At 64.8% G+C, this 57,296-nt stretch carries 49 protein-coding genes (1 of these 49 running past the window's edge); 17 read left to right on the top strand and 32 right to left on the bottom strand.

Annotated elements, in window-relative coordinates; genetic code table 11:
* Window positions 1-329, top strand: the 3' portion of a protein-coding gene (locus G3N58_RS19865; RefSeq protein ID WP_167040157.1) for a DUF2147 domain-containing protein. The gene continues 157 nt to the left of window position 1, outside the view; the window shows 329 of its 486 coding nt (coding positions 158-486); its start codon lies beyond the left edge, outside the window; it ends in the stop codon at window positions 327-329.
* 160 nt (window positions 330-489) lie between these two features.
* On the opposite strand, the gene G3N58_RS19860 is transcribed toward G3N58_RS19865, so the two are convergent.
* The 6 genes from G3N58_RS19860 to typA all read right to left on the bottom strand — a co-directional run bounded on the left by G3N58_RS19860 (window position 490) and on the right by typA (window position 10,217).
* The gene (locus G3N58_RS19860; RefSeq protein WP_205999998.1) at window positions 490-948 is read right to left on the bottom strand and encodes a transposase; all 459 of its coding nucleotides are present in this window, start codon (window positions 946-948) and stop codon (window positions 490-492) included.
* A 120-nt stretch (window positions 949-1,068) separates the two neighbouring features.
* Window positions 1,069-2,166, bottom strand: a complete 1,098-nt coding sequence (zapE, locus tag G3N58_RS19855) for a cell division protein ZapE (RefSeq protein WP_167040161.1) — start codon at window positions 2,164-2,166, stop codon at window positions 1,069-1,071.
* Between the two features lie 89 nt (window positions 2,167-2,255).
* Complete coding sequence (gene lpdA, locus G3N58_RS19850) at window positions 2,256-3,686, bottom strand: dihydrolipoyl dehydrogenase (protein ID WP_167040163.1); 1,431 nt, start codon at window positions 3,684-3,686, stop codon at window positions 2,256-2,258.
* 135 nt (window positions 3,687-3,821) lie between these two features.
* On the bottom strand, window positions 3,822-5,090 hold the full coding sequence (gene odhB / locus G3N58_RS19845; protein WP_167040165.1) for a 2-oxoglutarate dehydrogenase complex dihydrolipoyllysine-residue succinyltransferase: 1,269 nt from the start codon (window positions 5,088-5,090) through the stop codon (window positions 3,822-3,824).
* A gap of 158 nt (window positions 5,091-5,248) precedes the next feature.
* A complete protein-coding gene (locus G3N58_RS19840; protein WP_167284659.1) occupies window positions 5,249-8,110 on the bottom strand; it encodes a 2-oxoglutarate dehydrogenase E1 component in 2,862 nt (953 codons plus the stop codon).
* Between the two features lie 280 nt (window positions 8,111-8,390).
* A complete protein-coding gene (gene typA / locus G3N58_RS19835) occupies window positions 8,391-10,217 on the bottom strand; it encodes a translational GTPase TypA (protein WP_205999997.1) in 1,827 nt (608 codons plus the stop codon).
* Window positions 10,218-10,542: 325 nt separating this feature from the next.
* Between typA and G3N58_RS19830 the strand changes: the two genes are divergently transcribed.
* The 4 genes from G3N58_RS19830 to G3N58_RS19815 all read left to right on the top strand — a co-directional run bounded on the left by G3N58_RS19830 (window position 10,543) and on the right by G3N58_RS19815 (window position 15,568).
* Window positions 10,543-11,058 (top strand): MarR family transcriptional regulator, encoded by a 516-nt coding sequence (locus G3N58_RS19830; protein WP_205999996.1) that lies wholly within the window; start codon window positions 10,543-10,545, stop codon window positions 11,056-11,058.
* Between the two features lie 49 nt (window positions 11,059-11,107).
* Window positions 11,108-12,634 (top strand): efflux transporter outer membrane subunit, encoded by a 1,527-nt coding sequence (locus G3N58_RS19825; RefSeq protein WP_167284658.1) that lies wholly within the window; start codon window positions 11,108-11,110, stop codon window positions 12,632-12,634.
* A gap of 84 nt (window positions 12,635-12,718) precedes the next feature.
* Window positions 12,719-13,960, top strand: a complete 1,242-nt coding sequence (locus G3N58_RS19820) for an EmrA/EmrK family multidrug efflux transporter periplasmic adaptor subunit (RefSeq protein ID WP_167040175.1) — start codon at window positions 12,719-12,721, stop codon at window positions 13,958-13,960.
* A gap of 45 nt (window positions 13,961-14,005) precedes the next feature.
* Window positions 14,006-15,568, top strand: coding sequence for a DHA2 family efflux MFS transporter permease subunit (locus G3N58_RS19815; protein WP_205999995.1), 1,563 nt, complete (start codon window positions 14,006-14,008; stop codon window positions 15,566-15,568).
* Window positions 15,569-15,650: 82 nt separating this feature from the next.
* Here the strand turns inward: G3N58_RS19815 and truB are convergent, their stop codons facing one another.
* From truB to G3N58_RS19770, 9 genes are all read right to left on the bottom strand, one after another.
* Window positions 15,651-16,586: a tRNA pseudouridine(55) synthase TruB gene (gene truB, locus G3N58_RS19810; protein WP_205999994.1), complete on the bottom strand. Its 936-nt coding sequence runs from the start codon at window positions 16,584-16,586 to the stop codon at window positions 15,651-15,653.
* A gap of 75 nt (window positions 16,587-16,661) precedes the next feature.
* Complete coding sequence (gene rbfA / locus G3N58_RS19805) at window positions 16,662-17,027, bottom strand: 30S ribosome-binding factor RbfA (protein WP_167040181.1); 366 nt, start codon at window positions 17,025-17,027, stop codon at window positions 16,662-16,664.
* Window positions 17,028-17,152: 125 nt separating this feature from the next.
* The gene (infB, locus tag G3N58_RS19800) at window positions 17,153-20,074 is read right to left on the bottom strand and encodes a translation initiation factor IF-2 (RefSeq protein WP_167040183.1); all 2,922 of its coding nucleotides are present in this window, start codon (window positions 20,072-20,074) and stop codon (window positions 17,153-17,155) included.
* 94 nt (window positions 20,075-20,168) lie between these two features.
* The gene (gene nusA, locus G3N58_RS19795; protein WP_167040185.1) at window positions 20,169-21,644 is read right to left on the bottom strand and encodes a transcription termination factor NusA; all 1,476 of its coding nucleotides are present in this window, start codon (window positions 21,642-21,644) and stop codon (window positions 20,169-20,171) included.
* Window positions 21,641-22,099, bottom strand: a complete 459-nt coding sequence (rimP, locus tag G3N58_RS19790; protein WP_205999993.1) for a ribosome maturation factor RimP — start codon at window positions 22,097-22,099, stop codon at window positions 21,641-21,643. Before rimP ends, nusA begins: the two co-directional genes overlap by 4 nt.
* Window positions 22,100-22,753: 654 nt before the next feature.
* Window positions 22,754-24,538, bottom strand: coding sequence for a 23S rRNA pseudouridine(2605) synthase RluB (rluB, locus tag G3N58_RS19785; RefSeq protein WP_205989903.1), 1,785 nt, complete (start codon window positions 24,536-24,538; stop codon window positions 22,754-22,756).
* A 64-nt stretch (window positions 24,539-24,602) separates the two neighbouring features.
* A complete protein-coding gene (scpB, locus tag G3N58_RS19780) occupies window positions 24,603-25,751 on the bottom strand; it encodes an SMC-Scp complex subunit ScpB (RefSeq protein ID WP_205999992.1) in 1,149 nt (382 codons plus the stop codon).
* A gap of 534 nt (window positions 25,752-26,285) precedes the next feature.
* Window positions 26,286-27,485, bottom strand: coding sequence for a pyridoxal phosphate-dependent aminotransferase (locus tag G3N58_RS19775; protein ID WP_205999991.1), 1,200 nt, complete (start codon window positions 27,483-27,485; stop codon window positions 26,286-26,288).
* A 123-nt stretch (window positions 27,486-27,608) separates the two neighbouring features.
* The gene (locus tag G3N58_RS19770) at window positions 27,609-28,511 is read right to left on the bottom strand and encodes a LysR family transcriptional regulator (protein WP_167040193.1); all 903 of its coding nucleotides are present in this window, start codon (window positions 28,509-28,511) and stop codon (window positions 27,609-27,611) included.
* A 406-nt stretch (window positions 28,512-28,917) separates the two neighbouring features.
* On the opposite strand from G3N58_RS19770, the gene G3N58_RS19765 reads away from it, so the two are divergent.
* Both G3N58_RS19765 and G3N58_RS19760 read left to right on the top strand, forming a co-directional pair.
* A complete protein-coding gene (locus tag G3N58_RS19765; RefSeq protein WP_167284653.1) occupies window positions 28,918-29,319 on the top strand; it encodes a transposase in 402 nt (133 codons plus the stop codon).
* Between the two features lie 381 nt (window positions 29,320-29,700).
* Window positions 29,701-29,955 carry a hypothetical protein gene (locus G3N58_RS19760; RefSeq protein WP_167040197.1) on the top strand — a complete coding sequence of 85 codons (255 nt, stop codon included), beginning with the start codon at window positions 29,701-29,703 and terminating at the stop codon, window positions 29,953-29,955.
* 369 nt (window positions 29,956-30,324) lie between these two features.
* On the opposite strand, the gene G3N58_RS19755 is transcribed toward G3N58_RS19760, so the two are convergent.
* Complete coding sequence (locus tag G3N58_RS19755) at window positions 30,325-30,648, bottom strand: hypothetical protein (protein ID WP_167040199.1); 324 nt, start codon at window positions 30,646-30,648, stop codon at window positions 30,325-30,327.
* Between the two features lie 267 nt (window positions 30,649-30,915).
* On the opposite strand from G3N58_RS19755, the gene G3N58_RS19750 reads away from it, so the two are divergent.
* The 3 genes from G3N58_RS19750 to G3N58_RS19740 all read left to right on the top strand — a co-directional run bounded on the left by G3N58_RS19750 (window position 30,916) and on the right by G3N58_RS19740 (window position 32,816).
* A complete protein-coding gene (locus tag G3N58_RS19750; protein ID WP_240158863.1) occupies window positions 30,916-31,635 on the top strand; it encodes a YdcF family protein in 720 nt (239 codons plus the stop codon).
* A gap of 265 nt (window positions 31,636-31,900) precedes the next feature.
* The gene (locus G3N58_RS19745) at window positions 31,901-32,143 is read left to right on the top strand and encodes a hypothetical protein (RefSeq protein ID WP_167040203.1); all 243 of its coding nucleotides are present in this window, start codon (window positions 31,901-31,903) and stop codon (window positions 32,141-32,143) included.
* Window positions 32,144-32,558: 415 nt separating this feature from the next.
* Window positions 32,559-32,816, top strand: a complete 258-nt coding sequence (locus G3N58_RS19740; protein ID WP_008923870.1) for a hypothetical protein — start codon at window positions 32,559-32,561, stop codon at window positions 32,814-32,816.
* A gap of 145 nt (window positions 32,817-32,961) precedes the next feature.
* On the opposite strand, the gene G3N58_RS19735 is transcribed toward G3N58_RS19740, so the two are convergent.
* Window positions 32,962-33,252, bottom strand: coding sequence for a putative quinol monooxygenase (locus G3N58_RS19735; RefSeq protein WP_205999989.1), 291 nt, complete (start codon window positions 33,250-33,252; stop codon window positions 32,962-32,964).
* A gap of 565 nt (window positions 33,253-33,817) precedes the next feature.
* Here G3N58_RS19735 and G3N58_RS19730 point away from each other — a divergent pair.
* On the top strand, window positions 33,818-35,140 hold the full coding sequence (locus tag G3N58_RS19730) for an EAL domain-containing protein (RefSeq protein ID WP_240158864.1): 1,323 nt from the start codon (window positions 33,818-33,820) through the stop codon (window positions 35,138-35,140).
* A gap of 104 nt (window positions 35,141-35,244) precedes the next feature.
* On the opposite strand, the gene arfB is transcribed toward G3N58_RS19730, so the two are convergent.
* On the bottom strand, window positions 35,245-35,649 hold the full coding sequence (gene arfB / locus G3N58_RS19725) for an alternative ribosome rescue aminoacyl-tRNA hydrolase ArfB (RefSeq protein WP_167040207.1): 405 nt from the start codon (window positions 35,647-35,649) through the stop codon (window positions 35,245-35,247).
* Between the two features lie 217 nt (window positions 35,650-35,866).
* Here arfB and G3N58_RS19720 point away from each other — a divergent pair, with 217 nt between their 5' ends.
* Window positions 35,867-36,508, top strand: coding sequence for a VC0807 family protein (locus G3N58_RS19720; protein ID WP_167284652.1), 642 nt, complete (start codon window positions 35,867-35,869; stop codon window positions 36,506-36,508).
* A 114-nt stretch (window positions 36,509-36,622) separates the two neighbouring features.
* On the opposite strand, the gene G3N58_RS19715 is transcribed toward G3N58_RS19720, so the two are convergent.
* The 7 genes from G3N58_RS19715 to G3N58_RS19685 form a co-directional block, all read right to left on the bottom strand.
* Complete coding sequence (locus tag G3N58_RS19715; protein WP_205999988.1) at window positions 36,623-38,815, bottom strand: AAA family ATPase; 2,193 nt, start codon at window positions 38,813-38,815, stop codon at window positions 36,623-36,625.
* Entirely contained in the window at window positions 38,812-42,540 is a 3,729-nt protein-coding gene (recB, locus tag G3N58_RS19710; RefSeq protein ID WP_205999987.1) for an exodeoxyribonuclease V subunit beta, read from the bottom strand. The genes G3N58_RS19715 and recB overlap by 4 nt, the downstream gene beginning before the upstream one ends.
* Window positions 42,537-45,941 carry an exodeoxyribonuclease V subunit gamma gene (recC, locus tag G3N58_RS19705; RefSeq protein ID WP_205999986.1) on the bottom strand — a complete coding sequence of 1,135 codons (3,405 nt, stop codon included), beginning with the start codon at window positions 45,939-45,941 and terminating at the stop codon, window positions 42,537-42,539. Before recC ends, recB begins: the two co-directional genes overlap by 4 nt.
* A gap of 202 nt (window positions 45,942-46,143) precedes the next feature.
* Complete coding sequence (locus G3N58_RS19700) at window positions 46,144-46,518, bottom strand: hypothetical protein (RefSeq protein WP_167040223.1); 375 nt, start codon at window positions 46,516-46,518, stop codon at window positions 46,144-46,146.
* Window positions 46,500-46,721, bottom strand: a complete 222-nt coding sequence (locus tag G3N58_RS19695; RefSeq protein WP_167040225.1) for a hypothetical protein — start codon at window positions 46,719-46,721, stop codon at window positions 46,500-46,502. The genes G3N58_RS19700 and G3N58_RS19695 overlap by 19 nt, the downstream gene beginning before the upstream one ends.
* Window positions 46,708-47,124 carry a DUF4279 domain-containing protein gene (locus tag G3N58_RS19690; RefSeq protein ID WP_167040227.1) on the bottom strand — a complete coding sequence of 139 codons (417 nt, stop codon included), beginning with the start codon at window positions 47,122-47,124 and terminating at the stop codon, window positions 46,708-46,710. The genes G3N58_RS19695 and G3N58_RS19690 overlap by 14 nt, the downstream gene beginning before the upstream one ends.
* 10 nt (window positions 47,125-47,134) lie before the next feature.
* Complete coding sequence (locus G3N58_RS19685; RefSeq protein WP_167040229.1) at window positions 47,135-47,350, bottom strand: hypothetical protein; 216 nt, start codon at window positions 47,348-47,350, stop codon at window positions 47,135-47,137.
* Between the two features lie 120 nt (window positions 47,351-47,470).
* Between G3N58_RS19685 and G3N58_RS19680 the strand changes: the two genes are divergently transcribed.
* A complete protein-coding gene (locus tag G3N58_RS19680) occupies window positions 47,471-47,785 on the top strand; it encodes a D-Ala-D-Ala carboxypeptidase family metallohydrolase (RefSeq protein WP_205990776.1) in 315 nt (104 codons plus the stop codon).
* Window positions 47,786-47,925: 140 nt separating this feature from the next.
* On the opposite strand, the gene G3N58_RS19675 is transcribed toward G3N58_RS19680, so the two are convergent.
* The 4 genes from G3N58_RS19675 to G3N58_RS19660 all read right to left on the bottom strand — a co-directional run bounded on the left by G3N58_RS19675 (window position 47,926) and on the right by G3N58_RS19660 (window position 49,458).
* Entirely contained in the window at window positions 47,926-48,180 is a 255-nt protein-coding gene (locus G3N58_RS19675; protein ID WP_167040231.1) for a hypothetical protein, read from the bottom strand.
* A complete protein-coding gene (locus G3N58_RS34225) occupies window positions 48,177-48,668 on the bottom strand; it encodes a hypothetical protein (RefSeq protein ID WP_241017175.1) in 492 nt (163 codons plus the stop codon). The genes G3N58_RS19675 and G3N58_RS34225 overlap by 4 nt, the downstream gene beginning before the upstream one ends.
* A 16-nt stretch (window positions 48,669-48,684) precedes the next feature.
* The gene (locus G3N58_RS19665; protein WP_205999985.1) at window positions 48,685-48,879 is read right to left on the bottom strand and encodes a hypothetical protein; all 195 of its coding nucleotides are present in this window, start codon (window positions 48,877-48,879) and stop codon (window positions 48,685-48,687) included.
* Window positions 48,880-49,065: 186 nt separating this feature from the next.
* Window positions 49,066-49,458 (bottom strand): Arm DNA-binding domain-containing protein, encoded by a 393-nt coding sequence (locus tag G3N58_RS19660; protein ID WP_205999984.1) that lies wholly within the window; start codon window positions 49,456-49,458, stop codon window positions 49,066-49,068.
* Window positions 49,459-49,589: 131 nt separating this feature from the next.
* On the opposite strand from G3N58_RS19660, the gene G3N58_RS19655 reads away from it, so the two are divergent.
* Complete coding sequence (locus G3N58_RS19655) at window positions 49,590-52,136, top strand: FUSC family membrane protein (protein WP_205999983.1); 2,547 nt, start codon at window positions 49,590-49,592, stop codon at window positions 52,134-52,136.
* A gap of 45 nt (window positions 52,137-52,181) precedes the next feature.
* Here G3N58_RS19655 and G3N58_RS19650 read toward each other — a convergent pair whose 3' ends face one another.
* Complete coding sequence (locus G3N58_RS19650; protein WP_167040239.1) at window positions 52,182-52,394, bottom strand: hypothetical protein; 213 nt, start codon at window positions 52,392-52,394, stop codon at window positions 52,182-52,184.
* A 345-nt stretch (window positions 52,395-52,739) separates the two neighbouring features.
* Here G3N58_RS19650 and G3N58_RS19645 point away from each other — a divergent pair, with 345 nt between their 5' ends.
* Window positions 52,740-53,258 (top strand): DUF2778 domain-containing protein, encoded by a 519-nt coding sequence (locus tag G3N58_RS19645; RefSeq protein WP_205999982.1) that lies wholly within the window; start codon window positions 52,740-52,742, stop codon window positions 53,256-53,258.
* The gene (locus G3N58_RS19640) at window positions 53,239-53,499 is read left to right on the top strand and encodes a hypothetical protein (protein ID WP_167284643.1); all 261 of its coding nucleotides are present in this window, start codon (window positions 53,239-53,241) and stop codon (window positions 53,497-53,499) included. Before G3N58_RS19645 ends, G3N58_RS19640 begins: the two co-directional genes overlap by 20 nt.
* Before the next feature lie 45 nt (window positions 53,500-53,544).
* Here the strand turns inward: G3N58_RS19640 and G3N58_RS19635 are convergent, their stop codons facing one another.
* Complete coding sequence (locus G3N58_RS19635) at window positions 53,545-54,027, bottom strand: Lrp/AsnC family transcriptional regulator (RefSeq protein ID WP_167284642.1); 483 nt, start codon at window positions 54,025-54,027, stop codon at window positions 53,545-53,547.
* A 296-nt stretch (window positions 54,028-54,323) separates the two neighbouring features.
* On the opposite strand from G3N58_RS19635, the gene G3N58_RS19630 reads away from it, so the two are divergent.
* On the top strand, window positions 54,324-54,833 hold the full coding sequence (locus G3N58_RS19630; protein WP_241016533.1) for a cysteine dioxygenase family protein: 510 nt from the start codon (window positions 54,324-54,326) through the stop codon (window positions 54,831-54,833).
* Window positions 54,834-55,009: 176 nt separating this feature from the next.
* Here G3N58_RS19630 and G3N58_RS19625 read toward each other — a convergent pair.
* Window positions 55,010-57,296, bottom strand: a 2,287-nt coding sequence (locus tag G3N58_RS19625) for a mechanosensitive ion channel domain-containing protein (protein ID WP_205999981.1), incomplete at its 5' end; no start/stop codon positions are given.

Here is a 57,296-nt window from a genome sequence, read left to right as displayed (position 1 = left end):
CGAAGGCACTCGTGCAGATCACCCAGGACGGCAACGGCGAGTTGAGCGGCAAGGTCATCAAGGGGCTCGGCGCGAACGACCAGCCCGATCGCCGCTGCACCGAATGCACCGATGCGCGCAAGGACCAGTTGATTCTCGGCATGACGATCGTCGACAGCATGAAGAAGGATGGCGACAGCTGGGATCACGGGCAGATTCTCGACCCGGAGAACGGCAAGGTCTACAAGTGCAAGATGCATCTCGAAGACGGCGGCAACAAGCTCGTGGTGCGCGGCTATATTGGCGTCTCGCTGCTGGGCCGCTCGCAGACGTGGGTGCGCCAGCAGTAAGAGGTGGCGCGTGAGGCGCGGCGTCTTGCCTGAACGGATGTAGGGCGGTGGAGCGGATCGATAGCGCGCCCGGTACACAACAGACACGCAGCATGACCAGGAAACGGCCGGCGATGAAAATCGCGCGGCCGTTTTCATTGACGGACAACCCCGCGCATGGCTATGCGGCCTGCCTGAGCGACGTGCCATAGACGAACGGCGACTCCGGCGACGGCGTGGCGATTGCGGGACTGCACACGCCGGGCTTCACGTGCACCACCGCGGGCGCCTTTGCCGCGGCCTTGCCCTTCTGCGGCACGTTCGCATGCGTGCGCATGCGCGCTTCCATCAGGCGACAGAGTTCCTCGCTCGACGCACCGAGCAGCAGCCCGGTCACGCGCTTGAGCACGCCGGACTCATACCATGTTTTGAAGCGGCGGTGACAGGTTTGATACGACGGGTATTTGCGCGGCATCGCGGACCAGGTCGCACCGCTGTACATGACCCACAGCACGCCATTGAGCACCGCGCGCGTATTGGCAAGCGGCCGGCCGCGCAACTCGACGCGCGGACGCAGTTCGGGCAGTAGCGGCGCGACGCGGCGCCATTCTTCATCGGTAATATCGCGGTACGGATTCATGCTTCCTCCTTTGTCAGAACTACAACAAAAGATAGCCAGTCATCCGTTCGCGGAATATAAGACGACTCCGAATCTTGAAATGCGTTGTCCGATAAATCCGGATGCGCGACCGCAGCCGGCTTACGTCAGCGACGTATCGACGATCCGGCGCGGCGTATCGAGATATTCCTTCGACTGCATCTCGACGATGCGCGACACCGTGCGCGTGAATTCGTTAGCCATCGGCCCGTCGACGTACAACTGCTCCGGCGGCACCGCGGCCGACATCAGCAGCTTGACCTTGTGGTCGTAGAACACGTCGATGAGCCATGTGAAGCGGCGCGCTTCCGAGGCCATGCGCACCGTCATCTGCGGCACGCCGGAGAGAATCACCGCGTGAAAACGGCTCGCGAGCTCAAGGTAGTCGTTCTGCGAGCGCGGGCCGCCGCACAGCGTCGCGAAGTCGAACCAGACGACGCCGTCGGCGCGGCGCAGCGCCTTCAGCTCGCGCTTCTCGATATGCAGCAGCGGGCTTTCGTCGGGCACCGCGGCAAGCCGCGCGAAAGCGTCGCGCAGCGCCTTGTCGGCGGCGGCGCCGAGCGGCGAGTGATACATCTCGACCTGCGCCAGCGTGCGGCGCCGATAGTCGATGCCCGCATCGACGTTGAGCACGTCGAGCCTGTTCTTGATGAGCTCGATCGCGGGCAGCATGCGGTCGCGATGCAGACCGTCCGGATACAGCGTATCGGGATCGTAGTTGGACGTCATCACGAACTGCACGCCGTTCTCGAACAGCTTGTCGAGCAGACGGTACAGAATCATCGCGTCGGCGATGTCCGATACGTGGAATTCGTCGAAACAGATCAGCCGGTAGCGCTTCGCGATGCGGCGCGCGAGTTCGTCGAGCGGATCGGCCTGGCCTTTCAGTTCTTCGAGTTCGCGATGCACTTCGCGCATGAACTCGTGGAAATGCAGACGCGTCTTTCGCTGCACCGGCACGATCATGTAGAAACTGTCCATCAGGAAGCTCTTGCCGCGCCCGACGCCGCCCCACATGTACACGCCGCGCGGTAGATCCGGGTGATTGATCAGCTTCTTGAACGCATTCGAGCGGCGCGACTTGTATTCGACCCACTCTTCATAGCACCGCTGCAGGCGGTCGACCGCCGCGCGCTGCGCCGGGTCCGATTGATAACCGCGAGTCTGCAGTTCTTTTTCGTAGTATTCGGTGACGTTCATCGTGTTGCTGCAAAAAAGAAAGGCGGGAGGGAGTGAACCCGCCCGCCTTCGGCGATACCAGGATTGCGTTTCGGCTCAGGCGTGCGCGCTTACATGTTCAGCGCGCGCTTGTCCACGGCGAGTGCCGCTTCGCGCATGACTTCCGACAGCGACGGGTGCGGATGGCAAATGCGGCCGATGTCTTCCGAGGCTGCCTTGAATTCCATCGCCACCACGGCTTCCGCGATCAGGTCCGATGCGTTGGCCGAAATGATGTGCACGCCGAGCAGCTCGTCGGTCTTCGCGTCGGCGATCATCTTGACGAAACCGTCCGCCTTCGCAATGCCGAGCGCGCGGCCGTTCGCCATGAACGGGAACTGGCCCGTCTTGATCTCGCGGCCTTCGGCTTTCAGTTGCTGCTCGGTCTTGCCGACCCATGCGATTTCCGGCTCGGTGTAGATCACCCACGGAACGCAGTTGTAGTCGATGTGCGGCTTCTGGCCGTCGATCACTTCCGCGACCAGCACGCCTTCGTCTTCGGCCTTGTGCGCGAGCATCGGGCCGCGCACCACGTCGCCGATCGCATACACGTTCGGCACGGCCGTCGCGCAGTGGTCGTTCACGTCGATGAAGCCGCGCTCGTTGGCCTTCAGGCCGATCGCTTCGAGGCCGAGGTTGTCGGTGTTCGGCACGCGGCCGACCGACACGATCAGACGGTCGGCTTCGAGCGTCTGCGCGTTGCCGTCCTTATCCGTGTAGACGATCGTCACGCCGTTCGCGCTCGTCTTCACTTCGCCGACCTTCACGCCGACGTGAATGTCGAGACCCTGCTTCTTGAACTGCTTGGCCGCTTCTTTCGAGAGCGCCTGGTCAGCCGCGCCGAGGAATTCCGGCAGCGCTTCGAGCACGGTCACTTCCGCGCCGAGGCGGCGCCACACCGAGCCGAGTTCCAGACCGATCACGCCCGCGCCGATCACGGCCAGCTTCTTCGGTGCCGAGTCGAACGAGAGCGCGCCTTCGTTGTCGGCGATCAGCTTGTTGTCGACCGGAATGCCCGGCAGATGACGCGCCTTCGAACCCGTCGCGATGATCACGTTCTTCGCCGTGACGACTTCGGTTTCGCCTTCGCCGCTCACTTCGATCTGCACGCCGGCGTCGGTCTTGCCGGCGAACTTGCCATGGCCCTGGAGCCACGTGATCTTGTTCTTGCGGAACAGGAATTCGATGCCCTTGGTCATCTTCTCGACGATGCCGTCCTTGCGGGCCATCATCTTCGAGATATCGACCGTCACGTCGCCCACCGAAATACCGTGGTCAGCGAGGTGATGCGAAGCGTTTTCAAACTCTTCCGACGACGCGAGCAGCGCCTTCGACGGAATGCAGCCGACGTTCAGGCAGGTGCCGCCGAGCTTCAGCGCGCCGGCCGGATTCTTCCACTTTTCGATACATGCGACGGTCTTGCCGAGCTGCGCTGCGCGAATGGCGGCGATATAACCGCCGGGGCCCGCGCCGATCACGACGACGTCAAATTCTTTGGACATGACAATCCCTTTGATGACGGAACGGCGCCGGGCCACCTAAGGTGGCGCGCGCCGTTCCGGTACTGCTGAATGCTTGAAGACTTACTGCGGATGGCGCCGGCTGGCCACGCCGGCCGGCGCCAGTGGAACGTGCGCTTACAGGTCGAGCAGCAGGCGCGCCGGATCTTCCAGCGCGTCCTTCATCGCGACCAGCGACAGCACCGCTTCGCGGCCGTCGATGATACGGTGGTCGTACGAGAGCGCGAGGTAGTTCATCGGGCGGATCACGATCTGGCCGTTTTCGACCACAGCGCGTTCCTTGGTGGCATGCACGCCGAGAATCGCGGACTGCGGCGGGTTGATGATCGGGGTCGACAGCATCGAGCCGAACACGCCGCCGTTCGAGATCGAGAACGTACCGCCCGTCATTTCTTCGATCGACAGCTTGCCGTCCTTCGCCTTCTGGCCGAATTCGGCGATCTTCTTCTCGATGTCGGCGAGGCTCATCTGATCCGCATTGCGCAGGATCGGCACCACCAGACCGCGCGGCGAACCGACCGCGATACCGATGTCGAAGTAGCCGTGATAAACGATGTCGTTACCGTCGATCGACGCGTTCACGAGCGGGAACTTCTTCAGCGCGTGAACAGCCGCCTTCACGAAGAACGACATGAAGCCGAGCTTCACGCCGTGTTCCTTCTCGAACTTGTCCTTGTACTTGTTGCGCAGGTCCATGACCGGCGCCATGTTCACTTCGTTGAACGTCGTGAGGATGGCGTTGGTTTGCTGCGACTCGAGCAGACGCTCGGCGATACGCGCACGCAGACGCGACATCGGCACGCGCTGTTCCGGACGGTCCTTGAGCCACTGGTCGGCCGATGCCGGAGCCTTGACGTCCGGCAACGACGGCTTGGCGGCCTTCGGTGCGGCAGCCGGTGCCGGTGCGGCCTTGGCAGCCGGAGCGCCGGCGGCGAGCACGTCGCCCTTCGTGATGCGGCCATCGCGGCCCGTGCCGGCGACGTCGCCAGCGGCCAGGCCCTTCTCCGCCATCAGCTTGCCGGCAGCCGGCGAAGCCGCGGTGTTCGAACCCGTTGCGGCGGCAGCCTGAGCGGCCGGTGCCGCAGCAGCTTCGGCAACCGGAGCCGGCTTCACTTCGGCTTCGACGGCAGCGGCGCCTGCCTTGCCTTCGGTGTCGATCTTCGCGATCACCTGGTCGGCCACGACGGTGTCGCCGTCGTTCGAGATGACTTGCGCGAGCACGCCCGCAGCCGGAGCCGGCACTTCGAGCACGACCTTGTCGGTCTCGATTTCGATGAGGATTTCGTCCTGGGCGACAGCCTCGCCCGGCTTCTTCTTCCACTGCAGCATGGTGGCTTCCGAGACCGACTCGGAGAGCTGGGGAACCTTGACTTCAACAATAGCCATTATGAGTATCCTGAATACGTATCGGGTGACGGCGCTTCTTCACGACCGCCTGCGAACCTCGGGCGCCGCGCCTGAACCTCATGGGAACCGTTCGACGCGGTTCGGCGCGGCGCGGGAAAAATGCACTACGGTGCACCTTTCCCGGCTCGACTGTTTCCTTATTTAGCGATCGACGCGCTCTTGAGGCGGCCGAAAGCGCCTTCGACCAGCGCCTTCTGCTGCTCGTAGTGCTTCGCGTAGTAACCGACTGCCGGCGAGGCCGAAGCCGGACGGCCGCTGTACGCCAGCTTCTGCCCGTCCTTCATGCCTTCCTTCAGGTGGTGCTCGATGTAGAACCACGGGCCCTGATTCTGCGGCTCGTCCTGCACCCAGACCACTTCGGTCGCGTTGTCGTACTTCTTCATTTCCGCTTCGAACTGCTTGTGCGCGAACGGATAGAGCTGTTCGATACGGATGATCGCGACGTCGTTCGCCTTCGCTTCGCGGCGATGCGCGACGAGGTCGTAGTACACGCGGCCCGAGCAGGCGATCACGCGCTTGACCTTCTTCGCGTCGATCGACTCGTCGGTTTCGCCGAGCACCGGCTGGAACGAACCCTTCGCGAGTTCCGACAGATCCGACACGGCTTCCTTGTGACGCAGCAGCGACTTCGGCGTGAAGACGATCAGCGGCTTGCGGAACAGGCGGATCATCTGGCGACGCAGCAGGTGGAAAATCTGCGCCGGCGTGGTCGGCTGAACGACCTGCATGTTGTGGTCCGCGCACAGTTGCAGGAAACGCTCGATACGTGCCGACGAGTGCTCCGGACCCTGTCCTTCGTAGCCGTGCGGCAGCATCATGGTCAGGCCCGAGACGCGGCCCCACTTCACTTCGCCCGACGAGATGAACTGGTCGATCACGACCTGCGCGCCGTTCACGAAGTCGCCGAACTGCGCTTCCCATGCGACGAACGTGTTCGGTTCAGCGGTCGAGTAGCCGTATTCGAAGCCGAGCACCGCTTCTTCCGACAGCACCGAGTCGATCACCGTGAACTTCGCCTGACCTTCGGCGATGTTCTGCAGCGGCACGTAGGTGCCGTCGTTCCAGCGTTCGCGGTTCTGGTCGTGCAACACCGCGTGACGGTGCGTGAACGTGCCGCGGCCCGAATCCTGACCGGTCAGGCGCACCGCGTAACCCGATGCGACCAGCGACGCGAACGCGAGGTGCTCGCCCATGCCCCAGTCGAGCTTCGCTTCGCCGCGGCCCATGGCGCGACGGTCGTTGATCACGCGCTCGACGAGCGGGTGCACCTTGAAGTTTTCGGGAATCGTGGTGATGCGCTCGGCGAGGCGCTTCAGTTCCGCGAGCGGCACGGCCGTGTCGGCCGCGTCGGTCCACTTGCGGTTCAGGAACGGCACCCAGTCCACCGCGTACTTGCTCTTGTAGTTCGAGAGCACCGGGTCGACCGTGTGGTGGCCTTCGTCCATCGCCTTGCGGTAGGCCTTGACGAATTCGTCGCCTTCGTCGGCCGAGATCACGCCTTGCTGCACGAGCTTTTCAGCGTACAGCGCGCGCGTGCCCGGATGCTTCGCGATCGTCTTGTACATGAGCGGCTGCGTGACCGCCGGGGTGTCCTGCTCGTTGTGGCCGAGCTTGCGGAAGCAGACGATGTCGACGACGACGTCCTTGTGGAACTGGATCCGGAAATCGATCGCGAGCTGGATCGCCAGCACGACCGCCTCGGGATCGTCGCCGTTCACGTGCAGCACCGGCGCCTCGATCATCTTGACGACGTCCGAGCAGTACAGCGTCGAGCGCGAATCGCGCGGGTCCGACGTCGTGAAGCCGATCTGGTTGTTGATGACGATGTGCAGCGTGCCGTGCGTGCCGTAACCGCGCGTTTGCGCGAGGTTCAGCGTTTCCATCACGACGCCCTGGCCCGCGAAAGCCGCGTCGCCGTGGATCTGCACCGGCAGCACCTGCAGGCCGGTTTCGTCGCCGCGACGGTCCATACGGGCCTTCGCCGAACCCTCGACCACCGGGTTGACGATTTCGAGGTGCGACGGGTTGAACGCGAGCGACAGGTGAACCGGGCCGCCTTCCGTTGCGACGTCCGACGAGAAGCCCTTGTGGTACTTCACGTCGCCGGCCGGCAGATCGTCGACGTGTTTGCCTTCGAATTCGGCGAACAGGTCGGCCGGCATCTTGCCGAGCGTGTTGACCAGCACGTTCAGACGGCCGCGGTGCGCCATGCCGATGACGATTTCCTGGACGCCGTTCGCGCCGCCGTGGCGCACGACTTCGTCCATCGCCGCGATGAAGCTCTCGCCGCCTTCGAGCGAGAAGCGCTTCTGGCCGACGTACTTGGTGTGCAGGAAACGCTCGAGGCCTTCAGCGGCCGTCAGGCGGTTCAGGATGTGCTTCTTCTTGTCGTTGCTGAAGTTCGGCGTCGAGCGGATCGATTCGAGCCGTTCCTTCCACCAGCGCTTCTGCTCCGGATCGCTGATGTACATGTACTCGGCGCCGATCGTGCCGCAGTACGTGTCGCGCAGCGCCTTGACGATGTCGCGCAGCGTCGCCCGCTCGAACCCGAAGTACAGGTTCGTTGCACTGAACTCCTGGTCCATGTCGGCTTCGGTGAAGTCGTAGAACGCGGGTTCAAGTTCGGGGATTGCGGGACGTTCGCGGCGCTTCAGAGGATCGAGATTGGCCCATTGCGAGCCGAGGAAGCGATATGCGCCGATGAGGGACTGGACGTAGACCTGTTTGCGGGAAGTGGCGAGGTCTTCGCCGCCGGCCGTTGCGCGCGGCAGGAAGGCATTGGCCTTGGCGCGCTGGGCAAACGACTCGACGATCGGGCCGTGGGCCACGTCGTTGGCGTTGCTGCCGTCCGATGCGGGCACGTTTTGCAACGCATCGAAATAGCTGCGCCAGGTCTCGGGCACCGACGCCGGATTATCGAGATACGCTTCGTACATTTCTTCGACGTACGGAGCATTGCCGCCGAACAGATAAGAGTTCGACTGGAATTGCTTCATCATTTTTACGCTCACCTTTCTTCGAGCTTCTCGAGAAATAGCGGGTTACAGAACCTTCCGCGACACGGCCTGACCGTTTAGCGGATTGCGCGAATCAAGTCTTGCTTGGAAGGACCTAAAACAGTGCACCCGGGAGCATAGCACAGAACGAATAGCCCAGATAGCGAACCGCATAGGGGCAAACGCCCGTGACGGCGGGCGTTTCACGGATGGGCCGAAAACAGCGAAGCCACCCGAAGGTGGCTTCCATTACTGCTATCCGGTCACGCCGGCTTGCGGTCGCTTACTCGGCAACCTTGTTGCGGCTCGCGCTGCGGCGCTCGTGTTCCTTCAGGTAGCGCTTACGCAGACGGATCGACTTCGGCGTGACTTCGACGAGTTCGTCGTCGTCGATGAATTCGACCGCGTATTCGAGCGACAGCTGGACCGGCGGCACGAGACGCACGGCCTCGTCGGTGCCCGAGGCGCGCACGTTGGTGAGCTGCTTGCCCTTGATCGGATTCACGACGAGGTCGTTGTCGCGGCTGTGAATGCCGATGATCATGCCTTCGTACAGCGCCTCGCCCGGCGACACGAACATGCGGCCGCGGTCCTGCAGCTTCCACAGTGCGTACGCAACGGCCGCGCCGTCGTCCTGCGAGATCAGCACGCCGTTGCGGCGCTCGCCGACCGCGCCGTCCTTGACCGGCTGGTACGAATCGAACGTGTGGCTCATCAGGCCCGTGCCGCGCGTGAGCGTGAGGAATTCCGACTGGAAGCCGATCAGGCCGCGCGCCGAAATGCGGTACTCGAGACGCGTGCGGCCACGGCCGTCCGACGCCATGTCGAGCATTTCGCCCTTGCGGCGGCCAAGCTCTTCCATCACGCCGCCCTGGTGGGCATCTTCCATGTCGACGGTCAGGTTTTCGTACGGCTCGTGCTTGACACCGTCGACTTCCTGCATCACCACGCGCGGACGCGACACGGCCAGCTCATAGCCTTCGCGGCGCATGTTTTCGACCAGAATGGTCAGGTGCAGCTCGCCGCGGCCCGCCACTTCGAACGTGGTTTCGTCGCCGGTATCGCGCACGCGCAGCGCGACGTTGTGATTCAGTTCCTTCATCAGGCGGTCGCGAATCTGGCGGCTCGTGACGAACTTGCCCTCGCGGCCCGCGAGCGGCGACGAGTTGACGAGGAAGTTCATCGTCAGCGTGGGTTCGTCGACCGTGATCATCGGCAGCGCTTCCGGCTGTTCCGGCGAACAGATCGTCACGCCGATGCCGACTTCCTCGATACCGTTGATCAGCACAATGTCGCCCGCTTCAGCCGAGTCGACCTGCACGCGGTCGAGCCCCTTGAACGACAGCACCTGGTTGATCTTGCGATTGAGGATTTCGCCTTCCGGACCCGAGCGTACCGCGACGGCCATGCCCGGCTTGATGCGGCCGCGCGTGATACGACCGATACCGATACGGCCGACGTACGACGAATAGTCGAGCGAGGTGATCTGCAGTTGCAGCGGACCTTCCGGGTCGGCCGGGCGCACCGGCACGTGCCTGAGGATCGCCTCGAACAGCGGCCGCATGTCGCCGTCGCGCACGTCCGCCGTGAGGCCGGCATAACCATTGAGACCCGATGCGTAGACGATCGGGAAATCGAGCTGCTCTTCGCTTGCGCCGAGCTTGTCGAACAGGTCGAAAGTCTGGTTGATGACCCAGTCGACGCGCGCACCCGGGCGGTCGACCTTGTTGACCACGACGATCGGCTTCAGGCCGAGCGCGAGCGCCTTCTTCGTGACGAAGCGGGTTTGCGGCATCGGGCCTTCCACCGCGTCGACGAGCAGCAGCACCGAGTCGACCATCGACAGCACGCGCTCCACTTCGCCGCCGAAGTCGGCGTGCCCCGGCGTGTCGACGATGTTGATGTGCGTGCCTTCGTACTCCACCGCGCAGTTCTTCGACAGGATCGTGATGCCGCGCTCCTTTTCAATGTCGTTCGAGTCCATCACGCGCTCGGCGATCTGCTGGTTCTCGCGGAACGTGGCGGTCTGGCGGAGGAGCTGGTCGACGAGCGTGGTCTTGCCGTGGTCGACGTGAGCAATGATGGCGATGTTGCGTAGGGCGCGGGTCATAGGAAACCTGGAGACAGTTGGAGTGCGCCGCTTGCTTATGCTGCTGGTTGGGGAGATCACCCCGACAACAAGCCCAAAGCGCACTTTTGGGAACCCAACATTATAGCATGGCGAAATGATGCTCTCTGGTATTCCCCGATAGACCGCCCTTCTTTCTTCTACTGCGTGCCGGCTGGCAACCCGCCCCGGCGCCGCCCCTCGACGAACCTTACCCTCATCGTCCGAGCGGGAAAGAATCCTTGCCTAAGCTGTAATAACGCTTGTCGCGTCAATCAACAGCCGACTATACTAATGCCTAGTCAACCATTGCATTCGCACGAGAATCATGTCGGAGCCGTCCACCGAATCCATGCCGGACCTTAGCGAGTATCAACTCGGCGAAAGCGTCGGCTATCTCCTCTCGCGGGTGAAATCGACCATGTCCAACCTGATCACGCAGCGCAGCATGGCCGAGTTGGGCATCACCAGCCAGCAGGGCAGCATCCTGTTCATGGTGGCGAGCGGCAAATGCCTGCTGGCCGCCGAACTGGCCCGCGAATACGGCATCGACGCCAGCGCCGTCACCCGTCTGATCGACCGGCTCGAAAAGCGCGGCCTGCTCACCCGGGTGCGCAGCAACGAAGACCGGCGCGTCGTGCGCCTCGCGCTGACACCCGAAGGCCACGCAATCGCCGCCCGCATGCCGGGCATTTTCAATAGTGTGCTCGACAGCCTGCTGAACGGTTTCACCGCCGAGGAAGTGGGTTTCCTGAAGAGCATGCTGCGCCGGGTGCTCGTCAATTCCGGCGAACAGACGGGACTGACCCGCGAGACCGCCGGCAATCCCGACGGCAAATCCTGAGAAATTGCTTGCTGCGTCCATCATTACCTTCCACTCAAAGAGTCGAGCGATGAAATCCCTTTTCCTGTCCGCGCCCGCGCTTCCCAGCCGGGCCGCCGTCGCCGCCGCGGTGACGGCGCTCGCCCTCACGGGGTGCGCGAACTACATCGGCGTGAAGAGCGACAAGCAGATCGCGTCGCCGGCGCAGTATGAGTCGACGCAGAGCCTGCCCAGCGAAGGTGGCCAGTGGCCCTCGCTCGACTGGGCCAACCAGTTCGGCGACCCGCAACTGCCGAAGCTGATCGCGGAAGCGCTCGAGGGCAGCCCGTCGATCGCCCAGGCGCAGGCGCGTCTCGCGAAGGCTTCGTCGTATATCGAAAGCTCGCGCTCGGCGCTGTTCCCGAAGGTCAACGGCAGCTATTCGTGGACGCGCGAACTGTTCTCGGCGAACGGTCTCTACCCGCCCCCGTACGGCGGCACGTGGTTTAGCGAAAACAACGTGCTCGCGAGCGCGTCGTGGGACCTCGACCTGTGGGGCAAGAACCGCCAGCGTCTCGGCCAGGCCGTGTCGCAGCAGAAAGCCGCCGAAGCGGACGTACAGCAGGCGCGCGTGACGCTCGCCGCGTCGGTGGCGAGTACCTACAACCAACTCGCGCAGCTGTATGCGTTCCGCGATATCGCCGCGCGCGAGATCGCCAACCGCCAGGATGTCGGCCGCATCACCAACGGCCGCGTGGCCGCCGGTCTCGACTCCAACGTCGAGAAGCAAACGGCCGTCGGCAACATCGCGACCAGCCAGTCGAACCTGACCGACCTCGACGGCCAGATCACGGTCGTGCGCTATCAGCTCGGCGCGCTGCTCGGCAAGGGCCCGGACCGCGGCATGCAGATCGCCAAACCCGCGCTCACGGGCGGCGACACGGTCGCGCTGCCGGACAACATCCCGGCCGATCTGGTGGCGCGCCGCGCGGACATCGTCGCCGCGCGCTGGCAGGTCGAAGCCGCGATGCACGACGTCAAGGAAGCGAAAGCCGAGTTTTTCCCGGACGTGAACCTCGCGGCCGGTTTCGGTTTCGACGCGCTCGGCTGGGGGCGCTTTCTGACCGCGGCGAGCCGTCAGACCCAGTTCGGCCCGGCGATCCATCTACCGATCTTCGACGCCGGCGCGCTGCGCGCGCAGCTGAAGGGCCGCTATGCCGACTTCGACCTCGACGTCGCGAACTACAACCAGACGCTGATTAACGCGCTGCAGGACGTGTCGACGCAGGTATCGTCGATCCGCTCGATCGACCAGCAGTCGGGCGACGCCCAGCGCGCGCTCGACGCGTCGAGCAAAGCGTATCAGCTCGCCGTGGTGCGCTACAAGGCGGGCCTGTCGCCGCAGTTGCAGGTACTGACCGCCGACGAGAACAGGCTCGCCGCCGAGCAGACGGTGACGGGGCTGAAAATGCGCCGCCGCGATCTGCAGATCGGCCTCATCAAGGCGCTGGGCGGCGGCTTCGACGCAACCCGGAGCGGTCTCGTGGTGCCGACCGACGCCCCGGCATCGGCAACGGGCACCGATACGAGTGCCGCCGCCAGCACCGCCGCGAAATAAGCCGCCCACCGCCACGCCGACGCCAACGCATCCGCACGAATCAACGAGTCAACGACGCCGTACAAAAGAACCCGGAGCACATCAATGAGCACTCCCCAACAGCCCGCCACCCCGCCGCAAACGGCGAACAACGGCAAACGCAAGCGCATGATGACGCTGCTCGTCATCGTGATCCTGATTGCCGCGGTCGCGTACGGCCTGTACTACTTCCTCGTCGCGCGCTTTCATGAAGACACCGACGACGCTTACGTGAGCGGCAACGTCGTGCAGATCACGCCGCAGGTCACGGGCACCGTGATCGCGGTGAACGCCGACGACACACAGGTCGTCAAGGCCGGCGACCCGCTCGTCGTGCTCGATCCGGCCGACGCGCGCGTCGCGCTCGAACAGGCCGAGGCCAATCTCGCGCAGGTGGTGCGCCAGGTGCGCGGCCTGTTCGCCGACGACAGCCAGTACGAAGCGCAGGTCGCGGCGCGCCAGGCCGATCTGTCGCGCGCCGAGGACGACCTCAAGCGCCGTCTGGCCGTCGCGCAAACCGGCGCGGTGTCGCAGGAAGAAATCTCGCATGCCCGCGATTCCGTGAAAACCGCCCAGGCCGCGCTCGACGCCGCCAAACAGCAACTGGCGGCAAACCACGCGCTGACCGCGAACACCACGATCACCGATCACCCGAACGTGCAGGCCGCCGCCGCGAAGGTTCGCGACGCGTATCTGAACAACGCGCGCAACACGCTGCCGGCGCCGGTCACGGGCTACGTCGCGAAGCGCTCGGTGCAGGTCGGCCAGCGCGTCTCGCCGGGCACGCCGCTGATGGCGATCGTGCCGCTGCACGACGTGTGGGTCGACGCGAACTTCAAGGAAGTGCAGCTCAAGCATATGCGCATCGGCCAGCCGGTCGAACTGACGGCCGACGTGTACGGTTCGTCGGTGCCGTATCACGGCAAGGTGGTCGGCTTCTCGGCCGGCACGGGTTCGGCGTTCTCGCTGCTGCCGGCGCAGAATGCGACCGGCAACTGGATCAAGGTCGTGCAGCGTCTGCCGGTGCGTATCGCGCTCGATCCGCAGGAACTCGAAAAGCACCCGCTGCGCATCGGTCTGTCGATGCAGGCTGACGTCGACATCAAGGACGAGACCGGCGGCCAGCTCGGCCAGGCACCGACCACGGCCTACCAGACCAATGTCTTCGACAAGTACGGCGACGAAGCCGATGCGGTCATCGCACGCATCATCGCGGAAAACGCGGGGCCGAATGCGAACGGCGGTGCGCAGAAGTCGACGGTGCAAAACGGCGGCGCGGCCGCCCAGCCGACGGCGAAGAAGGGCTAAGGAACAGCTAAAACTCCGCGCGACGATTCATAGAAGGCTTTTTCAATGGCTCAGGCTCAGGCGCAAGTCCCTCACCCGCCGCTCGAGGGCGCGCAACTGGTGATCGGCACCATCGCGGTGTCGCTCGCCGTGTTCATGAACGTGCTCGACACGTCGATCGCGAACGTGTCGATCCCGTCGATTTCCGGCGACCTCGGCGTATCGTCGGACCAGGGCACGTGGGTCATCACGTCGTTCGCGGTCGCCAACGCGATCTCGGTGCCGCTGACTGGCTGGCTCACCGACCGCATCGGCCAGGTGCGCCTCTTCATGGCGTCGATCGTGCTGTTCGTGATCTCGTCATGGATGTGCGGACTCTCGCCGAACCTGCCGTTCCTGCTCGCCTCGCGCGTCTTGCAAGGCGCGGTGGCCGGTCCGATGATTCCGCTGTCGCAAACGCTGCTGCTCGCGAGCTATCCGCGCGCGAAGGCGCCGATGGCGTTGTCGATGTGGGCCATGACCACACTGATTGCGCCGGTCGCCGGCCCGATTCTCGGCGGCTGGATTTCCGACAATATCTCGTGGCCGTGGATCTTCTACGTCAACATTCCGGTCGGCGCGATCGCGGCCGTCGCGACATGGATGATCTTCCGCAACCGCGATTCGGTCATCAAGAAGGCGCCGATCGACGGCGTCGGCCTCGGCCTGCTGATCGTCTGGGTCGGCTCGCTGCAGGTCATGCTCGACAAGGGCAAGGACCTCGACTGGTTCTCGTCGACGACGATCGTCGTGCTCGCGCTCGTTGCCGTGATCGCGCTCGCGTTCTTCATCGTATGGGAGTTGACGGCCGAGCATCCGGTGGTCGACCTGTCGCTCTTCAGCCGGCGTAATTTCACGGGCGGCACGGTCGCGCTGTCGATCGGCTACGGGCTCTACTTCGGCAATCTCGTGCTACTGCCGCTGTGGCTGCAAACCGATCTCGGCTACACCGCAACCGAGGCCGGACTCGTGATGGCGCCGGTCGGGCTGTTCGCGATCCTGCTCTCGCCGATCACCGGCAAGGTTCTGCCGCGCACCGATCCGCGCTATATCGCGACGCTGTCGTTCCTGATATTCGCGCTGTGCTTCTGGATGCGCTCGCGTTATACGACCGGCGTCGATACGTGGTCGCTGACACTGCCGACGCTGATTCAAGGCATCGGCATGGCCGGCTTCTTCATCCCGCTCGTGTCGATCACGCTGTCGGGTCTGCCGGGTCATCGCATTCCGGCGGCATCGGGTCTGTCGAACTTCGTGCGGATCATGTGCGGCGGCATCGGCACCTCGATCTTCCAGACCGCGTGGGATCACCGCACGATCACGCATCACGCGCGGCTGACCGCGCAGGCGAACGTGTACAACCCGGTGTTCGATCAGTCGATGCAGCAGATGGGTAGCGCGGGCTTCAGCCAGGCGCAGACCTACGGCCTCTTCAACAACATGGTCTCGCAGCAGGCCGCGCAACTCGGCGTGAACGATCTGTTCTTCACTTCAGCCGGCATTTTCGTCGCACTGATCGCGCTGATCTGGATCACACGGCCGGAGCGGGCGGGCGGCGATGCCGGCGCGGCAGCGGCCGCGGCGCACTGAGGTTTCGTAACGGTTCGGCAACGTAAGCAGGACGGCATGAAGTCGCTGCGCTTCCGGATCAGACATCACGCGTTACGCGAGCCTAGCTCCCGGTCGTCACCACCAGGCGTTCGGGCGCCAGCACGCCTTCGCCCTGTTTCGCGACGCCGAGGAGCCGCCCCTGTGCCGCGTACACCCTCACGCGCGGCGCGTTCGCGGCGTCGGCGCCAATCGTCAACGACGACAGCTTCAGGCGCTGGCCGTGCAGAAAGCGACGCGTGTCGTCTTCGTTCAGGTGGACCTCGGGAAACGTCGACAGCAACGCATCGACCGGTTGCAGCCATCCGTCTCGCTCGGCTTGCGTCGCGTCGGACAAGGCATCGAGCGTAACCGCGTGTTCGAGCGTCAGCGCGCCGGCGCCCGTGCGCCGCAGCGCAACCAGATGCGCGCCACAACCGAGCGCTTCGCCGATATCCTCGGCCAGCGTGCGCACATAGGTGCCCTTGCTGCACGTCACGCGAAACGTCACGTCGGGCAGCGCGCACGCGATCAGTTCGAGCGCATGGATCATCACCTGACGCCCTTCGCGCGCGACCGTCTGCCCGGCCCGCGCGTATTCGTAGAGCGGCTTGCCGTCGCGTTTGAGCGCCGAATACATCGGCGGCACCTGAACGATATCGCCAATAAAGCGAGCCAAGGCCACCCGCACTGCCGCTTCGTCGCAGGTCACGGCGCGCGTGTCGAGCGCTTCGCCTTCAGCGTCGCCGGTGGTCGTGCGAATGCCGAGGCGCATCGTGGCCTCGTAGGTTTTGTCGGCTTCGAGCAGGTCTTGCGAAAACTTGGTGGCCTCGCCGAAACACAGCGGCAGCAGACCGGTCGCGAGCGGGTCGAGCGTGCCGGTATGGCCCGCCTTTTTCGCCAGATAGAGACGCTTCGCGCGAATCAGGGCGTCGTTGCTCGACAGCCCGATCGGCTTGTCGAGCAGCAGCACGCCGTCGAGCGCGCGACGCGGCACGCGGGGGCGTTGAGGTGCAGTCATGTCAGTGAGGCAAAGACTTCGAGGAATACGAAACGGCGCCGGGCGCTACGGCGAACACCGCGGCACGGGACACGCTCAGTCGTCTTTCGCGCGCGTGGCGTTCGCCTCGTCGATCAGACGCGACATCTCGACGGCGCGCTCGATCGTTTTGTCGTAATGGAAATGCAGCGTCGGCACCGTATGGATATGCAGGCGCTTGAACAGCATGTTGTGCAGATGGCCCGCCGCATGACTGAGCGCTTCGAGCGTCTGCTGCGGGTCACCGGTCAGCGTCGTGAAGTAGACCTTCGCGTGCGCATAGTCCGGCGTCAGCTCGACGCTCTGAATCGTGACGATGCCGATGCGCGGGTCCTTGACCTCGCGCAGCAGCTCCGACAGGTCGCGCTGGATCTGGTCGGCGATCTGCACGTTGCGATTGGGAGAAGAACGTTTTTTAGGCATGGTGTTGATGATCCGCGTTGACGGATACAAAAAATGGTTCGCGCGGTCGCGCAACGGCGGCCTCAAAAACAACGGGCGGAGCGGGCGTTAAAGCCCGCTCCGCCCGTTGTGCCGTGTCGCGTGAATTACAGCGTACGCGCGACTTCGGTGACCTCGAACACTTCGAACTGATCGCCTTCGACGATATCGTTGAAGTTCTTGATCGACATACCGCACTCGAAGCCCTGACGGACTTCCTTGACGTCGTCCTTGAAGCGCTTGAGCGAATCGAGCTCGCCCGTGAAGATGACGACGTTGTTGCGCAGCACACGCACCGACGACGAGCGCTTGACGAAACCGTCCGTGACCATACAGCCGGCCACCGCGCCGACCTTTGGCACCTTGAAGACCTGGCGCACTTCGACCGTGCCCGTCACGACTTCGCGCTTCTCCGGCGCCAGCATGCCCGACATGGCCGCCTTCACCTCATCCACTGCGTCGTAGATGATGTTGTAGTAGCGGATGTCGACGCCGTTGGATTCCGCGAGCTTGCGAGCCTGCGCATCCGCACGGGTGTTGAAGCCGATGATGACCGCCTTCGACGCCGTTGCGAGGTTGACGTCCGACTCGCTGATGCCGCCGACCGCGCCGTGCACGATCTGCACGCGCACTTCGTCGGTGGAGAGCTTCTGCAGCGACTGGACCAGCGCTTCCTGCGAGCCCTGCACGTCGGCCTTGACGATGAGCGGCATGTACTGCACTTCGCCTTCGCCCATCTGCTCGAGCATGTTTTCGAGCTTCGCGGCCTGCTGCTTCGCGAGCTTGACGTCGCGGAACTTGCCCTGACGGAACAGCGCGACTTCACGCGCCTTGCGATCGTCCGGCATGACGATGACTTCTTCCCCGGCCTGCGGCACTTCCGACAGACCCTGGATTTCGACCGGGATCGACGGGCCTGCGGACTTGGTCGGCTTGCCGGTTTCGTCGAGCATGGCACGCACGCGGCCGTAGGCACTGCCCGCGAGCACGACGTCGCCACGGTTCAGCGTACCCGACTGCACGAGGATCGTGGCCACCGGGCCCTTACCCTTGTCGAGCTTCGCTTCGATGACGAGACCCTTGGCCGGTGCTTCGACCGGTGCCTTCAGTTCCAGCACTTCGGCCTGCAGCAGCACGTTTTCGAGCAGATCGTCGATGCCCGCGCCGGTTTTCGCCGACACCGGCACGAACGGCGAATCGCCGCCGTATTCTTCCGGCACGACACCTTCCGCGACGAGCTCCTGCTTCACGCGCTCGAGGTTCGCATCCGGCTTGTCGATCTTGTTGATCGCGACGACGAGCGGCACGCCGCCGGCCTTCGCGTGGGAAATCGCTTCCTTCGTCTGCGGCATCACGCCGTCGTCGGCGGCCACGACCAGAATCACGATGTCGGTGGCCTTCGCACCGCGTGCACGCATTGCCGTAAAAGCTTCGTGACCTGGCGTGTCGAGGAACGTGATGACGCCGCGCGGCGTTTCGACGTGGTAAGCGCCGATGTGCTGCGTAATGCCGCCCGCTTCGCCCGCCGCCACCTTCGCGCGGCGGATGTAGTCGAGCAGCGAGGTCTTGCCGTGGTCGACGTGACCCATCACGGTGACGACCGGCGGACGCGGCAGCGCTTCGGCATCGCTCACTTCGCCTTCGACCAGCATCGCTTCCGGATCGTCCAGCTTCGCCGCGACCGCGTGGTGGCCCAGTTCCTCGACGATGATCATCGCCGTTTCCTGGTCCAGCATCTGGTTGATCGTGACCATCTGGCCGAGCTTCATCATCACCTTGATGACTTCCGACGCCTTCACCGCCATCTTGTGCGCGAGATCGGCAACGGTGATGGTTTCCGGCACGTGCACTTCACGCACGATCGGCTCGGTCGGCGCCTGGAACGTGGTGGACTGTTCCTGATGCTTGCCGCGGCCCTTCGGACCGCCGCGCCAGCCGCGATCGACGCCACCGCTCGAATCGCCGCGCGTCTTGATGCCGCGGCGCTTCGCTGCGTCGTCCTGCCAGCTGCCGCTCTTGCCGCCGCCGGGTTTTTTCTTGTCGCCGGCGGACGGAGCGCTCGTGGTCGAGGCCGGCGCCGCGGCTGCCGGCTTTTTCGCAGCCGGACGGGCCGGCGCTTCGCCTGCCGGACGGGCCGGCTTGTGCAGCGTGCCCTTCGCTTCGGCGGCCTTGGCCGGCTCGACGGGCTTCGGTGCCGGTTCCGGCGCCTTCACCTGCGCCTTGCGCGGCGTGTTCATCATTTCGCGAATCGCGCGCGCTTCGGCTTCCGCCGCCGCGCGGCGCTTGGCGATTTCTTCCTGCTCGGCACGCGCTTTCTCGGCGGCCTGACGCGCGGCGTCTTCCGCTTTTTTCGCGGCTTCGCGTTGCGCAGCACGTTCCGCCGCCGCGCGTTCGTCGTCCTGCTCGCTGCCCTTCGCGGCAACCGGCTCCGCAGCCTGTGCCGCCTGCTGGGCCTTCTCGCGAGCCGCCGCTTCGGCCACAGCCGCCGCGCGCTTCTTCGCCTCTTCTTCCGCGCGCTGACGCTCGGCTTCTGCAGCCTGCTCGCGCGCCTGGCGCTCGGCCTCTTCGCGTTCGAGCTGTTCCTGGCGAGCTTTCAGTTCCTGCGCCTGCTTTTCGAGCAGTTCGGCCTCGTGACGCGCTTCCTCTTCACGACGCTGAAGTTCGAGATCTTCGGCATCCGAACTCTCGGCCACATGATTCGATGCATCCCCGCCTTCCGCGACGGTCTCGTCGCGGCGGACGAACGTGCGCTTCTTGCGCACCTCGACCTGAATGGTGCGAGCTTTGCCCGTCGCATCGGACTGCTTGATCTCCGACGTATGCCGGCGCGTCAGCGTGATCTTGCGCTTGTCGGCATCGTTCGAGCCATGCGACTTGCGCAAGTGATCGAGCAGACGCGCCTTGTCCGCCTCGGACAGGTTGTCGTCTTCGCTCGCCTTCTGGACGCCCGCTGCCTGCAGCTGCTCGAGCAGCACGCCAGCAGGCATTTTCAGTTCCGCGGCAAATTGGGCTACGTTGTTACTCGCCATTCATTCCTCTTAATGCAAGGACCGATTCCTTGCGGTTAGCATCGGGTCATGCGGCCTCGCGGCCGCGTTCAATTCAGTGCGCCATGGTCATTTCTCACTGGAACCAGTGTTCACGTGCTTTCATGATCAACGCCTTAGCGGCATCCTCTTCCATTCCGGTCATCTCGACCAGTTCATCCACGGCCAGCTCGGCGAGTTCGTCGCGCGTCTGAACCTGATGTTCGGCCAGCTTCGCGAGCAGGTCGGCGTCCATGCCGTCCAGGCTCTTCAGGTCGAGCGCTACATTTTCGACCTTTTCTTCGTTCGCGATCGCCTGCGTCAGCAATGCGTCGCGCGAGCGGTTACGGAGTTCGTGAACGGTGTCTTCGTCGAATGCCTCGATTTCGAGCATTTCGTTGAGCGGCACGTAGGCGATCTCTTCGAGGCTCGTGAAGCCTTCGTCGATCAGGATGTCGGCGACTTCCTCGTCGACATCGAGACGCGCCATGAACAGGTCGCGCAGAACGCCGCGCTCCTGATTCTGCTTCTGCGCAGATTCGTCCGGCGTCATGATGTTGATCTGCCAGCCGGTGAGTTCGCTGGCAAGACGCACGTTCTGGCCGCTGCGGCCGATCGCGACCGCGAGTTCGTTCTCGTCGACGACGACGTCCATCGAATGTTTTTCTTCATCGACGACGATCGACTGCACGGCTGCCGGCGCGAGAGCGCCGATCACGAACTGGGCGGGGTCTTCCGACCATAGCACGATGTCGACGTTTTCGCCACCGAGCTCATTACGGACGGCCTGCACGCGCGAGCCGCGAATGCCGACACAGGTGCCGATCGGATCGATGCGCTTGTCATAGGCGACCACGCCGATCTTCGCGCGCACGCCCGGATCGCGAGCGGCGGCCTTGATCTCGAGCAAACCCTGCTCGATTTCCGGCACTTCCATCTCGAACAGCTTCATCAGGAATTCGGGCGCCGTGCGCGACAGCTCGATCTGCGGACCACGCGCGGTGCGGTCGACCTTGGCGATATAGGCGCGCACGCGGTCGCCCACGCGCAGGTTTTCCTTCGGAATCAGCTGGTCGCGGCGCAGCAACGCTTCGACACGGCCCGATTCGACGATGAAGTTGCCCTTGTCGAGGCGCTTCACCGAGCCGGTCATGATGTGCTCACCGCGCTCGAGGAAGTCGTTCAGGATCTGCTCGCGTTCGGCGTCGCGCACCTTCTGCAGGATCACCTGCTTGGCGGCCTGCGCGCCGATACGGCCGAATTCGATCGACGGCACCGGTTCTTCGATGAACTCGTCGAGCTGGATATTGGGCTGCTGCTCGCGAGCCTCGAACAGCAGGATTTCCTGATCCGGCTCCTGCAGCCCGGCTTCGTCCGGCACCACCTTCCAGCGGCGAAACGTTTCGTGCTCGCCGCTTTCACGGTCGATATGGACGCGAATATCCGCATCTTCTTCGAAGAGTTTCTTGGAGGCCGAAGCGAGAGCCGCTTCGAGCGCGGCAAATACCACGTCCTTATCGACATTCTTCTCGCGTGCCAGCGCATCCACCAGCATCAACACTTCGCGACTCATTGTTTGCGGCTCCTAAAGTCAACTTTCGGAACAAGGCGCGCCTTGTCCATGTCCGCGAGCGTGAAATCGAGCATCGCGGCGCCTTCTTTTCCTTCAAATTCCAGACCGATCGTCTCGCCTTGCGGAGCATGCAGAATGCCCCGGTACGATTTCCGTCCGTCCAATGGCTTTTTCAGTGTGATTACCGCCTCGCTGCCCGCGAAGCGCTCAAAATCCGCCAGTTTTTTCAGCGGGCGGTCGAGACCCGGCGACGACACTTCAAGCCGCTCATAATCGATATTTTCGACCGTCAGAACGTGCTGGAGCTGACGCGTGACCTTCTCGCAGTCTTCGATCACGATGCCGGCCGGCTGGTCGATATAGATACACAACATGCCGCGCCCGGTGCGCTCGAGATCGACGAGCTCGTAGCCGAGTCCCACGACCGTGGTTTCAATCAGTTCCGTCAGTTGCACAGTGCCCTCTTAGATGTTCGCGCAGCGAGCCTCGCGCCTCTTCAGCAAACAACCAATGCGGGCCGCGCGCCAAGCCGGCGCACGTTCGTGCGAACCCGAGATGCCGAACCACGCTGAAGTAAGCGGCAAAAAAAAATGGGCTGAACGCCCATCATCTTGTTGCCGGTGGTCGCACCTGAGCCGCACATGAAAAACCGTACGCCCAGCGACTCCGCGATTGTAGCCATTTTTCGGCCCAAACGCAATCCGCCGAACGCTGCACGGCGCGCATTTCCGCTTGATTTAATAGGAATCTTTGGGAAAAGCGGCGGCAAGATCGGGCTTTTACGGAACGGCCCGTATTGCCTCAAACAGCACCCGGACGAATCTCGCCGTTGAGTTTGGGCGACTCGTCCCGCATTGATTCGCGCCGCGGTTTCGCGCGCATTCCCAAATCCGAAAGACCTGCTGAGCGCGGCCAATGGCGAGCCGGAAAAACCGCTAAAAACGAGTCACGGCTCGCTGTCGTGCGCAAACGGCGTCGCTTGCCGAAGGGATCGATCAAGCGCCCGACGCTGTCGATGGCAGCATGACCGCCATCCGCTGATTACCTGGGGACAGCCGCCTTGCCTCGTTCAAGCAGGCGGCCGCCCCAACCACCACGAGAAACTCCGCTTAGCGGCCGCGCGAACGGCCGCGTGCCGTACCGCCACCGTTGCCACGATTTGCGCCGCCCGCCCCTGTGTTGCCGCCGCCGCGATTGGCGTTACCGCCACGATTGCCGCCCGGCGCGCGATTGCCCGTGTTACCGGGAGCGGCACGCTTGCCGCCCGGGCGCGCGCGATTGCCGTTGGGCGACGGCGCACGATTGCCGTCGACATCGCGGCCGCGCTGACCGCCGGCACCGCGGTTGCCGTAGCCGGTACCGGCACCGCCGCCCATACCCGTACCGAAGCCGCCGCCCGCCGCACCCCGGCGGCCCTGACCGCGCGGCTGCTGCTCGAAGCGGCTATGCGACATCAGCACCGGCTCGCGGTTGATGAAGCCCATCGACGTCTGCATCGGGTCCGGCTGCCGGCGCTCCGGCGCCGCATTGCGGCCACCGCGCTCCTCGCTCGGCGCCTTCAGGCCGACCGACGCCATCAGCGCGCGCACCTGGTTGTCGTCGAGTTCCTCCCAGCGGCCGCGTTTCAGCCCCTTCGGCAGCGAGATCGGGCCGTGGCGCGTGCGGATCAGCCGGCTGACCATCAGCCCGGCTGCCTCGAACATACGGCGCACCTCGCGGTTACGCCCTTCGGCAAGCGCGACGTGATACCAGTGATTGGTGCCTTCGCCGCCGCCATCGCGGATGCGCAGGAAATTCGCCGGACCGTCCTCGAGCTCGACGCCGTGCAGCAGCTTCTGGCGCATGCCTTCCGCGAGTTCGCCGACCACCCGCACCGCGTACTCGCGCTCGACGCTGTAGCGCGGATGCATGAAGCGGTTCGCGAGATCGCCCGAGGTGGTCAGCATCAGCAGACCTTCGGTGTTGAAGTCGAGACGGCCGACGGCGACCCACTTGGCGGTCTTCATCGGCGGGAGTTTGTCGAACACCGACGGACGGCCTTCCGGGTCCGCGTGGCTGACGATTTCGCCGGTCGGTTTGTGGTACAGCAGCACGCGCGGCGGCTTGCTCGCCAGCTTGCGCTTGACCGGCTTGCCGTTGATGCGAACCTGGTCGGTCGGCATGATGCGCTGGCCGATGTGCGCTGGTTCGCCGTTCACCGACACGCGGCCGGCGATGATCAGCTCTTCCATGTCGCGGCGCGAGCCCATGCCCGCTTCGGCGAGCACCTTGTGCAGCTTCGGCGCATCGTCGTCCGGCGACAGCACGCGCTTCGGACCAGCCGCCTTGCCTCGGCGCAGCATCGGCGCGCGCACGCCGCCGGTCGTGCTGTTGTCGGCGTCGAACGCCGGCGACATCACGTACGAGAACAGATCGTCTTGAGCGGAATCCGCAGCCACGTTTGCGTCGGCGCCGCGACGGTTCTGGCGCTGCCCCTCGCGTTGACCCTCACGCGGCTGACGCTCGCGCTGGCCTTGCTGACCCTCGCGTTGCCCCTCTCGTTTCGCGCCGCCCGCATTGCGCCGCGCGCCCTGCTTCGCGCCCGCGTCCTTGCGCGGCATGCGCACCTGCGTGACGACCTCGCCATCCGGCGGCGCCTCGGTAACGACCGGCGCGGCCTGCATGGACGCGTTTTCGGCAGCCTTCGTCTTCGCCCCGGCGCGGCGGCGCGCGATCAGGCTGCGCGGCCCGCGACGCAGACCGCGGCGCGGACGCTCTTCGCCGTCGGCTTCCGCGCTCTGTGCCGGGCGCTCGCCCTCGCCTGCCGGCGCTTGCGGGTTGCGCGCTTCGTCGGCCCGCGCCGACGGCACGGCGCGCTCGGATTCGGACGAATCGGTGTCGTGGGTATGTGTCAAAACAACCTCAAAATGTCAGGTCGCGCGCGCCCGTTGCGGGCGCGGCAAAAAAAGTTCGGTTACGTCAGGCGCTGCGCGACTCGGTTTCGTCGTCGGTCAGAAAGCCTGCGTCCTGTGCGGCCTCACGGCGATCCTCGGAATCGTCGTGCGCCGCCTCGATCGGGTTCGGCCCGGTCGCATGCTCCGTGTTGCGAGACATGCCCGAGTCGTGCGCGAGTGCTGCCGAATCGGTCTGGGAGACCGGATCGTGATGCTGTGCAGTCCCGGCGACGCCGCTCCGCGGTACTGCGTTTGCCGTTTCGGCGTGTTCTTGAGCGGCGTTTGTGGCGTCGCTTGCTGCGGGGTTGGTTGCGTCTGTCGCGTCGTTTGTAACTTCGTTCGTGACTTCGCGTATTGCTTCGTGCGCCGCGCCAGTCTCGCCGACGGCGCCGCCCGGCCCGGCCATATCCGGACGCTGTGGCGCTTCGAATGCCGGCCCGGTCTGTGCTGCCTGGCCGGCCGGTTCCGTTTGCGCCGACTTCTGCGCCGCTTCCGGTTCGCCCGTCACGTCAGTCGCCACGGCCATTTCAACGGGCGTTACCGACTCCGACGACGGCTCGTCGCCCTCGCTCTGCGCATCGCCCGCTCCCCGCGCGGCCTCAGCCTCGCCCTCGGCGAACTCGATGGCGTGCTGGCCCAGCAGATCCGCATTCAGTTGCGCCGACGGATCGGCAAGCGGCGGCAATTCGTCGAGCGCCGTGAGTCCGAGGTCGTCGAGAAACTGGCGCGTGGTCGCGTAGAGCGCCGGACGTCCCGGCACGTCGCGATGACCGATCACCTCGATCCAGCCGCGATCCTCCAGTTGCTTGACGACCTGCGTATTCACCGTCACACCGCGAATTTCTTCGATATCGCCCCGCGTGACCGGTTGCCGGTAGGCAATGATCGCGAGCGTTTCGAGTACCGCACGCGAATATTTCGGCGGTTTTTCCGGATGCAGACGATCCAGATACGAACGCATCGCGGGCTTGCTTTGAAACCGCCAGCCCGACGCCAGCCCGACCAGCTCCACACCGCGCCCGGACCAGTCCCGCTTGAGGTCTTCGAGCAACGTCCGAACGGTGTCTGCCGACACGCCGTCGGCAAAGAGCTTGCGCAAATCGCCGAGCTTTAACGGCTCCTGCGCGCAGATCAAGGCAGTCTCAAGGACGATCTTCGCCTCTTGGGTATTCATGCAGCTAGGTCAGACCCTGTGGTCAAAGAACCGGATCAAACAGACGATGTGGAACTGAAGACGCGCTCGCCCGATTCTGATCGGTCATATTGATGGGAGCACGCACCGGGGGGCGGCGAACAGACTTATCGAACCTGACCCAGCCGGACGGAGCAGCGATATTCCTGAAGGGAATCGCGTGACTGAGCGCCATATTACGCAAAAACGACCGGGGCGTAAAGCCGGAATCCCCCACGTACCGTCTCGTCGCGCGCCGACGGACACGCCCGGGCGCCAAACGGATGAACGGAAACAGAAAATCCGCCGAGGCCATTTTTTTGCCGTTCGCGAGGCGTAGGCCGCCGGCCGGGGGGCGGGTCTGCTGCCTACGCATTTCCGGCAGCGACCGAGGCAAAGTTCGCCGGAAGCCTCATCGATTTCCGCCCAGTTTCAGCCGCGCGCTATCCGAGCCTCAGCCCCCCATTCGGCCCGGGCTTCGGGCTCAGTCGCGAAATCCCGCTCGACGCCGGAATCCGCGCCGCCAAGCCTCCGCGCTCAGGCGCCCGCGGGGCGCGCCAGAAACTTTCTCAGCCGCTCGACGCCCGCATCCAGCCGCGCCGTATCGCACGCATAGCACCAGCGCACGAAGCCCTCGCCCTGCGGCCCGAACGCGCTACCCGGCGCAATACCGAGCCCCGCCTCGCGCACCATCGCCTTGCACAGTTCGAGGCTGTGCGCCGCGCCCGGCATCGAGAAGAACAGATACATCGCGCCCAACGGCGCCTTCACGTCGACACCCGGCACCGTCGATAACGCCTGCACCAGATGATCGCGCGACGCCTTCAGGTCGCGCACCAGCTCCTGCGTGAACCGCTCGCCCTGCTCGAGCGCGGCAATGCCCGCCTGCTGGACGAACGAGGGCGCGCACGACGTGTTGTACTCGACGAGCTTGGCCAGATCGTCCATCAACGCGGCCGGCGCGACGATCCAGCCGAGCCGCCAGCCCGTCATCAGCCATGCCTTCGAGAACGAATTCACGCAGATCACACGTTCGTCGCGCGTGGCCAGATCGAGAAACGACGGCGCGGTGCGCGCGCCGTCCGCGTAATAGAGCCGCTCGTAGACCTCGTCCGCGACGATCCAGATGCCATGACGACGGCAATGCTCGAGCACGCTGCGCTGATCGTCGCGGCTCATCACCCAGCCGGTCGGATTGTTCGGCGAGTTGATCATCAGCATCTTAGTGCCGGGCGTCAGCGCGGCCAGCAATTGGCCGACGTCGAGTTGCCAGCCGCGCCCGCCATAGCCGAGCGAAACGGTTTCGACATGCGCGCCGAGAATCTTCGGAATCTCGACCAGGTTGGGCCACAGCGGCGTCACCGCGACCACGCGATCGCCGGCGCCGACCACCAGTTGCGCGGCCAGCATCAGCGCGTTGACGCCGGCGCTCGTCACCGCGACGTGATCGGCCGACGTCGCACCGTGCAGCTCGCTCACATAGCGGGCCAGCGCCGCGCGCAACGGCGCGATGCCGAGGTTATGCGTGTAGAACGTGGCACCGGCGGCCAGCGCGGCACTGGCGGCGTCGCGGATAAACGCGGGCGTGACCCGGTCGGACTCGCCGAACCAGAACGGCAGCACGTTCTCGACACCGAAACCGGCATTGGCGACTTCGCGGATTTGCGACGGACGCAGCGCGCGCACGGCGTCGCGCGCATTCGGGGTGGAGGGCACGGGCAAGTCCAATTCGCTCATCGAGGCTTCCGGATGGATGAAAGATAGCGGCTCGGGGCGCACGCGCGACAGGCGTGCCCGGCCAAGGCGCTAGTTTAGCGCGCCGTGTGGCCGGGCAGCGGCGCGGTGGCTGCGGATTGCCCGCTAGGGCAACTCCTCGGCCCGTCCCGGCAACTGCCGGATCAGGTTCCACACGGCCTCGGCCGCCGGCGACAGCGATCGATCGCGCCGCCGCACGAGCTCCACCCGGCGCTCCGCGCGCGGCACGAGCGCTCGCGCGACCAGCGACGCGCCCGCCGGCAACGGCAACGCGAGCCACGGCAACACGCTGATGCCGACGCCCGCCTCGACGAGCCCGAAGACGGTCGCGGAATGCCCGAGCTCCTGCACGACGCTGGCGTTCACGCCCTGCTCCTGCATCACGGCGTCGATGATCGGCCGGCTGCCCGAGGCATAGTCGAGCATCACGAGCCGCTCGCCGTCGAGATCCCGCCACGCGACCTGGTTGCGCGCGGCGAGCCGATGATCGTTGCGCGAGACGACGCAGAACGAATCGGTCATCAGCGTTTCGCTGAGCAGATCGTCGTCGGTGAAAGGGCCGATGATCACGCCGAAATCGACCTCGCCCGACTTCACCTTGCGCATCACGTCGCTCTGCACGTCGTCGCGCAAGCCCAGCGTGACGTACGGAAACTGCTGCACGCACGACGCCACCACGCGCGGCATCAGCCGGCACGCGACGGTCGGGCTCGCCGCCACCACCACGCGGCCGCGCCGCTGCTCGCCGATTTCGCGGATTTCGCGCAAGGCGTCGTCGAGATCGGCGAGCAGCCGCGACACGCTCGACACGAGGTTGCCGCCGACGTCGGTCAGCTGCACCTCGCGCGTCGTACGGTCGATCAGTTTCAGGCCGATCTCGCTCTCGAGTTCGCGCACGCAGCGACTGACCGCCGACTGCGTCAGGCCGATTTCATCGCCCGCCCGGCTGAAGCTTTGCAAGCGGGCCACCTCGATGAAAACCCTGAGTTGCCGCAGCGTCACATTCATTTATCCACCTCATCAATAGCGCGATTTGATGCGCATTCTAAGGCCAAATGCAGGCGCATCGCGCCTTCGGCGGGATTCGCTGCAATGCGGCAAAAAAGGCGCAAACGCACGCTGGCCGGGCTTGACTGCACAAGATTGGTGATTGTCCCGATTTGCGAAATGGTTTTTTTGGATTCTTATACGGCCCTGGCTGGCGCCCGCACTGGCCCGCTGCCACGGGGTTTTCAGGCGATCTGAACCAGATTGGCACACTTCGTGCGTGAGGAGACGCACAGGGTCGGCGCCATGACTTCTGGCCGATTAGCGGATCGTGGCGAGCCGTCCCCTTTGGCACTCGCCCTGTCGAGTGCGGAAAGAGTGCGCGGCGCGGGGCAGCGCACCGGAGTTAGCTTCGCTGAGGTGAAACATGATGCTGTTCGACGATTTGAGAGACAACGAGTGGGCGCTGGTCGAAGCTTTGTTCTGCGCCGAACCGGCGCGTAGCGAACGGCGCGGCCGGCCGCGCGTGGAAGCGCGCGCGGTGGTCAATGCCGTGCTTTGGGTGCTGTCGACGGGTGAAGGCTGGTCCAAGTTGCCGGGCCGTTATCCGTCCCCGCCGACTTGCCGCCGGCGCTTCGACGAGTGGCAGGCCGATGGCACGCTCGCGGAAATAGTCAAGCTGCTTGGCACGAGCGGCCGTGAAATTTCGCTGCGCGGCCGGATCGGGGCAACCGCCGCGAAACCGCCGGCGCCGCCGAGCCGCGATCGTCTGCGCGGCGCGTTCTGGACCAATCCGGAATCGTGGCGCGCGCCGGCCAAGATGGCCTGACGCGACACTGCCGAAACTGCCTTAATTGCCTTGCCACCGGGCGCCTGCGGGCGCCCGGTTTTTATCCGGCCGCGATCCGCATCGTGGTTCGTACGCGAGCCCGCGGCAAGCCCGAGACTTGCCGCGGGCGCCCCGCTTCCCGCGCTCCCCTTCCTGTCTTCCTGTATCCGCTCGCGCTTACGCATAGGGAGCCTGCTTTTCCTTTCCGTCCACCGCCAGGCGCGCCTCGTCCCGCGCCGTCTCCGGCAGATACGCCGGGCCACGAACGGCTCCGGGTGAAACATCCATTTACTATTAATTACAGCGCGCTTTCGCGACCCGGCCTACCTTTGTAGCTATGCAAACAGGCCTTGATTCCAGGGGCTTGAGGGGGACCTCAGCATGAAACCAATGTCCGTGCTTGTGTGTGGCATTGTGATTTCAGCGATGGCCGCACCAGCAGTCGCTCAACAGCATCCGCAGGGATGGAACTGGCGGCCGGACCGGCCGGCCACGCTCGAAGCATGGCAGCACGGCGATGCGCGCAACCGCGACTTCACACCGCCCGTGCCGCGCGGCGACTTGCGCGGCGATATCGCCAGCAATGTGCGGGCGCGGCCCGATGCTCAACGCGACGATCAATCGCGACGTCGTTAGTCGTGCATGGATCGGCGTCCGGCCCGTGGGCGGCGGGGCCGATCGCATGAAGTCGTATCCCGATCGAATCATCGGGGAACCACCGGGCGCCGGGCGCAGTCTGATTCAACGCCATTAGCACAGCGTGGCAGTAGTAATTCCGGTACGCCCGTATCTTCGCGATACGGGCTTTTTTTCGCGCACGCGCAACGGCATCGCGCAAGCGCGCCGGAGGTTCGTCGAGGAATGGAAGCAGCGGATCACCACCTGCCGTGCGATGCGGCCGGTCAGCGGAAGAAACCGCCCGCCGAGGAAACGATGGACCTATGCGGACGTTACACGAGCAATGGCAAACAACCGGCGCACATTGCGCCTGAGGGAACGATGAACCTAATTCCGGGCTTCGAGCGTCGCGGCGGACTGCGGTTCGGCAGCGGCGAGCACATAGTCGTTCATGCGCTGCGCGGTCCACGTGAGCATCCGCTCGTCGTGCTCGAGCCTTGCGAATTCGGCTCTGCCCCGCTCGGTGAGCACGGCGATGTCGACGGGGGCATGAAACCCCGGCGCCGGCGCGACGGTGCGCTGTCGAACGGTATCCATCAGACCCAGCGCGCGAAGATACTGGAAAACACCAGGCCTTCTGGCCCAGGGAACCTGACGATATTGCGCTCGCCGCAGCGCTTCAAGTACAGCTTCGTTGGAATACGTTGTCATCTCACTTCTTTCTTAAAGTGCAGCCATGACACATCCATGCCAACACGTCACCGCGCCACTGGTCACGCGTGTGGCACCCGCCTCTCTGGCCCGCGGCTCGGCCTAGGCCGGCTCGCGGATTTCCGCCAGGTGCTGCCTGGTCTCGTTTTCGGAACCCCCGTCCGAACGGCATGTTAGCGTTCTGTCTACGAACCGACGATGCAACCGCCGCGGCGCGATGGCAAGTCCGTAGATTTGTCCCGAAAGATATACGTTACCGCATTTAAATTGATTCTATTCACTTTATTGACGCTTTTTTTTGCAGCAATCGTGTTATGGAAACGCGTGCGCCGCCCTCTGGCCGTTTGCGCGATCGTCCTGTTCTGGCTGCTCGCGGCCGGCTGGCTGACCGTGCCGCTGCTCGATCTCGCGCAGCCCGACCGGCATAGCGCGGCGCCCGCGGCGTTTGCGCCGCGCACCGCGATCATCCTGCTCGGCGGCGGCACGATCTACGACGACAACGACGTGCTCGTGCCACCGCGCGACGCGCTCAGGCGCATCGAGGTGAGTGCGCAGAACTACGCGGCCTGCAAGCAGACGGCGGCGACCTGCGCGGTGATCGTGAGCGGCGGCAACCCGCAGCGGCACAGCGCGACCGAAGCCGACACCTACCTGCCCTATCTGCTGCGCCGGCAGGTGCCGCGCGCGGACATCGTGCTCGAGAAAGACAGCCGCACGACATACGAAAACGCGCGCAACGTCTCGGCCATTGTGGGCCATTCACATTACGACACGTTGATACTGGTCACGTCGGCGTATCAGATGCCGCGCGCGCTGCTCGACTTTCATCACTTCGGGATCACGCCGCAGCCGCAGATTTCGAGCGCCCGGCATGTGCGGCTTGGGATGCTGCCGCATTACGACAATCTCGTGGCCGCCGAAATCGCGCTGCATGAGCTGATCGGGATTGCGCAATTTCACGTGTATCGGGCACTGGGCTGGTTCTGACGGCCTACGGCCCGACGCCGTGATGCCGCATGTCATCTAACAATGCGAAATACTCTCCCGGCTGCGCGCCAAACCGGCGCGGCATGCCCGATGCCGATTTGAAGCGGCTTGCAATCGATGGGAAAAACGACTAATTACAAGGTGTAACAAATGTTCATAGCGGTTACAAAGGTATCCGCTGGAGCGAAGATTGCTCGATAGAATGCATTGTCTTTCTCAATAGACATGCAATACTCGGGTCCACCACCACTCTACGGAGGTAACGATGAAGAAAGTGTCCCTGGCGATCCTGGTTTCCCTCTGTGCCGTAACGGGCGCGGCTTATGCGCAAGACAACGGCATCGTGACGAGCACCGATCCGGCCAAGGTGGCCGAGTTCGAGCAGCATGCGCAAGATCTGCAAAACCGCCAGCAAACAATGGGAGGCGCTCCCGCCATGCCGGCCAGGCATCACAAGATGGCACCGCATCACCACCACAAGAAGGCTCCCGACGCTTCGAGCTCCTGAGCGAGCCTGAAGTCCCGCTTCGCGGCCATGCCGTGAAGTGAAAAGCCGAAGCTGGCGCCGCCGGTTTCGGCTTTTTTGTTGTCCGCCCGGTGTCGACCATAGATTTCGGATACGGCGCGTAAAGCGCGTGAGGCGGGGCCTGTGTCGCCAGTGCGTGGCGGCATGGCGGTGGTGATCCGGCATGCTCGATACCTGTTCGATGCACGCACCCAAACGCTCTGCGGAAACAGGCTTGCGACATCCCTTCGAGCCCCGCCCGGGCGGGCCCGGTTCGCGCGCTTGCTGGCATCCGCCCGCCATCGCCCGTTCGCCGCGGCATGCCGTCGGGCCGCCGCTTTCGGTATGCTAAAGTCGCGCACCGGCCGGCACCCTGCCGGCATCCCTAACCCGTGCGCACCCCGGTGCGGAGGACAGCATGAGCAACATCCAGCTAGATATCGAATGGACGGAAGCAGCATCTCGCAAAATCGAAAAACTGATGCCGCGTGGCGGTCAGGAAGCGTACCTCGCGCTGCCGCCCGTCGAATGCCTGCCGATGGAAGGCGACGTGCTGTTTCTCGGCCCGGCTGGCAAGCAGCAGCCGTTCATCGTCGCGGAACGCCAGTATCACCATGACGGCGACGCGGACTGGACCATCATCCTGATCCTCGACGTACCGCAAGCAACGCATTGATGCCCGGCGGCAAACCGCGGCGCGACGGATCGGCCGCCTTACCGCCTGGCCGATCCAGCCGGACCAACGCGCCGCCTCGTGCCCGGTGCGCGCCGGGCTCTTCACCCGGCACCTGCCCGCTTGCGGCGCTTCAACCCACAGACACTCAGACGATCTTCGACACGACGCGAATTTCCGAGTGCTCGACCCAGTCGGCGACCGCTTTCCGGTACGCCAGGACATGCGCCGACTTCGCATGCGCAGCAAGCGCTTCCTGGCTCTCCCAACGTTCGACGAACACGAACCGGCGCGGCTCCTGCACATCGCGATGCAGGTCGTACTGAAGCACCCCCTGCTCATTGCGCGTCGGCCCGACGATGCCTTCCAGTACCGTGCGCAGTTGCTCCTCGTACCCCGGCTTTGCCACCGAAATTGCGACCACCGCGATTTCCGACATGCGTCTCTCCTTTCGACAAAAAGCAGCAGCATACCTGCCGCTCGCCGACTCTGCCCGCGATGCGGTCCACGCTCCGCGCTCCGCGAACGACACCGCCGTGCCGCCTCGACCAACCCCAGCGCCCTGAACCGAACGCGTCGAACACGTCAGGAAAAGACACAATCCCGGCCATCGCCCCCGAGCACCGTCCGCGCCTGGAATTTGGCGGGCGGCCACTGACCACCCTGCTACCCTCGGCTGATACAGCATGCGATTGAGCATCGGTTTCGCGCGAGACAAGCGCGCAAGACAAGCCGGCACATTGTTTGAAACGCATGATCGGATGGCCGTGAGCAGCCGGTTTGCTGACCGCCAGGGTGCTCGGGCGTCTGTGATAACCCGCACATTCTTGCCCCCTGCAAACTGCTAGACTCGTTTTGACCAATTCGCCGGAGTCCAGCATGGCTGGCATCGCGCTTCGCGTTTGCGGGCAGTATCCGTCGTGCCCCGTCGACGCTTCGGGCGTGCAACCGTTGCGCGCCGAATGGGTTTGCGCGCCCCCTCACCCGCTTGCCGCAAGATTCCCATGTCAGCTCTCATGCCCGCTTCCATGCCATCCGTCAGCGAATTGACCGTCAGCGGCCTGCTCCCGCATCTGGTCCGCGGCGAATCAGGCTGGACCGCGACATGGCGCGCGCTGACGCTGCACAGCGTGTTCCAGCCGGTGCTGTCGGTGACGCATCAATGCGTGGTCGGCTACGAAGGGCTCTTGCGCGCGTTCGACCCGGTCGGCCTGCCCGTTTCGCCCGACGTGCTGTTCTCCGGCACGCGTTCGGCCACCGAGGCGCGCGAACTGGACCGCATCGCGCGCTGTCTGCACGTCGCCAATTTCATGGAGCAAGGCATCAGCACGGGGTGGCTGTTTCTGAACACGCGCCCGCAGGTATTCGAAACCGGCTGGCCGCAGCGCGCGTTCATCGACGAGCTGTCTGCGCATTTCGGGCTACCGCAGGAGCGCATCGTGATCGAAGTGCTCGAGCAGCCCGCCGACGATGAATCCGCGGTCGCGAGCATGCTCGCGGCGTCGCAACCGCGCGACTTCCTGATCGCCATCGACGACTTCGGCACCGGCTTTTCGAACTTCGACCGCGTCTGGCGCTTCCGTCCCGACATCGTCAAGCTCGACCGCTCGCTCGTCGCGCGGGCCGGCAAGCACGAAGGCGACGATTCGATGATCAGCCACCTGATCGCGATGCTCCATCAATCCGGCACGCTCGTGCTGGCCGAAGGCGTCGAAACCGACGAGGAGCTGATGCTCCTGATGCAGGCCGACGTCGATTTCGTGCAGGGTTTCTGGTTCGGCCAGCCGAAGGGCTCGGTGCAGGCGGCCTGCACGAAAGTGCCAAAGCTCGTCGAATCGATCTGGAGCAAGTTCGCCGACTACGAACGCGCGCACGACGCTCACCCGCGGCTCGGCTTCGAAGGATTCGCCGAAGCGCTGCTCGCCGCCGCCGACCTCTACAAGGCAACCGGCGACCTCGAACAGGCGGCGCAAAAAATCCTGCATCTGCCCGAAGCGCGCCGCGTATTTCTCACCGACGGCCAGGGCGAGCAGACCCGGCCGTCCGTGACGGCCGCCTCGGTGCCGCCGCCTCCGCAGCGGCTCGCGCCGCTCTATGCCGAAACGCGCAGCAACTGGTCGCGGCGCGCGTATTTCCGGCACGCGCTCGCCGCGCCCGGACGCGTCGCGATGATGGGCCCGCACTATTCGCTCGCGGACGGTCAGGACTGCTACACCGCGGCAATCGCGTTCGAGCATGACGGCATGCATGTGCTGTGCGTCGATTTCGTGCCGGCGACGGCAAACGCGGACGCGCGCCCAGGACAGCGCGGAGCCCGGCGCTCCTGAGCGAGCGCCGGCGGTTCGCGCCGTTATTCGCCGTTATTCGCCGTTATTCGCCGTTATTCGCCGTTATTCGCTGCTATGCGTTGCGATTCGTTGTTGATGTGCCGTTATTCGTGGACCCGGCCGCGGCCCGATTTGACTTCGCCGCGTTTCGCCTTGCTGTCGAGGCGCCGCAGATTCGATGCACGCGTCGGCCGGGTCGCGACGCGCGGTTTGCGCGTGACGCTGACGCTTTCGATCAGCTCGTCGAGCCGCGCAAGCGCCGCCGCGCGATTCATCTCCTGAGTCCGATGCTCCTGTGCCTTGATAATCACCACGCCGTCGCGCGTGAGCCGGTGATCGGACAGCGCGAGCAGGCGCATTTTCAGCACCTCGGGCAATGACGAAGCCCGCACGTCGAAGCGCAGATGAATGGCGCTCGACACCTTGTTGACGTTCTGGCCGCCCGCGCCCTGCGCACGCACGGCGGTCAATTCGATTTCGTTCGACGGGATCGGATAGCGGGATGTCATGGGCGGGATCGGGCAAAGGTCGGTCAGTGTACAAGCGGCAGCGGCAATGCGTGTGGCGCGGGTTGGACAGCGCGGCCCCCCGCTAGTAGCCGGTCATGTGAAACACCCACACCCGCGTGAAGCGACGGACCACCGGCCGCGAACATGACGAAAAACTATTTGCGTCGACGTGGCCTGTTCATCGATACTGCCTTTTTCGCTTACAGCGTAAATTAACATGAAGATTCGTCCCGGTTTTGTGCTCGAACTGGCCGTCAACTTCCTGCTGCCGTGGCTCGCCTACCGCCTCGCCTTGCCGCGCCTCGGCGAAACCGGCGCGCTGATCGCGTCCGCGGTGCCGCCGCTCGTCTGGAGCGCGATCGAGCTGGCGCGCTTTCGCCGCGTCGATGCGCTCAGCGCCATGGTCATCGCGGGCATCGTGCTGTCCGTCGCGGCCATGGCGCTCGGCGGCAGCCCGCGCATGCTGCTGCTGCGCGAATCGCTCGTGTCCGGTGCCGTTGGCGTGGCGTTTCTCCTATCGCTGCCGATGCGCCGCCCGCTGATCTTCTATCTCGCCCGCGCGACGGTCGCGCGCGAAATGGAAGGCGGCGCCGCGCGCTTCGAGGCACTGTGGCGCGAGCGTCCGGGTCTCGCACCGGCCATACGAACGATGACGCTGATCTGGGGCCTCGGCCTGACCGGCGAAACCGCGCTGCGCGCCTGGATGGCGCTGACATGGCCGATCGGGCGCTTCCTGATCGTGTCGCCGTTCATCGGCTATGGCATCTACGGCGCGCTCGCACTGTGGACGCTGTGGTATCGAAAGACGATGCGCAGCCGTGTCGAGGCGAGTGCGCGCGCGAGCGGGATCGCAGGCTGAAGGGTGGCGCGCGAAAGAGAAGGCTACTATGCCTCGCGCCAGCCGCATCGTCCGGCGTGTCGCCGCCCCTTGCTCCTTGCTGCCCTTCACCGCCCTTCACCGCCCTTCACTACGTTAGCTCCGCGCGTCGCTCTTCATCGCCACATTCGCACCGGCAATCCACGCGGCCAGCCCCGAATCGCGCTGTGTCGGCGTCGCGATCGCCTGCGCGAGCACGGCCCGCGCGCCGATCACCTCGACCCGCTCGCGCGCACGCGTAATCGCCGTATACACGAGTTCGCGCGACAACACGCGGCTAAACACCGACGGCAACACCAGCACCGCGTGCTCGAACTCGGAGCCTTGCGACTTGTGGACCGTCAGCGCAAACGCGGTGTCGTGCGGCGGCAGCGCGGCCGGCGAAACCGCCCGCACGGAACCGTCGCCGGTACGGAAATACACGCGCAACGCGCCGCCCGCGCCCGGCAGCGCAATGCCGATGTCGCCGTTGAAGAGGCCTAGCGCATAGTCGTTGCGCGTCACCATCACCGGCCGCCCGGCAAACCACTGCGCACCGACCGCGAGCGTCACGCCCGCGGCACGGCGCACCTGAGCCGCCATCGCCGCATTGACCTGATCGACACCGCGCGGCCCGAGACGGGTCGCGCACAGAATGCGGAAGCGGTTCAACGCATCGAAAAGCGGCAACGGATCGGGGGTATCGCCGGGGAGTGCCACAGCGAGGGCCTCCGCGTACGGAGCGAAGCCGGCGGCGAGCCGTGCGACGGTGCGCTCGGCAAGCGTCGCGTGCGCGTCTTCGCGCAGCGCCGCCGCGCAGGGTTCGGCGGGATCGATCCGCAGCACGTCGAGCGCGGCGCTGGCCGAGCCGTTGCGGATTGCGAGCGACAGCCGGCCGATCGGCGATTCGAGGCCGAACCGGTAATTGCGTTCGAGCCAGATGACACAATCGGCAAGCGGGCTGGCGTCGTGCGCCGGTAGCGACTCCGCGATTGGCTCAGCGTTGGCTGGCGCGGGCGCGTCGAACAGATCCAGATTCGCCGGCAGCGCTGAGTCGAAACCCTCGAACCTGTCAGGCGGGGCAAAAAAATCGTCGGCGGGTATCTCACCGAGATCGCGCGATTCACGCGGCAATGCGCTCTCGAACCGTGCCTCGCCGATACCGAGCGCCTGCGCCACGCGCCGCACGCCACGCGGCGTCAGCGCCGGCCGCGCGCTCAGTTCGGCGAACACCGCACCGGCTTCGACGGCAGCCAACTGATCCTTGTCGCCGAGCATGACGAGACGCGTGCGCGGCGCAATCGCATCGAGCAGATGCGTCGCCATCGCGACGTCGATCATCGACGCCTCGTCGATCACCACCACGTCGTACGGCAGCGGATTGTCGCGATGATGGCGGAAGCGCCCGCCCGGCCCCGACCCGAGCAGGCGATGCAGCGTGTACGACGTCTGCGGCAAACGCGCGGCGAGTTCGGGCGGCAGATCGCCGGCCCGCGCGAGCAGCGCTTCCTGCATGCGCTGCGCCGCCTTGCCGGTCGGCGCGGCGAGCGCGATGCGCAGATCGGCGCGCGCATCGAGCAGGCACGCGAGCACACCGACCACGGTGGTCGTCTTGCCGGTGCCCGGCCCGCCGCTGACGATCGTCAGCCGCCCCGACAGCGCCATCACGGCCGCGACGCGTTGCCAGTCGATCTCTTCGTCTTGCGGCGGCCCGAAGTAGCGCAGCAGACGCTCGCGCAACGCGGCAAGGCCCGCGTCGGGCTGAACCGAAGACTCGGCGGCAAACTCCGTTGCAGATTCCGCGGCGACATGAACCGCGCGATCGGCCACGGCATCCGATGCGTGTCCTTCGCCCGTTGCATGCGCGACCAGCGCGCGCGCGAGGCGCCGCTCGTAATCGTAGTAGCGCGCCAGATACAGCCGGCCTTGCTCATCGATCACGAGCGGCCGCAATGCCGCCGCGCTTTGCGCGCCGTCGTCCGTCATGCTGCTTGCCATGCCGCTCGCAAGCAGCGCTGCGCGCACCTCGGCGCTCGATGCCTCGAAGCGGCGCGCAAGCGTCGCGAGCGGCACGCATACGTGGCCTTCGGCGGTCGCGCGGCTCGCCGCGAACGCCGCGCGCGCGGCCCACCTGAGCGCCTCGCCCGATGCGCCGCCGCGCCGCGCGAGCATGCCGATACGGCGCGCGAAACCCTCGGCGAGCGCAATGCTGAAATCGGCCGGCGCAGGCAGATTGACGCCGATGTCCTCGAGCCCGAGCGGCGCGGCCGCGCGTTCTTCGAGTGTGCCAGGCGTGCCGGGCGTGCTCATGCGCTACCTCCGATCATCGCCGCGTCGAGCAGCGCCACCAGTTCGAACGGCGCGCGCCGCCGATGCACGCCGGCCGGCCCACCGGCATCGCGCCACTCGGGTCGCACGCCGCGCACGAACAGGTACAGATAACCGCCGATATGCGTGTCGTACGCGTAGTCGCGCACCCGCGTTTTCAGATAGCGATGCAGCGCGACCGTATAGAGCAGCGCCTGCAGGTGATACGCGTGGCTCGCCATCGCCGCGTCGAGCGGCGCGGCCGCGTAGTCGGCGGCGGTATCGCCGAGGTGATTCGATTTCCAGTCGACGATCCAGAAGCGGTCGTCGTGCTCGACGATCATGTCGATAAATCCTTTGACGAACCCACGCAACACGCCGGACTCCAGCGCGACATCGGGATAACCGTACTCGATCAGCAGTTCGCGCAGCCCCGGAAAATCGAGCGACGGCGCAGCGAACAGAAACTCGAGTTCATTCAGACGCCGGTGCGGATTCAGCTTCGCGAGCGCCATGCCCGGCACGAGTTCGGTCGTGACGACGTCGCCGATCAGCCGGTGCATCATCGCGGGCAAACGCGCGGCGAGTTCGGGCACGGCCGGCGCCGGGCGCTCGCGCAGCGCACCGCGAATCGCCTCGGGCCACGTGCTCGCGTCGGTGAAATCGGCGAGTTCGAACATGCGATGCAGGCAGTCGCCGGCCGCCGCGCCACGCGGAAACGCGAGAATGTCGTCGGCGGCATAGGCAGGTGTTGGCGGAACAGAGGCCGGCGCGAGCAACGGCGCGAATTCGAGCGCGTCGGCAATTTCATCGTGATCGGGACGCACGTCTTCCGGCAGCGCATGCAGGTCCGCAGCCTTGCCGCCCGCCGCGATCAAACCGCTGAAACTCGCCATGCGCCACTGATCGCGCAGCGGCCGGCGATAGGCTCGCGCGAGCCATTGCGCGTCATGATCCTGCAGACTTTCGAGCGGCGTACGACGCGCCACTTCAGGCAAGGCCTGCAGCGCGACAGGTCCGCCCGCGAGCGCCTGCCAGCTTGCCGCGAGCGCGGCTTCGTCGGGCGGCTCGGCAAGCCAGGCGTCGAACGCATGGCCTGCACCGCCGACGAGCCAGTTCAGCACGCTGCGGCGCGACTCCTTTGTCGAGCGCGACGACAGGTAGGTGCCCGCAACCAGATAGCAGCGATACACCGCGCGCGTGAGCGCCACATAAACGAGCCGCGCACGCTCGGCCGCCTGCTCGCGCACCGCGTAACGCGAGGCGCGCTCGGCCTCGTCGTCGTCGCAACCGTAGTGCAGCACCGCGTCGCCGCTGTCGTCGTGATACTCGCGCGCATCGGGCAAGCCGGACGAAGGCGGCTCGCGCAAGCCGCCGTCATTGAGAAACGGACAGAACACGACCGCGTATTCGAGCCCCTTCGACTTGTGGACCGTGACGATCTGCACGAGATTGCGATCCGATTCGAGCCGCAACTGCGCCTCTTCGCCGCCGCCCTGCTCGCGCTGCGCGGCGAGCCAGCGCAAGGTCGGCGCGATGCCGGGCTGCGTGGCCGCACGCGCCTGCACGAGTTCGGCGAGATGGCTCACGTTGGTCAGACGGCGCTCGCCATCAGGACCGGCGACGAGCCGTTGCGCGACGCGCAACTCGCGCATCAGCGTGCGCCACATCACCGCGAAACCGCGTTCGTGCCACAACACGCGGTAACGCGAAAAGCGCTCGACCCAGCCCATCGCGTCGGCCGCATCGAATGCTTGCGCGGCTGCGTCGACGGCGGCGGGCGTGTCGGCTACCTGCGCGAGCCGCCATAGCGCGGCGGCATCGAGCCCGAGCCAGTCGGTCGCGAGCGCGGCGCGCAGCCGGCGCAGATCGCCGGGCGTGTCGATCGCGGCGAGCACGCGCTCGATCTGCTCGGCATCGAGCGTCGCGAACACCGACGCCTGCGCCAACTCCACGCTGCCGACGCCCCATGCCGCGAGCACGCGTTTGACGAGGCTGCCCTGCTTGTGCGTTTGCACGAGCACGGCGACGTCGCCCGGCGCAAGCGGCCTGTCGCCGATCGTCACCGTGCCTTCGCGCGCGCCGCGCAGCAATCGCACGATCTCGGCCGCGCACGCTTCGCTTACGGCGCGTTGCGCATCGCGTTTGCTCAATGCGGCCTCGCCTTGCGGCAAGGTCCAGATGCGGAAATCGCCGCCGCTTGCAGCAGGGCCGGCAGCAGCAGCGGTATCGGCAAACGGCGCGCGCCGCCGCGCGCCCGCGCGCACCGGCTGATAGTCGAGCCCGTCAAGCACGAACGCCTGCGGGTTCGCTTCGAAGATCCGGTTGCACGCCTCGACGATCGGCGCAGTCGAGCGCTGGTTGACCGCGAGCGTGTAGCACGCGGACGCCGAGGCGCGCGCCGCGAGGTACGTATGCAGATCGGCCGCGCGGAAACTGTAGATCGCCTGCTTCGGATCGCCGACCAGGAACAGCGGCCCGGCCGGCGCGAAAATGCGGCTGAAGATCGCGAATTGCAGCGGATCGGTGTCCTGGAACTCGTCGATCAAGGCGGCCGGATAACGGCTGCGCAACGCATCGGCGAGCCACGGATGCGCGGCCAGCGCGCGATACAGGTTCGCGAGCAGATCGTCGAACGAGACGACGCGGCGCGTGCGCTTGCGCGCGACCAGTTCGGCGGGCGCGTAATCGAGCCACGTCTGGACCAGCGCAAGCCAGCGCGCGCGTTGCGCGGCCTCGGCCGCGACAACCGCAGCGGCCAGCGTTTCGGCGTGCTCGAAGAACGGATGCGCGGGCGGCTCGAACTTGACCTTGGTTGCCTTCTTCAACGCCGACACGGTCAGCTTCAACGCGGCGCGCGGCGGCGGTGCATGGCAGTCGCCCTGCGCGAAGTAGTCGTTCCACGCGGCAATCGCGGCGCTCACGTGATCGGGCTTGTGCGTGGTCTTGCTCAGGCGCTCCTGCGCCTCGGCGAGCAGCGCGACGATCGCCTCGCGCTCCGCCTGCCAGATCGCGCGGGCGGCATCGAAACCGGCTTGAGGATCGGCGCTCGCACCGTCATCCACCTTGCCCCAGCGCAGTTGCGCGAGCGGCTTTTTCAGACGCCGTGCAAGCTGCTCGTCGAGCGACGCGGGGCCCGCGCGTTTCGCCACGAGCCATGCGGCAAACGCGGGATGCGCATGCGCCTCGGGCTCGACCTGCTCGCGCCAGAAATCGGCGGCGAGTTCGAAACGCAGGGCTGCGTCGTCGGCTTCCATCTCGAACGCGAACGGCATCGCGGCGGCGAACGGCGCTTCCTGCAAGGCGCGCTGACAGAACGCGTGAATCGTATGAATCGCTGCCTGGTCGAACGTGCGCAGCGCGCGGCGCACGACCTTCAAGGCGGCCTCGCGCTCGATGCCGTTCTCCGGCGCGAGCGTCGTTTCGAAGAGCCGCTGGATGAACGGATCGCCGCCGTCGTCATCCATTTCGATCGCGCGATGCAGTTCCGCGAGACGGCCGCGAATGCGCTCGTGCAGTTCCGCGGTTGCCGCCTTCGTGAACGTGACGACGAGAATCTGATCGGCGTTCAGATTCTTTTCGAGCAGCAGCCGCACGTAGAGCGCGCAGATGTTCCACGTCTTGCCGGTGCCCGCCGATGCCTCGATCTGGTTGACGCCGTCGAGCGAACAGGCAAAGACGTCGAGTTCCTCGGCCACCAGCGTGTGATCGCGCAAGGTGCCGCTCATGAGGCGCTCCGCAGATGTGCGAGAAGCGGCTTGAAGACGATCGCGGCAAGGCTGCCGAACGGCTCGTCGAGCGTGAGCGGCGTGCCGCGCAACGCGATGCGCAGTGCCGGGTCGTCGGACTCGCCGCGCACGCGGTCGTTGATCCACACGCCCTGCGCCGCCGCATCGCTTTCGCTGATTTTCGTCCACGCGCTCTTCGGGAAAAAGCGTAGCGGCAAGCGGCGCCCGGCCTTGAAGAGCGCGGCCAACGGCGCGAGTTCGTCGAGCGGCGCTGTGACCGGCGCGAGCTCGAAGCTCTCGCCGCTGCCGTGCCATACGGTGCGGCGCGGGCCATCCGGGCGCACCGCGCAATAAACCAGATGCGCGAGCCACGCGGACAGATAGTCGCGCGCAGTGGCCTTGGCATAACGAAACATCACTTGCCCCGTTCCGGTCAGCAGATTCAAGGTGCCGCGCAATTGCAGCGGCGTTTCGGCGGCCTCGCGCAGCAGCGCATCGTGCGGGCCGAACAGCGCGCCGACGATATCGGCGCCGGCGGGCCAGCGCGGCGCCACGTCGAGCACGAACGGCAAGCGCTCGATGCCCGAGGCCACTTCGCGGCGCACGCTTGTCGCGAGTTGCTGCAACGCGCTCAATTCGCGCGCGCGCCATACCGCGCCGGTCGCGCCGCCCGGCAACTCGGGGCTCGCCTCGGCGACGCGGCGCACGCGGCTGAACATCGCGTCGTCGTCCGTGCCTGCATCGAGCAGCACCGGCAGCAGGCGCTCGGCGAGCGCGTCGCGCCCCGCGTAATCGAGATCGAACGGCTCGGTGTCGAGCAACTCGCCCTGCGCATCCGACAACGCGACGCCGAGGCGGTCGCGCAACAGCGAACGCGCCGGATGACGCCAGAAGCGCACGAAATCGTCGAACCCGACTTCATGCGTCTCCTCGGCCGGCAGCGGCTGATCGAAGAACGGCGCGGCGGCTGGGTGCCGCGGCGCGGCGAGCAAGGTGGCAAGCTCGGCGCGATCGGCGTCGTAGGTGAACAGGTCCGGTTGAGCCGCGAAATAGTTCGAGGCGAACGCCTGCAACGGATGCTCGACGATGAACGCGTGGCGCGCTGCATCGACCTCCGCGGGACTCGCGCGCTCGCCCGCCGACACCTGCGCGAGATGATCGAGCAGTTCGTCGACGAGCGCGGCCGGCGGCAGCGGCGCGTTGTCGCGAATGCTGCGGCCCGTGTAGGCGATGAAAAGCCGCTCGCGCGCGGCGAGCAGCAGATCGAGGAACAGATTGCGCTCGTCGTCGCGGCGCTGACGGTCGCCGGCCTTGCCGAACGCGGCCATCAGATCGAACTCGTCGGCCCGCGCGAGACTCGGCAGCACGCCGTCGTCCATGCCGACGAGGCACACGACGCGAAACGGCAGGCCGCGCAGACTCGTGAGCGACGAGAACGTCACGCTGCCCCACGGCACGCCGCCGCGCGCGGGGTCGTCGAGCGCTTCGGTGAGCGCGCCGCGGATCACCGAGGCGGGCAGCGGCACGTCGTGCGCGCCGGCCTGCATCGCGTCGCTCATCGTGTCGAGCGCATCGCGCACGGCCGCGAGCGAATCGGCGAAATCGACGCCGCCGTCGAAGCACTGCGCGAGCGTTTCGAGCAGCTGTTGCGACCATTCGGCCGGCGTGCGCTCGATCGCGCACTGCGCCGCGAAGCTGTCGATGTCGTCGACGAAACGCGACAGGCGGCCGAGCAGTTCGGCATCCGAGCCGTCCGCGCCTTCCACCGGCAACCACGCGTCGACCGGCTCGCCGCCGGCCGGCATCGCGTAGCCGAGGTAAAGACGCGTAAGCGCATCGGCAAATGTGTGGCGCGCGACCGGCACGTTTTCGCCGGCTGGTTCGAGCGGCGCGAGCCCACGCCGCGCGCCGGCCGCCGCGAGCCATTCCTGCGCGGTTTCGAGCGAATTCGCGTCGATGCCGTAGCGCACCGCGACCGCGTCCACGCGCAGCCATTCGATCAGGTCCGGCGCGCCGACACTGCGCTCGGGCAGCGCGAGCCAGTCGAGCAGCAGCCGCGCAACCGGGTTCGCCTGCGACGGCGGCAAGCCGGTGATCCGATACGGAATGCGGCGCGTGTCGCCGGCGGGCGTGGTGCCGAACACGGCGTCGATCAACGGGCCGGCCGCCGCGAGATCGGACACGGCGACGAGCACGTCGGACGGCTGCAGATCGTCGAATTCGTCGAACCAGCCGAGCAAGCGGTCGTGCAGCACTTCGAGCTGCCGCGACAGGCTGTGGCAAACATGGACCTCGATACCGCGTTCGAGCGGCAACTCGTCGGCATCGGCTTCGTTGCGCAGATCGAGAATGCCGTTCTGCACGGCCGCGAGCCAGCTCGGCTCTGAATTTTCCGTGAAGTCGCCGGTCTCGGCCGAGGCCGCGCTCTCGGTCAGCTCGTGCAGCATATGCAGCTGCGCCTGCGTCTGACGCCCCCATTCGGCGAGCAGCGGATGACCGACTTCCTGATAGTCGAGTTGCCCCGCCGCGTCGAGCGCCTGTACGCGCCCTTCGCTGACCACGTCGAACCAGAACTCGCGGCACGGGTTCATCACGTACAGGCGCACGTCGATCCAGCGCGACAGCGCGCGCAGCAACGCGATATGCAGCGGCGGCATGGTCGGCAAGGCGAACACGCTGACCGCTTCGGGCCATTGCGCGTTCGAGATCGCTTCGAGGTCGAGCGTGCCGATTTCGTCGAGGAAACGATACGCGGGCGGCAACGCGGCCGCGGACGTTTGCGCATGACCGTGGGCCTGCGCGAGTTCGGCGAGCAGCGCGCGCCACAGCGCGGCCTGCCAGCGCTCGTCCTCGCGCGCCGAGTCGCTCGCGCCGCTCAGACGCGGGCCGGTCTCGTCGGCGCCGTTGCCTGGCATGCCGCCCGCGAATATCGAACCGCCCTTCTGCCATTGCAGCAGCCATTCGGGGCGATAGGTCAGATAGTGGTCGAGCACGGTCGCGACGCGCCGCGCGAGTTCGTAGCGCATCGACGCGTCGGCCGCATCGAGATAGGTGCGCAGACGCGGCGACGCGTTCCACGGAAGCGACGCGTCCGCCTCATGGCCGTTCTCGAGCAGCCGGTAGCAGCGCCACACGAGCCGGTCCGGCGCGAACGGCGACTGCCTCGGCACCTCGATCACGCCGCCGATCCGCGCCCACAGCCATTGCGCGAGATAACAGAAATCAACATTCGCGCAGATGCCCTGGCGCGCGGCGATATCGAGCTCGAGCCGCCTGCGCACGGCCGCGCTCGGCACGATCACGGGCCGCGCGGTCCACGGGTCGGCGGGCGCTTGCGCGAGGTCGTCGAGCAGCGCGCCGACCAGCGTTTCATAGCGGTTCGAGTAGAAGAGCTGGAGCATGGATTCCGGGTGAGGCGCAGCTCGCAGGCGGCGCATGAGCGGCGCGCAAGCCACGGCGGGCATTGAAGCGACAGCATAACAAACACGCTCCCCAAGGCATAACCTGGCCGAACGGACGAGGTCAGAACGCGCGCAAAATCAGTTAGACTCGACGGCAGTTTTCGAGCTGTCTCTTCAACTGCGGTTTTCTCGGTGAACGGATTCAGGTAGTCGATGCGCTATTCGGTCGAAATCGACATATCAGCCTGAAACCCTTGTAATACGGGGTTTTCATCAAAAAACACCCCCACCAACCCCCAATATAATTCTTTGAAAAATTCCGACGCACGGATTCTTTAAAATTCGCCTGACGGCTTCGTGCCCCCGCCCTTCCCGACACACGTACCGACCTTGACGAACGGCACAGCGGCCCGGATTTCAGGTCACGCCCCCCTTCCGCCTGACCGGTTTCCCACACGCCGCTGGCTTCTTCGCCGACCGCCTGCACTTCGGCTTCGGTCAGATCGGTAAAGCGGTGCAGTTCGCCCCCGGCGCGCACCAGCAGATAGACCGCGATCATCAGCAGCGTCCCGACCACGGGCGGGTCATCCGGTCGACAGTAAGTTCGGTCATCCGCTCCGGGCTCGCGTGACGCACGATCAGGCTTGACACGCTCGTATGCACCTGCGCGCAAAGCACCCGATACCACGTATAGGCTTCGCCCAAGCCCGCCCGCTTCAGCGGCCATGGCGGCGGCGTGGATCGGCTTGTGTATTCGAGCGATGCTCTATCGATGTTCATCAATCTCGACCGTGCCACCCATCGCTCCCATCATCGTGCGGATATCGTCGGGCACATCAGGTACGCGGTCGCCTCTTTCGTTGTACCAGTAGCAGAAGAAGCGCATTCGAGCGCCATTGTCTACAAGTATCTGCCGAAGATCGGCACGCGGCAGACCAAGACGCTCAACGAGGTAGCGCAAATGCGGCTCTAGCGAGTTGCTACGGACGGCGACTTCACTGCCTATCCTCCAAAGACCAACGCGTCCGGGAATGCGGCTCGGCCGTCCCGACGGTGTAATGAACGGCTGGCCCCTGGTAATCGCCAAATCTGGCTTGACGTTAAAGTACGCCGACCAGAAAGCTGGCTCCAATGAGTCTCCAGAAATGTAAAAGGTCGCGTGCGCAAGTTGGTGGTCTTTCATTGGAGTTATCTCAGTCCGCCCAGCCATGAAAATTTCCGATGTAGCTACCCTTAAAATACACGTCACCGTTGTCATGCCAGATGACGTTATCGGCTGGACCCAAACCATTGTCTGGCTTGAAAATGTGCAAGATTTTTCCGAACGTCTTGCGGTCATACCCAAGCATCTTCGCTGCGTAGTCCGGATCGTTCGTGCTCGCGGCAAGTTCTTCGGTATCGGCGCTCATCGCGTCCGGCTGATACGTAAATCCACGCGTCCACCTCGTTCTCCGACCAGCGCACAGCACGCGACTCGATGACGGGCACATTGTGGATGCAGCGAGTACCGACCGACTGGAATTTCTCAAGTGCGGTCTTCTGGCAGTGCGGCGCGGCTCGGGCTGCGCAACGTACCGGACGCGACCGAACTGAAGAACCTGCACGCACTCACCGCTGCACTTGAAGACGTGCGCACGGTGCTCGGCAATAAACCGATCCTGATTTCGTCGGGCTTTCGATCCGACGCGGTGAATCGCACCGTGGATGGTGTGTCGAACAGCGTGCACCGCTCGGGCCTTGCTGCTGATTTCATCTGCCCGGGGTTCGGCACGCCGCTCCAGATTTGCCGCGAGGTGGAGTCGAGCGACATCGACTTCGATCAGGTTATTCAGGAGGAGACGTGAGTGCATTTTGCGATTCCCGTACCGGGCAAGAGCGGTCGGCGGCAGGTGTTGACCGCGCACTTTTCGGGCTCGGGTGGTGCCACCTACACCAGCGGCCTTTAACTCGCTCTATCGATATTCTTGTATCCCTCAATGAAATATTAAATCGATACCTTGTTACCCTTTCCATCTGTGACTTCGAGAAAATCACGAAGCTCCGGGTATTGCGTCGCAAACCAGAGAAGCGCCGCACCGCCCAAGCGACGGGCAAATTCATCATCAATCGGATGGTCTTTGCCTACCTCGTGGGACATTGTCATGTTTATTCGTGCGTTTTTGAATAGCCGCGAGTCGACAAATCCTGTCTTGATAGTGCCGGATTCCGGGTCGTAGTAAGACACAAAATATTCAGTCATCGATATCCCCTGCACGCTTGATAGTCCTGGAAGGCTTGATCCTTACACGCCAGATAAGTGCGCATGTCACCACCATACATTTTGCTGAGCGCACTGCAATAGGTCATCCGTGCTTCGTACATCGCATCGCACTCCTCTTCCTCAGCTGCGCTGACTCCGCGCGCCGCGATGTCATGCACATCGTCGCTGATCGCACCCGGTTGGTAGCTGAACGGCTGTGCATTGCCGAGGTTCTGCGGCGGGGTTCGTGAGCGTCCGCGACAATTGCACGTCCATGCGAGCCCCTGTGCTTCGAGCATAGCGAAACCGGTTGGTAGCGAGCGCAGCCGGTCAAACGGAAAGAACTCGCCGGTCTCGACGTTATAAGCCCGTGCCGATGATGGCATCGGCGGGAAGTTGGAATAGATCGAATAGGTAATGCGACAACTCTGGCACTCTTTCTGGTCCAACCAATCCGCCCAACCGTTTTCCTGTTTCATTTGCTCCATTTTCAGACACCTGGCATCAGTCAGGGACTCCGCTATGCAGCGGGTTCCCTGTGCCGGTGAGCACCACCCCGCGCCGATCAAGCAGGCCTTCGCAAGCCTGCTCAACAAACTCCCTCACTTCGTCGTGCTTCACCAGCACGTGCAACGCGGCCAGCGCGTTGACGGCATTGTTCCACGCGGTGCAGATTTGCTTGCGTTCGGTGAAGGTCATTGCGTGCCTCATGGGTTCCTCCCGTGGGTGAAACCTTCACCGTAGGAGCGCGGGCCGCTCGCGCGCTATCAGATAACTCCGAATTTGCCCGCTGAAGGGCTAACCCCTGATGGAGAACATGCAAATCAACGTATACAACGATGGCCGCGCGCCGCCTTCTTCCGCGAAAAACTACTGTCGGCGGCGTCAGTCGTTTTCTGGCGACCGCCGACGCCTGGCGGCACGTTCTTCAACAGTTCGTCGCAACGGCGAACGGCTCGCGCCGCCGTCTTCGCTTCGGATAGCGAGCGGCCCGGTTCGACAATCGTGTGTGCGCAACAGACCGAAAAAAAGCCCGCGCAGGGCAGGCAAAGTCCCGATGCGGGCACCGGAGGCTTGCCACGGTGCCCGAAGCCAGCGGCCGAGCCCAAGTTCACGGCTCCGATTGTGTAGTCGATACTTCAAAACCCAACTTGCCGCGCCGGTCGGCGTAATCTGGATGTTCAGTCCGTCGCCGTCCAGGTAATATCGTGCTTTCTTAGGCGAGTTGCTGATTAGTCGCTTGATGGTGGCGGCGGTCAGACGGTTGATGGTTCGCATTGCGGTACGCTCCGAGCCCTCAATCCACCCCCCAGTTTTACCCCCAACATTGGGCGCAATGCTTTGCGTTAGATTGAACTGATTTAGACCGGATTGTTATACCAAATCCCTTTGCTGACAAGGATTTGCAGGTGTCCAGAACCGCTCAACTCGACTCAAGAAATAACCCATTTTTCTATTCGGTCGAAATAAGAAAATTCCTTTATAGCCAGTACTTTTATGGCGGCCTGCGCATCGCGGTTGGCGTGTCGTTACCGGCCATCCTGTGCCTGATCGTGTTTCACAATCGCGAGCTCGGCTTCACGATCGCGACCGGCGCGCTCGGCGCCTGCGTCGTCGACATGCCGGGCCCGCTCAAGTACAAGCACAACGAGATGCTGGCCTGCACGGTGATCGGCTTTCTGTCCGCGCTCGCCACCGGCCTCGCCACCGTCAATCCGGTCGCGTTGTGGTGCACCGTCGTGCCGCTCACGTTCGTGCTGTCGCTGATCGTCGTGTATGGCAACCGCTGGCCGCAGATCAGCTTCGCGACGCTGTTCATGATGATCATGACGCTCGAGGATCACTTCACGCCGCAGCAGGCGCTCGTCAACGCTTCGTGGATTCTGCTCGGCGGCCTCTGGTACACGTACTGGTCGACCTTCGTGAGCCGCTGGATGCTGAATCGGATCGAGCAGCAAGCGCTCGCCGAAAGCGTGTTCGCATGCTCCGACTATCTGCTCGCGCGCGCCGTGTTCTACGATCTCGACAACGATCTCGACGAGTGCTACCGCAAGCTCGTCGCCATGCAGATCGCCGCGGTCGAGCGCCAGGACGCCGCGCGCGACATCGTGCTGCGCAACCTGCCCAGGTTCCGGCGCGGCAAGCTCGAACCGCGCCGCGCGATGCTCTACAACCTGTTCATCAATACCGTCGATCTGCACGAGCTGTTCGTCGGCGCGCAAATCGATTACACGCTCGTGCGCAGCACGTTCGGCGGCTCCGATCTGCTCGTGTTCTACCGCGACCTGATCCGCAAGGCAGCCGAAGACCTCGAGGACATCGGCCTCGCGGTGCTGCAAAACCAGGCGCCGCGCCAGCGCGTGAACGTCAAGGCGGAACTGCGCGCGATCGAGTATGAAATCGAACTGATGCGCAAGCAGGGGCTGCCGGCGCGGGACCCCGAGGCCTATTCGGCGGTGTCGTCGAATTTCCGGCGCATCTGGAGCGCCACGCGGCTCATCGACAAGATGCGCAAGAGCCTGTCGACCGAACCGAGCCCGACCGAAACCGAACTGCGTATCGACCAGGCGCTGAGCCGCTTCGTATCGAGCCGCCGCGTGCCGTTCGGGCAGATCTTCTCGAATCTGACGATGGCCTCGCCGAGCTTTCGCCACGCGTTGCGCGTGACGATCGCGGTCGCCGTCGGCTTCTGGCTCGGCCGCCTGCTGCCGCTCACGAACGCCTACTGGATCGTGATGACCTCGGTCATCATCCTGAAGCCCGGCTATTCGCTGACCAAGCAGCGCAACGGGCAGCGGATCATCGGCACGCTGATCGGCTGCGCGGCGAGCATCGCGCTGATCGTCTTCGTAAAGGAGCCGCACATCCTGATGGTCGTGATGTTCGCGTCGATGGTGATGAGCTACAGCCTGCTGCTGTTCAATTACACGGCAAGCGTGGTGTTCACGTCGTCGTACGTGCTGCTGATGTTCCATCTGCTCGCGCCCGGCAGCATGCGCATCATCGGCGAGCGCGCGATCGACACCGTGGTCGGCTGCGCGATCGCGATCGCCGCGAGCCATCTGTTCCCGTACTGGGAATACCGGCTCATGGGCAAGCTCGTCAACACGATGATCGGCGCGACGCGGCAGTATCTCGAAGCAAGCTGGTGGTGGAGCGGCAAGCCCGCTGCCGCAGTCGTCGCCACGGTGACCGAAGCCGGCGCGCGCGCGCCGGCGATGGCCATGGCCGATCCGGGGATCGGCTTCGCCGGCCCTGTGCTCGCGGGCGCGGGGGTCGGGGGTGAGGCCGGGGTCGGCATGGGAGCCGCTACAGCGGCACCGCCCGTCGCGCAAGCGGAAGCAAAAGCGGAAGCGAAAACAGCCGATGCCTCCACGGGCACCCCCACGGCCGGCAACCCGGGCACGCGGCCCGCCCATGGCGCATCGGCCGCGGCGGCTGCGGCCGCTACCGCGCTCGATCGCGATTACCGTTACCGGCTCGCGCGCAAGAACGTGCACGTCGCGTTCGCGAATCTCGGCCAGGCATTCCAGCGCATGATGCTCGAACCGAAGTCCGCGCAAAAGTTCGTGCCGGAACTGAACGGCCTGCTCGTGCGCAGCCACGTGCTCGCCTCGCAGATCACGGCCGCCGCGCCGCTACTGCGCACGTCCGCGCAACAGCAGCAGCAGGTCGAGGACATCTCGCTACAGCCTCTGCAGCGCGCCCTTTCGCTCGTGCGCGACAACCTCACCGAAGCCGAGGCGGGCACTGCCCTGCCCGCCGAGCAGAGCGAGCAGATCAAGCTGATGAACCGCGAACTCGATGCGATGGTCGTCGAAACGGAAAAATCGCCGGACTACACGGCCGATGCCGTGCACGACATGAAACTGCTCGCGCATCAATGCAAGCAGATGCTCGCGGCGTCGGCGCAGATTCGCAAGGATGCGAGCGTGATCCGCCTGCCGGACGAATGAAGGTGAACGCGCCGCGGCGTTACCGTGCGGCGTTACTGCACGACGTTACTGCGCAGCGCCGCTCGCGGGCTTCGTCGCATCGGTTGACGCGGCCGCTGGCGACGAGGCCGACGCCCCCTGCGCATTCTGGCTCTCGTCGAACTCGTGCTTCTCGTGGATCGCGTTGTAGAACAGCGTGGCAATCACGAGCAGGATCGCCACCACGATAAAGACGGCAACGCCAAAGGTCGGATTCTTCTTGCGCGGCGGTTTGTTCATGAAGCGGGCTCGGTTCGCGAAGCAATCGCGGATGGTGTGAGGAAAGGCGGCATTCTACGCCCACTGAGCTTGCACACGGCTTGCAGCCGACATGACTGGCGGGCTTTTTTTGCGATGACGTTAATTCTCGTCAATTTGCATTTTTCTTTGCTCTGGGTCGCTTCCCGATTCTCCGCCATTGATGCAGTGTAGCGAAGGCGCCACTCAAACAAGGCGCGTCTTTGTTGAAACGCTTCTCTCAATATCAGGAAATCTTCTTTGTATGGTCGTATCACGTGGCATTACCTTGACGGCAATATCAAATACACAGACTCTCAAAATGATCACGAATAAGGGGGCATAAAAATGGCCTATACGGGAAAGTTTTTGGTCAATAACGAGCCTCTATCACCACTTACCATTTTGGGCATTGGCACATTTAAAGCGTATTCGGGAAACGGCGCATACCGTAACAAGGGTGGATACACAGCTATTCCCGATAACGGCCCGATTCCTGCCGGTAAATACTGGATCGTGGATCGTCCTACAGGCGGCATCCGCTCCAGGACTATTGCAGGCGCAAAAGACGCCTGGAACACGTTCCTCGGCAGCTCCTCTCACCATGACGAATGGTTCGCGCTGTATCGCGATGATGGCAGCATTGACGATATAACCTGGATCAATGGTGTCAAGCGCGGACAGTTCCGCCTGCATCCGTCAGGCGGGCGCAGTCTTTCACTCGGCTGCATTACCCTGCCGAGCCATGTCGATTTCAAAATAATCCGCCAGGCCCTTCTGCGTACCGCCGCGGTCCCCGTGCGCAATTCAGGGCTTCATGCATATGGAAGCATCGAGGTCGTCACGTATGGCAATACTTGTCCGTAGGCTTTTCAAAATCGCTCTGTTTATTGGGCTATTCCTTCTGTCCGTCCGCTATGTCCACACCTACCCCTGGCCGATGCCTGAGAGCCAGGCACTGAGATGGTTGAGCATCGCTAACGGGTTTGGCCTGCATGACCCCGATGATGTCTATATTCCGGTCATGGTGGCGATTGAATTGATCGTCGCTGTTGTGGTGTATATGGCGATCATGAGGCTATGGCGGCACTATCGCACGAAGCAGTAAATGAAAGCCCCGGCAACGGGGCTTTTTATGGATCGCGGACTCTTACTAGCTATTGGACACCGTTATATGAGGCCGCACCGGCAGCGCCGTCGAATACTTGATCTGCTCCATCGCGAAGCTCGAACTCACGTCGTACAGCGGCACGGACGTAATCAGTTGCTTGTAGATCCGGTCGTAGTCGTCGATATCGGACACCACCACGCGCAGCAGATAATCGGTCTCGCCGCTCATCCGATAAACCTCGACCACCTCGGGAATGTCCCGCACCGCCTGCGTGAACGCGGTGGCCCATGCCTCGGTATGCTGATTCGTGCGCACCGCGACGAACACCGTGGTGCCGACGCCGAGTTTGCGCGCGTCGCACAGCGCCACCTGCGCGCGGATCACGCCCGCGTCCTTCAGGCGCTGCAGCCGCTTCCAGCACGGCGTCTGCGACAGATTCACGCGCTGCGCGAGTTCCGCGATCGGCATGGTTGCGTCTTCCTGCAGCAATTCGAGCAGTTTCCGGTCGATGATATCCATACCCATACGGCACTCCCGATAGGAAATTATTCTACTTTTAAGAGCCTCGGAGGAATTATATGGAAACTCTTTCTCCGGTCAAACCGGTATAAATATCGATACCGAAAATAGCCGACAAGCAGTGCATGCGCTGCATCACGACCATGAGCGACGACCTCCGCGCCCGCGCTTTCGAGCGCCTTTCCGAGCCCCCGGCGCCACTGCCGGCATCGGCCCGGCCCTACGCCGCCGGGCAATCCGCCGCCGCGTCGAACCCGCGGCAGCGCACGCCGCTCGAACGGCTCCGCGATACGCTCGACGCCATGTTCGAGGCCTGCGCGACTTTCCGCGAGCCGTCGCATTCGAGCTTCTTCGCGCGCAACATGCGCCTCGCGCTCGCCGAGGCGGCCGCCGATCCGGCCTTGCTCACGGCGGCGCAACGCGAGGGCTCGCCCGAGAGCTACCGGCGTCATCTGCTCGCCGCCGATCCGCGCGAACGCTATGCGATTGCCGCGCTGGTCTGGCAGCCGGGCCAGGCGAGTCCCGTGCATGCGCATCACACGTGGTGCGGTTACGCGGTGCTCGACGGCACGCTCAGCGAAACGATTTTCGAATGGGATGGCGCACGGCACTGCGCCAGCGCGACGCGCATGCAGGCACGCCCAAGCGGCGCGGTGTCGTTCGTGCGCAGCGGACGCGGTGCGATTCATCAGCTCGGCAATCGCAGCGAGGCACCCGCTATATCGCTGCATGTTTATGGCGTGGCCGGCACGCAGCTCGGCACGCACGTGAACGACGTCGTGCGCGTCGCCGATGCGGCGGCACTGGTCTAGCCGCCGGCCCAGCGGGCAAACCAGCAAGGCAGCCAGCCATCACGAGAAAAGTCTTCGCTACGCGCGCCTCATAGCCTTATAGCCTCATAGCAGGTTCATGCCACGGGCGGGCAGGCATGCTTGCCTGTCCGCATGAAACACACGCCCTCCCTCACATCCGCCGAAAGCTCGTACCCTCAACGATTCCCGCCCGTATCGCCGGCCGTGGGAATCTGCGGCGGAATCGGCGCAGTCTGTCCGGTCGGCGGCGGCGCGGGTCGCGGTTCGTGCGATACGTCGCGGGCCGGCGCGAGCGGCGCATGCGCGCGCTCATCGGCCTCATCGGCCCCTTCGCGCGCGACAAAGCCCGTCATCTCGTCATCGCGCAAAGGCTCGCCCTCGCTATCCTTCGACGACGTATACACGCGCATCTGCGCTACCGGAATCTCGATTCCCGCCTGATCCATCCGGCGCTTGAGCCGCAGATTGAACGCGCGCGCAACGCTCCATTGCTGCAGCGGCCGCGTCTTGATCTGCCCTTTGACGACCATCCAGTTCGGATCGAAGCGGTCGAGCCCCCACACCTCGATCGGCCCGAGCATCTCGCGCCGGTAGCGGAAGTCGGCCATCAGCTCGGCACCGACCTCGCGAATCAGTTGCATGATCTCGTCGACGTCGGTCGAGAACGACATGCGCACCTCGAACACCGCGTACGCGAAATCGCGCGACAGGTTCTTCACGATCTTGATCTGCGAGAACGGAATCGCGTGGATCGCGCCCTGCCCGTCGCGCAGCCGCACGGTGCGGATCGACAGATGCTCGACGGTGCCCGCGTGGCCGCCGTCGACGTCGATCCAGTCGCCGACCGACACCGTGTCCTCGATGATGATGAACAGCCCCGTAATCAGGTCGGTCACGAGCGACTGCGCGCCGAAGCCGATCGCGAGGCCGATCACGCCGGCGCCCGCGAGCAGCGGCGTCACGTTGATGCCGAGATTGGCGGCCGTCACGATGCCCGCGATCGTCGCGATCGTGACGAGCAGCACGTTGCGCACGAGCGGCAGCATCGTGCGCGCGCGCATGCTCGGGCTGCGCGCCTTGTTGCGCAGACTACCGGGATTGAGCGCCTCGGTGATCGCCGTATCGACGAGAATCCACAGCAGCCATGCGATGAACACGGTCGCGACGATCGCCGTCGCCGCATGCGCGATGCCGCGCGCCGCGACGCTGCGCTCGATCACCGCGGCCAGCGACACGCCCCACAGACGCGCCGCGGATTCGAAGCAGAACAACCAGACGAACAGCGTCGCGAGCGTGCCGGCAAAGCGCAGCAGCCGCGTCAGATACGGCGAGCGGCGCCGCGCGCGCGCACTGCGCGGACGCGTCATGCGCAGCACGATCGCCGAGAGGAAAAACGCCAGCACGAGCAGGAGCGCCGTGACGATCGAAATCTGCAGCACGTTCTCGCTGGAACCCGTGCCGCCGAGCGTGGCGACGATCGACGCGCTCGCGAGCACGAGCACCGGCACGTGCCAGAGCGCGGCGAGCACCTCGAAGGCGTCGGTCGCGGCCTTGTGATCGTTGCGCTGCTCATAGGGCCGGTTGCGGATCAGATGCGCGACGGGCCGCCGGAACGCGAGCGCGAAATAGCCGGTCAGCACGGCGGCCGTCATGTTGGCGGCGGTGGAAATCAGCGCGGCGAGGTTCGTGCCGAGCTGATGGGCGACGTCGTAATTGACGGCCGCGTCGCCGAGCGCGCCGCAAATACCGATCGCGAACAGTACGTGCCGCGCCTGCTCGATCAGCAGGCGCACCGCGACGCGCCGGTGCCCCGAGCCGAACAGCGAAAACATGATCAGACAGATCGCCGAAAACACCGCGCCCGTGACGATCGCATAGGCGACCACCATGCCGAGCGTGCGGCCGAGCGCATCGGGCATCGCGCGTACGAACAGGAGCGCCGCGAGGAACGCGATGATCCACGGACCGACGCGGCGCAGCGCGAAGATCAGCAATTCGCGGGTGGTCGGATTCGGCCGTAGTCGAACGTCGATGCGAAAGCGCCGCCGGAACCGGTGTTGCAGATAGATCAGCAGCCCGGCGCACGCGCCCCAGCCGGCCAGCATCCCGAGCATCGACAGCAGGATATGGCCGAGGCTCTCGCGCCCCTGGCCCGAGACGATCGTGTAGAGCTCGTTGGCCGCCGCGTTGATGCGTCCGCTCCAGTAACGCGCGGGCGTGCGCCCCTGGCGCACGTCGGATTCGAACGACGCGATGCCCGAAGCGATCGCGCCGAGCAGACCCGGACTCGGCTGCGCGGCCGCGGCGGGGCCGGCGGTTTGCGCGACGCTGCGCGAGGCGTCGCGCAGACTCTTCAACTGGGCGACCAGCGCGGCACGCTGACGGCCGTTGTCGAGCGTCGCGATCACGCTGTCGAGCGAGCGCGCGAGTTCCGCCTGGCTGGCCGGCGACGGCGCCGAAACC

The sequence above is a fragment of the Paraburkholderia sp. Ac-20342 genome (genome assembly GCF_017104985.1).
GTDB lineage: Bacteria > Pseudomonadota > Gammaproteobacteria > Burkholderiales > Burkholderiaceae > Paraburkholderia.
This window is presented reverse-complemented; position numbering and strand designations above follow the sequence as displayed.

What these genes read in the sequence shown, in the direction of transcription:
- nusA (WP_167040185.1), bottom strand. Translation starts at nt 21,644, where the DNA reads ATGAGTCGCGAAGTGTTGATGCTGGTGGATGCGCTGGCACGCGAGAAG.
- G3N58_RS19715 (WP_205999988.1), bottom strand. Translation starts at nt 38,815, where the DNA reads ATGAGCACGCCCGGCACGCCTGGCACACTCGAAGAACGCGCGGCCGCG.
- G3N58_RS19755 (WP_167040199.1), bottom strand. Translation starts at nt 30,648, where the DNA reads ATGACAACGTATTCCAACGAAGCTGTACTTGAAGCGCTGCGGCGAGCG.
- G3N58_RS19675 (WP_167040231.1), bottom strand. Translation starts at nt 48,180, where the DNA reads ATGACTGAATATTTTGTGTCTTACTACGACCCGGAATCCGGCACTATC.
- G3N58_RS19770 (WP_167040193.1), bottom strand. Translation starts at nt 28,511, where the DNA reads ATGAATGTGACGCTGCGGCAACTCAGGGTTTTCATCGAGGTGGCCCGC.
- scpB (WP_205999992.1), bottom strand. Translation starts at nt 25,751, where the DNA reads ATGAATACCCAAGAGGCGAAGATCGTCCTTGAGACTGCCTTGATCTGC.
- G3N58_RS19745 (WP_167040203.1), top strand. Translation starts at nt 31,901, where the DNA reads ATGAAGAAAGTGTCCCTGGCGATCCTGGTTTCCCTCTGTGCCGTAACG.
- G3N58_RS19760 (WP_167040197.1), top strand. Translation starts at nt 29,701, where the DNA reads ATGAAACCAATGTCCGTGCTTGTGTGTGGCATTGTGATTTCAGCGATG.
- G3N58_RS19630 (WP_241016533.1), top strand. Translation starts at nt 54,324, where the DNA reads ATGTTCGAGGCCTGCGCGACTTTCCGCGAGCCGTCGCATTCGAGCTTC.
- rbfA (WP_167040181.1), bottom strand. Translation starts at nt 17,027, where the DNA reads ATGCCTAAAAAACGTTCTTCTCCCAATCGCAACGTGCAGATCGCCGAC.
- G3N58_RS19660 (WP_205999984.1), bottom strand. Translation starts at nt 49,458, where the DNA reads ATGCGAACCATCAACCGTCTGACCGCCGCCACCATCAAGCGACTAATC.
- truB (WP_205999994.1), bottom strand. Translation starts at nt 16,586, where the DNA reads ATGACTGCACCTCAACGCCCCCGCGTGCCGCGTCGCGCGCTCGACGGC.
- G3N58_RS19830 (WP_205999996.1), top strand. Translation starts at nt 10,543, where the DNA reads ATGTCGGAGCCGTCCACCGAATCCATGCCGGACCTTAGCGAGTATCAA.
- G3N58_RS19820 (WP_167040175.1), top strand. Translation starts at nt 12,719, where the DNA reads ATGAGCACTCCCCAACAGCCCGCCACCCCGCCGCAAACGGCGAACAAC.
- G3N58_RS19815 (WP_205999995.1), top strand. Translation starts at nt 14,006, where the DNA reads ATGGCTCAGGCTCAGGCGCAAGTCCCTCACCCGCCGCTCGAGGGCGCG.
- G3N58_RS19645 (WP_205999982.1), top strand. Translation starts at nt 52,740, where the DNA reads ATGGCCTATACGGGAAAGTTTTTGGTCAATAACGAGCCTCTATCACCA.
- G3N58_RS19765 (WP_167284653.1), top strand. Translation starts at nt 28,918, where the DNA reads ATGATGCTGTTCGACGATTTGAGAGACAACGAGTGGGCGCTGGTCGAA.
- arfB (WP_167040207.1), bottom strand. Translation starts at nt 35,649, where the DNA reads ATGACATCCCGCTATCCGATCCCGTCGAACGAAATCGAATTGACCGCC.
- typA (WP_205999997.1), bottom strand. Translation starts at nt 10,217, where the DNA reads ATGACCCGCGCCCTACGCAACATCGCCATCATTGCTCACGTCGACCAC.
- G3N58_RS34225 (WP_241017175.1), bottom strand. Translation starts at nt 48,668, where the DNA reads ATGGAGCAAATGAAACAGGAAAACGGTTGGGCGGATTGGTTGGACCAG.
- G3N58_RS19635 (WP_167284642.1), bottom strand. Translation starts at nt 54,027, where the DNA reads ATGGGTATGGATATCATCGACCGGAAACTGCTCGAATTGCTGCAGGAA.
- lpdA (WP_167040163.1), bottom strand. Translation starts at nt 3,686, where the DNA reads ATGTCCAAAGAATTTGACGTCGTCGTGATCGGCGCGGGCCCCGGCGGT.
- G3N58_RS19775 (WP_205999991.1), bottom strand. Translation starts at nt 27,485, where the DNA reads ATGAGCGAATTGGACTTGCCCGTGCCCTCCACCCCGAATGCGCGCGAC.
- G3N58_RS19740 (WP_008923870.1), top strand. Translation starts at nt 32,559, where the DNA reads ATGAGCAACATCCAGCTAGATATCGAATGGACGGAAGCAGCATCTCGC.
- G3N58_RS19735 (WP_205999989.1), bottom strand. Translation starts at nt 33,252, where the DNA reads ATGTCGGAAATCGCGGTGGTCGCAATTTCGGTGGCAAAGCCGGGGTAC.
- G3N58_RS19695 (WP_167040225.1), bottom strand. Translation starts at nt 46,721, where the DNA reads ATGAACATCGATAGAGCATCGCTCGAATACACAAGCCGATCCACGCCG.
- G3N58_RS19685 (WP_167040229.1), bottom strand. Translation starts at nt 47,350, where the DNA reads ATGAGCGCCGATACCGAAGAACTTGCCGCGAGCACGAACGATCCGGAC.
- recC (WP_205999986.1), bottom strand. Translation starts at nt 45,941, where the DNA reads ATGCTCCAGCTCTTCTACTCGAACCGCTATGAAACGCTGGTCGGCGCG.
- G3N58_RS19840 (WP_167284659.1), bottom strand. Translation starts at nt 8,110, where the DNA reads ATGATGAAGCAATTCCAGTCGAACTCTTATCTGTTCGGCGGCAATGCT.
- G3N58_RS19825 (WP_167284658.1), top strand. Translation starts at nt 11,108, where the DNA reads ATGAAATCCCTTTTCCTGTCCGCGCCCGCGCTTCCCAGCCGGGCCGCC.
- G3N58_RS19860 (WP_205999998.1), bottom strand. Translation starts at nt 948, where the DNA reads ATGAATCCGTACCGCGATATTACCGATGAAGAATGGCGCCGCGTCGCG.
- G3N58_RS19690 (WP_167040227.1), bottom strand. Translation starts at nt 47,124, where the DNA reads ATGAAAGACCACCAACTTGCGCACGCGACCTTTTACATTTCTGGAGAC.
- G3N58_RS19720 (WP_167284652.1), top strand. Translation starts at nt 35,867, where the DNA reads ATGAAGATTCGTCCCGGTTTTGTGCTCGAACTGGCCGTCAACTTCCTG.
- G3N58_RS19665 (WP_205999985.1), bottom strand. Translation starts at nt 48,879, where the DNA reads ATGACCTTCACCGAACGCAAGCAAATCTGCACCGCGTGGAACAATGCC.
- recB (WP_205999987.1), bottom strand. Translation starts at nt 42,540, where the DNA reads ATGAGCGGCACCTTGCGCGATCACACGCTGGTGGCCGAGGAACTCGAC.
- G3N58_RS19650 (WP_167040239.1), bottom strand. Translation starts at nt 52,394, where the DNA reads ATGAACAAACCGCCGCGCAAGAAGAATCCGACCTTTGGCGTTGCCGTC.
- infB (WP_167040183.1), bottom strand. Translation starts at nt 20,074, where the DNA reads ATGGCGAGTAACAACGTAGCCCAATTTGCCGCGGAACTGAAAATGCCT.
- zapE (WP_167040161.1), bottom strand. Translation starts at nt 2,166, where the DNA reads ATGAACGTCACCGAATACTACGAAAAAGAACTGCAGACTCGCGGTTAT.
- G3N58_RS19640 (WP_167284643.1), top strand. Translation starts at nt 53,239, where the DNA reads ATGGCAATACTTGTCCGTAGGCTTTTCAAAATCGCTCTGTTTATTGGG.
- odhB (WP_167040165.1), bottom strand. Translation starts at nt 5,090, where the DNA reads ATGGCTATTGTTGAAGTCAAGGTTCCCCAGCTCTCCGAGTCGGTCTCG.
- G3N58_RS19730 (WP_240158864.1), top strand. Translation starts at nt 33,818, where the DNA reads ATGTCAGCTCTCATGCCCGCTTCCATGCCATCCGTCAGCGAATTGACC.